The organism is Actinomycetes bacterium (assembly GCA_035506535.1).
GTDB lineage: Bacteria > Actinomycetota > Actinomycetes > DATJPE01 > DATJPE01 > DATJPE01.
In genome coordinates this window covers 1-40,648 of record DATJPE010000040.1, presented here as the reverse complement: position 1 = coordinate 40,648, position 40,648 = coordinate 1, and the positions used below count along the sequence as shown (strand labels likewise).

Genomic DNA, 40,648 nt, shown 5'->3' with positions numbered 1-40,648 from the left:
GGCCCCCGCCGCCGACGACGACGTCGGCCGACCGACATGCACCAGCTCGGCCTTTCAGCACGATGACCAGGCAGATCGCGACCGCGAGGATCACGGTGCCGAGCACCATCGAGAGCCCTGCGGCGAGCCACAGCAGGAGCGCGAGGGGCCGGCCAGGTCCGAAGGTCCCTCGGAGCGCGGTTGACCGTCCGGCCACGCGGGTAGCCCCCAAGGGTGGTCGTCGTCCGGGATGCTTCAGCCCGGCGTCCGGGGGGTCGAGACCCCGCGTGATGCCGGCGTCGGAGTTCGCTGCAGTCCTCGTCCGCGCGCGCACCGGCGACGCGGACGCCTTCGCCTGCCTGTTCCGGTCCCACCAGCCGCTGCTCCTGCGCTACGTGCGCGGTCTCGGCGCTGCGGACGTCGCCGAGGACGTGGCGGCGGAGACCTGGATGGCCGTGGTGCGCGGCCTCGGCGACTTCGACGGCGAGGAGCGGGAGTTCCGGGCCTGGCTGGTCACCGTCGCGCGCAACCGCCTGGTGGACCTGCGCCGTGCGCAGGCGCGCCGACCCGTGGTGCCGGTCGCGGACCTGCCGGACGGCCCGCCCGGTGAGACCGACGCCGCCGAGGACGTCGTCTCGCGCGAGGGCACCCGTTGGGCCCTGGCGCTGGTCGCGACGCTGCCCCCCGACCAGGCGGAGGCCGTCCTCCTGCGGGTGGTCGTCGGTCTGGACACCGCGGAGGTCGCCGAGGTCATGGGCCGCACCTCGGGCGCGGTGCGCGTCCTGACCCACCGCGGGCTGCGGACCCTGCAGGCACGACTGGACGCCCCGGCTCCCAGCCAGGTGTGACGTCCGCAACCGCGCCAACCGGGCGTGACTCGGCGCCCGCGCCGAGCCGGGTGTAACGACCGGCCAGCGCGCGACGCTTCCTGGGCATGGACCGTGAGCACGGGATCGAGTTCCCGTCCGACGGGGTACGGCTCGAGGCCGTGCTCGAGGGCCGCGCGAGCGAGCTCACGGTCCCGGAGCGGCGCCTGGGCGCCCTCGGTGCCGCGCTGCGCGCGCCGGCCACCCCGGACGAGCTGGCCGGCATGGCCGAGGCTCTCGCGCACTTCCGGGAGCACCAGGAGACGTCTGCGGCGGGGGCCGCATGGAGCCGACGGGCGTTCAGCCGGGTACGCCCGCCCCTGCGGGTCGGGGCCGCAGCCGCCCTGTTCGTCGTCGTGGGCGCCGGCACCGCGACCGCGGCCACATCGGGGGCGCTGCCCGCGCCCCTGCAGCAGTTCGCGCACGTGACGCTCGGCGCCCCGCCCCACCACCCGCACCACCACCGGATCCCGGGTCTCACCGCGGAGGTGACCGCTAGCCGGCACTCGGCTCCAGCCGCCACCTCCGACCCGAGGACCCCGGCCCGGTCCGGCGTCCGGCCGGCGAGCGCCGTCCCCACCGCCTCGCCGACCCCGTCGCCGTGGGCGACCGACCGCCACCACCCGCGTGCGCACCATCCCGCGGGCTGGCACGGTCTGCCAGGCACCGCTGGGGCATCCGGGGCCACTGGCGACACCCGGGCAACCGGTGAGGCCCACCGCACCGGCCGGTCCGACCACGCCCGGCGCAAGGGCCACCACGATGCCAAGACCGCCCGCAACGGGCACCGCCACCACCGTGGGTCGAGCGGCACCAGTACCGCTCACCCGTCGGGCTCGCGGACCCATGACCAGACCGGCCACTGATCACGCCCACAAAGAGAGGCAACGCCCATGCACGCACGACGTACCGCCGTCATGCTGGCCGCCGCGACCGCCGTCGCCATCGCCCCGCTGGCAGCGGCCTCGGCCCACACGAAGCCGACCACCAAGCCCGACTTCGTCGTCAGCGGCGTCCACGTCGTCGGCCACCACCGCGTCTTCAACGTGAACTCGGCACCGGCGAGCGTCCAGCTGCAGGTCAAGATCCGTGACTTCTCCACGACCCTCGACCCGGCCGGCGTCACCCTCACCCTGCGGGAGAAGGTGAAGGGCCAGGCGGCGACGACCTTCGACGTGACCGCGACGGAGACCGCCAGCAAGACGGTCGACCCGAAGACGGTCACCGTCCACGGCAAGAGCCACACCTTCCCCGGCTTCGTCGTCACGACGTGGACCGCCACCGTGGACGTGCAGCAGGGCGCGGTCGCCGAGGGCTCGCGGGCCTGGTACGGCGTCACCAAGATCGCCGTCGACCCGAGCAGTGCCACGGTGCGCGGCGCGGTGCACCGACCGGGCCACCACCACCGCTGCTTCGGGTCCACCACCTTCCTCGTCGTCAACCGCGCTCCGAAGGTCTGAGGCCAGGCTCGGGGGAGCCGCCAGGGGGGCCGGGGGTGGCACCGTCTCGCCGGTCACCGGCGCGGTGCCACCCCCGGTGGTGCCCCAGGCTCAGTCGGGGCGGCCGAGCACGAGCTCCACGCCCTCGCCCAGCCCGTCGACGCTCACCCCGTCGGCGTCGACGTGCACGCGCACCCGGGCGTCCCCCATCCGCACACCCTCCAGAGTCAGCGGCAGCCACGACGCGGGGAGCGAGGGCGCGACATAGAGGCGCCCGGCCGGCAGGTCAGGGTGCAGGCCGAGCAGGGAGCGCAGGAGGAGCAGCGGCGCCCCCGCCGCCCAAGCCTGGGGCGAGCACGAGGTGGGGTACGGCAGCGGCGGCTCGTACTCCGCCCGCGCGAAGCCGCACCACAGCTCCGGGAGGCGCGACCCGAAGGCCACCGCGGCGTCGACGACGGCCGTGGCGATCCGCCGGGCGAGCTCGTCGAAGCCGTAGCGCGCCAGCCCCGCGACCACGATCGCCGTGTCGTGCGGCCAGACGGACCCGTTGTGGTAGCTCAGCGGGTTGTACGCCGCCATCGTGTCGGCCAGCGTCCGCACACCCCACCCGCTGAACAGGGCCTCGGACCCGAGGTGTCCGGCGAGCGCGGCCGCCTTGTCCGCCTCGACGACACCGGTCCACAGACAGTGGCCCACGTTGGAGGTCAGCGCGTCGACCGGACGCTTGTCCCGGTCGAGCGCGAGGGCGAAGTACCCGCGGTCGGGCAGCCAGAACCGCTCGTTGAACACGGCCTTCAGGTCACCGGCCCGCTGGTCCCACGAGCGCGCCCCGTCCTCGTCCCCGAGCAGCCGGGCGAGGCGGGCACGAGCGCGATAGGCCCCGTAGACGTAGCCCTGCACCTCGCACAGGGCGATCGGCGGCACCGCCTGGACCCCCGAGGAGCCGGTCACCCCGTCGCCGGAGTCCTTCCACCCCTGGTTGAGCAGGCCCCGGTCGGTCGCCCGCTGGTACTCGACGAACCCGTCGCCATCGCGGTCGCCGTGCTCGCGGATCCAGTCCAGTGCGCGGTCCACGTGCGGCAGCAGGGCCGAGATCTCCGCGCCGTCGACCCCCCAGGCCGCCGCCTCGCCGACGAGCATGACGAACAGCGCCGTGGCGTCGACCGTGCCGTAGTAGGCGGTCCCGCCACCGAGCGCGAGGCCGGTCTCGGACCCGAAGCGCATCTCGTGCAGGATCCGTCCCGGCTGCTCCTCGGTGAGCGGGTCCACCCGGCTCCCCTGGCGCGCGGCGAGGGTGTGCAGCGTGCCCACCGCCAGCCCGGGGTCGAGCGGCAGGGCCATCCACGCGGTCAGCAGCGAGTCCCGCCCGAACACGGTCATGAACCACGGCGCCCCGGCCGCGACGACCTCCCGGTCCGGATGGTCGGGGTCCTTGATGAGCAGCGCCGCCAGGTCGGCCCGGGCCGTGCGCAGCGTGGTTTCGAGCGCCGGGTACGGCGTACTGATCCGAGTGTCCTCACGCAGGCGGCGGCCCCAGCGCTTCGGCGCCTCCTCGCCCGATGTCCCCGGCTCGACCGGCAGCCCGTCCACGGCGAAGTCGACCTCGAGCCGCAGGGTCCAGCTGGACCGCGGCTCGATCGCCGCGGCGACGGTGAGCAGTCCCGGGCTGGTACGGCCGACCGGCGACGATCGCACTCGCACGTCACGGCCCCGGCCCAGCCACCGGTGGGTGAAGAGCACCTCCCCAGCCTCCCCGGCCAGGCGGGCGACCCGGTCCGGGTGGGCGACGACCCGGTTCTCCTTGACCTCGAAGAGGTCAGCGAAGTCGGCGTCGACGAGCAGCGTGAGCGTGCAGCCGGCGGCCTCCTGGCCGAGGTTGCGGACCGTGACCTCCTCGCGCATCCCGTCTGCGATCACGCGGTGCCGGGTCACCAGCAGGTGGCTGTCGGCCCGGCCGGCGGTGGGGGGCACCCGGGCGACGTAGGTGGCCTCGCTCGGCTCCGGGTGATAGCAGGCGAGGGCCTGCGTGGAGTAGCCGTCGACGCGCAGCTCCCACCGGGAGATCGACCGGAGGTCCCGGAAGAACAACCCCTGCGCCCCGTCGGGGCGGATGTCGCCGCTTCGCTCGCCGATGCAGAACGTGGAGCCGCGAACCAGCGTGGACACCCCTTCCGGGCCACCCACGACGGGCGGCTCCCCCGCGAAGGCCCAGTTCTGGGTCATGGCCACTCCCCTTCGCCCGCTTCCCCCAGCACGGGCAGCAGCAGCACGGGGACGTGCGCTCCGCGCAGGGTGGAACGCACGGTACGTGCTCGACCTGGCGAAGTGTCCTGCGCCCAGCCCAGCGTGATCACGTCGGCCCGCTCCCGATCGGCGACGTCGCGGATGTGCTCACCGGTGACACCGGCCCGCAGCTCCACGCGCGCCCCGGGCTGGTCGCAGTAGCGAGCGAGGAACTCCTCGCCCCAGCTTCGCCTGGCGTGCACCGGCTGGTCCCAGAAGCGCGGGACCGTCTCGGCCTCGAAGACGTGCAGGACGACGATCTCGGCCCCGGATGCGGCGAAGAGCTCGACGGTCTCGGCCACCGTGCGCGCCGAGCGCAGGCTCGCGTCGAGTGGGACCAGCACGCAGCTGACGCGCTCAGGCGCGACGTAACGAGGGCCGGTCGGCACGAGCAGCACGGGTGCGCTCACCCGGCCCACCCGGTCCATGAGGACCGGGTCGGGACGCGACGGGGAGTGCGGCAGGACCACGATGCGGTCGACGCAGTCCGCCAGCAGGTCGGGCAGGGACGAGCCGGCCGGCACCCCACGGTGCTCGACGGCCATGCCCAGCGCGGCTGCGAGCGCGTCCGCAGCACGACCGACCTGGCGCGAGCGCCCGGAGGGCTCGAGGGAGACCACCGAAGGTGTCATCGCCGCACCCTCCATCCGTCGTCATCTCGAGCCGCGACGAGCGGCTCCCGGCCGAGCACCCCTGTGTAGCCGCCCACGCGTAGCCGCAGCGGACCGTCGGCGCGCGCGACCAGCGTGCCCGGTCCGATCTCGAGCCCGACCCGCCGTCCCCGGCAGCGAAAGCGCAGACCGAGGCCGCCCCACCGGGAGGGCAGGACCGGGTCGAGGCGAAGCGCGTCGCCCTCGACGCGCGCGCCGGCGAACCCGAACACGAGCGCCTGCCAGACGCCGGCCACCGTGGCGAGGTGCACACCCGACGCCGTCATCCGGGTCAGGTCGTCGAGGTCCATGCGCAGGGCCAGGTCCAGCCACTGCATCGCCTCGTCGGGGCGTCCCGCCCGGGCCAGCAGTGCGGCGACCACGGGAGGGGAGAGCGAGGACCCGTGGGCGGTCCTGGGCAGGTAGTGGTCGAGGTCGGCTCGCAGCGAACCCGCCGGCAGGGCCGGGCCGAGCAGGTGGTGGGCCATGAGGACGTCGGGCTGCTTGACGACCTGCGTCGCAGCGACTCCCGAGGGGCCCAGGACGACGTCGGCCGCGATCGGCGGCTCCCCGATCTGGGCCACGAGCAGCGGGCGCAGGCGGTCGTAGCCGGTGAACTGCTCGTGCCGGCCGCTCGTCGGGTCGTAGCCGTCGACGAGCGCGGCCGCGAGGCGTCGCCATCGCCTGGTCTGGGTCGACGCCGGCACGAGATCGGCCGCGGCCCGCAGGTGCCAGCGGGCCATCAGGTTGGTGTAGGCGTTGTCGTCGACGTCCTCGTGGTACTCGTCCGGCCCGATGACGTGGCGGATGTGGGCTCTCCCGTCCGGGCCCTCGACCGCTCTCGAGGCCAGGTAGCGGGCCCCGTCGACGACCAGGTCGCGGCCCGGGCCGTCGAGGAAGGCGGCGTCCCCCGTCCAGTCCGCGTAGAAGCACGCCGCCCACGCCACGTCGGAGACGACGTGCTCCTCCAGCTCGCCGGTCAGGATCGGCACCCACTCCTCCCCCAGCCGGCCCGAGGTGGGGGTGACGTCCTCCCCGGTGGCCGCGGACTCCCACGGGAAGCGAGCGCCCTCGAGGCCGCGGCGCCGGGCGTTCTCGCGCGCCTGCGGCAGGCGGGCCAGCCGGTAGCCGAGCATCGCGCGGGCCGCCCTGGCGTCCATCGTCGCGAGGGCGGGCAGCACGAAGACGTCGGCGTCCCAGAACACGTGACCGGAGTAGCCGGTCCCGCTCAGCCCCCTCGCCCCCACGCCGGCCTCCGCCCGGTGCGAGGCGACGTTCCACAGGTGGAAGAGGGCGAACCGGACCGCGAGCTGGGTGCCTGGCTCGTCGGGCACGCTGACGTCGACGTCGGCCCATCGGCCCGCCCACGCTCGACGGTGGTCGTGCAGGAGCCGTTCGAACCCGGCTTCCGACGCCCGGGCGGCCCTCGACGCGGCACGCCCTGCGGAGCGGGCGAAGCCGGCCAACCGCTCGTGGGTCCTCACCGAGGCGTCGCGCCCCCGCACCTGCCGCACCGCTGCGGACAGTGCGGGGCGGGAGGCACGCGCGTGCGCCTCCCCGGGTCCGATCCGGGTCACCGTCACCGGGTCGCCGGCGGCGAGCAGCAGAGGGCCGGAAGCGCCTGTACCGGCCGTCTCCGTGCGCGCGGCCACGACGCCGTCCCCGGGGAGCGCGACGAAGCGGATGCTTCGCGTCCCTGGGGCGTCCTGGACGAGCACACCGGTCCGCAGATCGAGCACGCGGCGTGGCCGAGTCGGTGGCGCCTCGCTCGCCAGGGCGAGCGGCCACGGCCCGTGGAGCAGCCGCTGCTCGGCGCCACTGCCGGTGTAGGCGCCGGACACCAGCACCATCGGTGACTCCCGACGGTCCGGGTGGTCGTGGCTGCCCCGCACGCCGACGAAACCGTCGCCGAGGCTGAGCAGGCTCTCGTCCACGCGGGCGCGCAGCGGGTCCCCGTCGAAGACCAGCACCCACGCCGGGTCCTCGTCGACGGCGGGCACCCGTCGGTGCCGCCGTCGGGCCAGCTGCTCGTCGAGCAGGGCGAGGAAGGCTGGCGGGCCGCCGCCGACGTAGCGGACCCCAGCCGGGACACCCGTGGGCTCCACGCCGACCGAGACCACCGTCGCGCGCGCCGCCTGCGGCACCAGGAGGAGGGAGTCGCTGCCGGGTACGCCGCCGAGTCGGCCGAACTCGTCTCCGAGCACCAGCGTGATCCCGGGCCCGACCCCGCGCTCCGCGAAGGCGTCGAGCAACGCCCGCATCGAGTCGGACTTGTCGGTCAGCCCGATCTCCACGTGCTTGGCGTCGCTCGTGATGCGAGGGTCCGTGAGACCCGCTTCCTCGCTCGCCCTCCTCGCGACGGCGACGACGTCGGCCAGGCCGGCGAACCCCGCCGGTTCGAGCCGCCCCGTCACGGCCGCCAGCAGGTCGTGGATGCGCGCCTTGGGCGGGTCGGCCCAGGCGGGGACCGGGATGAGGTCGATCTTGCGCCGGTTGAGGCGCGAGGCGACCAGGTCGGCCGCCAGGCCCCGCTCGGTCAGCCGACGGATGGTCGCCGCGGCCGCGAGGTCGAGCGCGGCGTTCTCCTCCCGGCCGGCGCGGCGGCGCGCGAGCAGCCGCGGACGGTCGCGGTCGACGACGTACAGCTCGGACCCGCGGTTGAGGGCCAGGAACAACCGGCCCGGCCCGGGCGGTCGCGCGCCGAGCTGGCCGTCGACGGTGCCGACATGGGTGCCGCTCACCACCGCGACGTCGACGCCCCGCGCGCACAGCGCCTCGACGCGCCGGCGCACGGCTCGTGCCGAGGCGCGCCGGTCCGGGACGGCGGTGCCGTCCCAGTCGAAGACGACCGCCTCGAAGGTGCGCTCGAGCACTCCCCCACGCTGGACGCGGACCGGCGAGTACGTCCAGAGCCCATGGTCCCCGGATCGGTGAGGGGACCTTTGCCCCTCGCCGCGACCGCGGGGGTCGGCTTGCATGGGAGGACGGGGTGCATCGTGGTGCTGCGGCAGGCGGCCACTCAGGGCGCCGGCGTCAGGATCGGGGAGGTGGGCCATGCGGATCGGCTTGATCGCACCGCCCTGGGTCCCCGTTCCGCCCGGGCGCTACGGGGGCACCGAGGAGGTCGTCGACTGCCTGGCGCGGGCGCTCGCCGCACGCGGGCACGAGGTGACCCTGTTCACGGTCGAGGAGTCGACCTGCCCGGTGCCTCGCGCCTGGCACTACCCCACCGGGGTGGTGCCGATGGGCGGCACCCTCGCCGAGGCGGTACACACCGTGGCGGCCTACCAGGCCCTCGCCGACGTCGACGTCGTGCACGACCACACCACGATCGGCCCCCTCGTGGCGTCCGCCTTGCCTCATCACGGCCCGATCGTGCTCACCCAGCACGCAACCTTCGACGCGAACGCCCGGGTGGTGCTCGAGGTGGTCGCCCGGCGAGCGGCGATCGTCGCGATCTCGCACGCCCAGCGCGCGAGCGCGCCGGAACTGCCCGTCGCCGCCGTGATCCACCACGGGATAGACCTGGACATGTATGGCTTCGGCACCGGTGGTGGCGGCTACCTGCTCTTCCTCGGCCGGATGTCCCCCGACAAGGGCGTGCACCGCGCGATCCAGGTCGCCCGCCTGGCCGGGCGACGGCTCGTGGTGGTGACGAAGATGCGTGACCCCGATGAGCACGCTTACTACGAGGAGACGGTGCGTCCGGTGCTCGGCCCGGACGTCGACCTGCTCGTGGAGCCCTCGGCCCACGAGCGGATCGCGCTGCTGCAAGGTGCTGATGCGCTGATCAACCCGATCAGCTGGCCGGAGCCGTTCGGCCTGGTCATGGCCGAGGCCATGGCCTGCGGAACGCCCGTGCTGGCCACGCCGTACGGTGCGGCTCCCGAGATCGTGGACCACGGCCGAACCGGGTTCCTGGTCGACGACGAGCAAGGCATGCTCGAAGCGCTGCACCACCTGACGGACATCGATCGTGCGACGTGTCGGGCCACGGCGGAGCGACGCTTCTCGATGGGCAGGATGGCCGCCGACTACGAGGCGCTGTACCACCGCGTGAGCGAGGACCGGCGGTCCCGGGTCCTCCCCGACCCCGCCCCCCCCGCTGACCACGTGGAGCCGGAGGTCAACCGGGCAGGTTGACCGCGCGCCCCTCGGCGGCCGTCAGGTCGGTCTCGGCGGCACCGAGCAGCAGGTCGCTGAGACGCCGAAGCGCACGCGCGACCGCGAGCTCGTCACCGATCTCCGGTACGTCGGACTCGCCAGGCCGACGATGGGCGGCGCCCTGGGCGTCGAGGCTCATCGGCGCCCCGCTGAGCAGGATCGCGTGAGCGGTGGTCTCCGCCTCCTCCTCCACGAGGTCGATCCGGACGCTCCAGGAACGCACCCGCCGTGCCGGTCTCGGCTCGGGGGGCGACGCGCCCTCGTTCTCGCTCACCACGTAGGCGTCGGGGCCGGGGAAGAACAGCCCGGTCTGGCCGGTGTCCGACCACTCGACGACGTACGGCGGAGAGCCGTCCTCGTGCCGCACCTCGACGACCCGGCCGTCACGGACGGGGCTGTCGAGACGAGCCGAGGCGATGACGATCCTGTCTCCTACTGAGGCCTTCATCGCTGGATCCCTCCTCATGGTTGCTCCCGGACCGATCTCAGCGCTTTCCGCGGCCGACGGCCAGGTACCAAGGTCCCGTTCGGACCCGTTGCCCCTGCCGCCGTCCGTGCGTTCGTCCTCCGCACACCCGCTCCGCGCTGACGACGACGGCAGGCTCGCCCGGTCAGGGGCGGATGCGTCCCGAGCGACGTACCTCGAGGCCGAGCGCCTTCCAGCGCGCCCGCTCCTCGGCCGCCAGGCGGGCGTCCACCCGGCGCGCGGCGTAGGCGAGCTCGCGCTCGAGCTTGCGCCAGGACTCGAGCCGGCGCCAGGCGAGCGTGCCGCCCTCGACCGCGGCCAGGACCGCGCAGCCGGGCTCGGTGGCGTGGGCGCAGTCGTTGAACCGGCACTGCTCGGCCAGCTCCTCGATCTCGGGGAAGGCCCGGGCGAAGCCCTCGTCCGCGTCGATGAGGCCCACCCCCCGCAGCCCCGGGGTGTCGAGGAGCACGGCCCCCCAGGGCAGCGGGAGCAGCTCGCGCGACGTGGTCGTGTGCCGGCCCTTGCCGCCGGAGCCGATGCCGGCCACGGCGACGAGCTGGTCACCGGCGAGCGCGTTGACCAGCGTCGACTTCCCGACCCCCGACTGCCCGACGAGGACAGCGGTGCGCCCGGCCGGCAGGAGCGCACGCACCTCGTCGAGGCCCCGCCCCGTGAGGGCGGAGACGATCAGGACCGCGACCCCCGGGGCGGCGGCGGCCACGTCGGAGGCGACATCCTCGGCGTCGGGAGCCAGGTCGGCCTTGGTGAGGACGACGGCCGGCACCGCCCCGCTGTCCCAGGCCAGGGTGAGCAGGCGTTCGACCCGGGCCAGGTTCGGGTCGAGCGCAAGCGAGACGGTGACGGCGACGACGTCGACGTTGGCGGCCAGGACCTGCTCGGTCGAGCGCCCGGACGCCGACGCCCGTCGCAAGGCGCTGCGGCGCGGGAGCACCCGGGTGGCGGGTGGCCCGAGGGCGACCCAGTCACCGGCCGTCGCGTCGGCCACCGCGTCGACGACCTCCTCCCCGGCGTCAGACACCAGGAGCAGCCGCCCCCGGTCCGCCCGCACGACGCGCGCCGGACGGGTGCCCTCGGGGAGGGTGTCGGCCCAGCCCCGGTCCCAGCCGTAGCGCTCCAAACCGCTCACGGCCGGCGACGCTAGGCGCGCTCGGCCGCCGTCGTCACGGGGTTTTCCGCGCCCGGCGCAGCCCGCTCGGGCGTCACGATCGGCCGAGCCGGCTCGGGGCGGGCGGGGACGCGCCGACGTACCGGCGTACGCGCCTCCGCCTCGAGCCGGGCCTTGACCGTCGGCACCAGAGGCCAGGTCTGGTCAACGACCGCGTTCAGCGCGGCTCCGATGAGGACGGCGAGGGCGGTGACATAGAGCCAGAAGAGCACCGCGATCGGCGCCGCCAGCGACCCGTAGGCGGAGTTGCTGTCGACCGAGGTGTCGAGATAGATCCGCAGCAGCTCGCTGCCCACGACCCAGATGACCAGGGCGAGCAGGGCACCGGGGAGGTCGCGTCGCCAGGGGGTCCGAACAGGCACCGACACGTGGTACAGCGAGGTCAGGAACACGATCGAGACCGCCACCACCACCGGCCAGTACGCCACCCGGATGACACCGGCGGCCTCCGGGAAGAGCCGCCCGAGCAGGTCCGGCCCCACGACCAGCAGCGGCAGCAGGAGGACCGAGCAGACGAGCATCACCAGGTAGAGCAGGAAGGACAGCGCACGGGTCTTGAGGAAGTGCCGCCGCCCGTCGAGGCCGTACATGATCGTGATCGTGTCGACGTAGACGTTGAGCCAGCGCGACCCGGACCACAGCATGATGACCAGGCCCAGGGCGGTGACCTCCAGGCCGCCTCCCTTGACGACGTCGTTCAGCAGAGGGCGGACGACGTTGTTGATCGTCGTCGTGTTGAGGACGGTGCCGGCGGCGTCGACGATCGACTGCTCGACCTGCTGCAGGGTGTCCGGCGGCAAGTGGCTGGCGATCAGGCCCATGGCGCCCAGCACGCCCAGCGCGAGCGGTGGCAGCGACACAAGGGCGAAGAACGCGGCCTCGGCGGCCAGCCCGGTCACCCGGTAGCGGAAGCCGATGGCCACCGTCCCGCGGACGAGCCCCCAGGCCCGCGCGAGCACGCTCCAGCCCTGCGCGGTCACGTCCGCCATCCTCCCAGCCTAGGTCGGCACGACCCGGCCGTGACGCGTCCGGATGCTGGACGCTCACGTGACCGGTCGCCACGGGGATGGGACCGTGTACGCGTGATCGACCCGGGTCAGCGTCTCGTCGTGCGGCTGCACGTCGACCTCATGCGCACTTGTGGCATGCGCTGTCTGACCCGCTGAGGAGCCCTCGCCCCCACGTCCGGCCAGCCGCAAGGACCTCACGCATGCCCACGGCCAGCTCCCCCGACGCCGTCCCCACCCCGACCCCTCGCCGCCGCGGCGAGGGCGACCCCGACGCTGCCCCTCGCCGCCGCGGCGAGGGCGACCCCGACGCTTCCCCTCGCCGCCGCGGCGAGGGGCAGTGGGCCTTCGGGCACCTCGAGCCGCTCAACCCCAACGAACGGGTCAAGAAGGACGACGACGGCCTGAACGTGCGCCAGCGGATCGAGACGATCTACAGCAAGCGCGGGTTCTCCTCGATCGATCCCGCCGACCTGCGCGGCCGGTTCCGCTGGTGGGGGCTGTACACCCAGCGCCGGCCGGGCATCGACGGAGGACGTACCGCCGTCCTCGAACCGCACGAGCTCGACGACGAGTTCTTCATGCTGCGGGTACGCATCGACGGCGGCCAGCTCGACCTGGCGCAGCTGCGCGCCATCGCGGAGGTCTCCACGACCTACGCACGCGACACCGCCGACATCACCGACCGGCAGAACATCCAGGTTCACTGGGTGCGCGTCGAGGACGTCCCGGCGATCTGGCAGCGCCTCGAGGCGGTCGGGCTGCTCACGACCGAGGCGTGCGGCGACACCCCTCGCGTCGTGCTCGGCTCGCCAGTCGCGGGTGTGGCGGCCGACGAGATCGTCGATGGATCCTCGGCGATCCGTCGCATCGTCGACACGTGGGTCGGCGACCCGTCGTTCTCGAACCTGCCTCGCAAGTTCAAGACCGCGGTGAGCGGCTCCCCACACCAAGACGTCGCGCACGAGATCCACGACGTCGCGTTCGTCGGCGTCGTGCACCCCGAGCGCGGACCGGGTTTCGACGTGTGGGTGGGCGGCGGCCTCTCGACCAACCCCCACCTCGCGCGACGCCTGGGCGCCTGGGTCCCCGAGCACGAGGTGGCCGAGGTGTGGGCCGGCGTCGTCGGGGTCTTCCGGGACTGGGGCTACCGCCGCCTCCGGTCACGGGCGCGCCTGAAGTTCCTTGTGGCCGACTGGGGCGCGCAGCGCTTCCGCGAGGTGCTCGAGAAGGACTACCTGGGTCGCGCGCTGCTCGACGGCCCGCCCCCGCCCCCGCCGCCGGGCGGCAGGCGCGACCACATGGGCGTCCACGAGCAGCGGGACGGGCGCTTCTACGTGGGGGCGACGCCGCTCGTGGGGCGCGTCTCCGGGGCGGCCCTGACCCGTCTCGCCGACGTGGTCGAGGCCGCCGGGAGCGACCGAGTGCGGCTCACCCCCCAGCAGAAGCTGCTCGTCCTCGACGTGGCCGGCGATCGCGTGGGTGCCCTGGTGGCCGGGCTGCGCGAGATCGGCCTCGAGGCGGCTCCGTCCACCTTCCGGCGCGGGGCGATGGCGTGCACCGGCATCGAGTTCTGCAAGCTGGCCATCGTCGAGACCAAGACCCGGGCCGCGGCGACGGTCCTGGAGCTGGAGCGGCGCCTGCCCGCCTTCGACGTACCGCTGTCGATCCACGTCAACGGATGCCCGAACTCCTGCGCGCGCATCCAGACCGCCGACCTCGGCTTCAAGGGCCAGATCGTCACGACCGACGACGGCCGCCAGGTGGAGGGCTTCCAGGTGCACCTCGGCGGGGGCTACGGCACCGACGCCGGGTTCGGCCGCAAGCTGCGCGGCCACAAGGTCAGCGCCGAGGACCTGCCCGACTACGTCGAGCGCGTCACGCTGGCCTTCGACCGGGGACGCCGGGCCGGGGAGTCCTTCGCGCAGTGGGCCGCACGAGCCGACGAGGAGGTGCTGCGGTGAGCGAGGAGGCCACCCGGGTGGTGCCCTACCACTGCCCGTTCTGCGCCGACGAGGACCTGCGGCCCTCGGACTACGCCGTCGGGGCCTGGGAGTGTCGGGCCTGCACGCGCGTGTTCACGGTCCGGCTGGTCGGTCTGGCGGTGCGGTGATGCCAGCGTCCTATCCGCTGCACCTGGACGTCCGCGGGCGTGCCGTCCTCGTGGTCGGGGGCGGCCCGGTGGCCGCCCGCCGGGCCCACGGGCTCGCCGACGCCGGCGCCGCCGTCCGCGTCGTCGCCCCCTGGGCCTGCGAGGAGATCACCGACGACCCGCGGCTGGCGCTGCTCCGTCGCGCCTGGACCGAGGCGGACCTCGACGACGTCTGGCTGGTGCACACCGCGACCGGCGACCCCGGCACCGACGCCGCGGTGGCGGCCGCCGCCGAGGCGCGCCGGCTGTGGTGCGTCCGCGCCGATGCGGCGGAAGCCTCGGCCGCCTGGACCCCGGGCGTGGTACGGCGCGGGGACGTCACCGTCTCGGTGACCGCCGGCGGCGACCCGCGCCGGGCGCTGCGCCTGCGCGGCGCCCTGGCCGCGGCGCTCGACAGCGGGAGCCTGCCGCTGCGCCGGACCCGCCCGGGCGCGGGTCATGTGGCGCTCGTCGGAGGTGGCCCCGGCGACCCGGGCCTGATCACCACCAGGGGACGCGCGCTCCTGGCCCAGGCCGACGTCGTCGTGGTGGACCGCCTCGCCCCCCGCGCGCTGCTGGCGGAGCTCGACCCCGACGTGGAGGTGGTCGAGGCGGGGAAGGCGCCCCACGCCCACACGCTCAGCCAGGCCGATATCGACGCCCTGCTCGTCGAGCGCGCCCGGGCCGGACTGCGCGTCGTCCGTCTCAAGGGCGGCGACCCGTATGTGCTGGGCCGAGGCGGTGAGGAGGCCCTCGCCTGCGTGGCGGCCGGCGTCACCGTGGAGGTCGTGCCGGGCGTCACCTCCGCCGTCGCGGTCCCGGCAGCCGCGGGGATCCCGATCACCCACCGCGGGATCGCCCGCGCCTTCACGGTCGTCTCGCTGCACGACGCCGAGGTCGACTGGACCTCGCTCGCGGCGCTCGACGCGACCCTGGTGCTCCTCATGGGCGTCGGCCGCCTCGCCGAGGCCGCCACCTGCCTCATCCGAGCCGGTCGCCGGTCGAGCACCCCGGTCGCCGTCGTCGAGGAGGGCACGACCGCACGCCAGCGCACCACCCTCGCCACGCTGGCCGACGTCGCCGCGGTCGCGGCGGCACGAGGTGTGCGCTCCCCGGCCGTCGTGGTCGTCGGAGACGTCGTCCCGCTCGCCGAGGCGCTCGGCCCGTCGGCGGCCGCGACCCCGATCGTGCTCGCCGCGCACGGCAGCCCGGACCCGCGGCACGCCGCCGTCGTGCGCGCCCTGGTCGAGGACCTGCGGGCCGACGGGCACGACGCGTCCGTCGGCTGGCTGGACCACGAGCAGCCGGCCCTGTGCCTCGCGGTGTCCGCCGCCGGCCCCCGGGCAGTCGTGGTGCCCCTCCTGCTCGCGGACGGGCACCACGCGCGGGTCGACGTAGCGGGCGCCGCCGGGACGGCGCGGGTCGCGGAGGTGCTCGTACCCGACCCGGGCACCCCGGACGAGCGGGTGCTGCGCGTGTTGCACGACCGGCTGCGCGAGAGCGGGGCGGACGCCGCCCGCGGAGTCGTCCTCGCCGCTGCCGGGTCACGCGGCGTGGCGCACGCGGCCACGTGCGACGGGGTCGCGGCGGCGCTGGCGGCGCGGCTCGGCGTCCCCGTGCGCACGGCGTACGCGTCCGTGTCGCCCTCAGTGGCGGACGCGGTACACGGCCTGCGCGCCGCCGGCGTGGTCGGCCCCCTGGCGCTCGCCCCGCTGATCCTGGCCCCGGGCCGCCTGAGCGACCAGGTTCGGTCGCAGGCGGAAGCGGCGGGCGTCAGCTTCCTGGCTGAACCGCTGGGGAGGCATCCCGCCCTCCGGGATCTGCTCCTCGCGCGCGCTCGGGCAGCGCGGTAGGGCAGGGTAGGGGCGTCGCGCCCCCGCGTCGAGCGACGACGCCGCGACCACGACGCCCTACGAACCCTGAGGTGGACCGTGCTCGTCTGGCCCGGCCAGCCTTATCCGCTCGGCGCCACCTTCGACGGTGCCGGGACGAACTTCGCCCTCTTCAGCGAGGTCGCCGAGCGTGTGGACCTGTGCCTGTTCGACGACGCCGGGCGCGAGACCCGGGTCGAGCTGGCCGAGGTCGACGCGTTCGTGTGGCACGGCTACCTCAACGGCGTCGGACCGGGCCAGCGGTACGGCTACCGGGTGTTCGGCCCCTACTCCCCGGAGGAGGGGCACCGCTGCAACGCGGCCAAGCTGCTGCTGGACCCGTACGCCAAGGCGATCGACGGGCGCATCGACTGGGACGAGGCCTGCTTCGGCTACCGCTTCGACGACCCCGACGCGATCAACGACTCCGACAGCGCCCCGCACATGATGAAGTCCGTCGTGGTCAACCCGTTCTTCGACTGGGGTGACGACCGGCGTCCGCGCACGCCCTACCACGAGACGGTGATCTACGAGGCGCACGTCAAAGGGATGACGAAGCTGCATCCCGAGATCCCCGAACCGCTGCGCGGCACGTACGCGGGCATGGCCCACCCCGCGACGGTGAGCCACCTCAAGCGCATCGGGGTCACGACCGTCGAGCTCATGCCGGTCCACCAGTTCGTGCAGGACCACCACCTGCAGGAGCGAGGCCTGTCCAACTACTGGGGCTACAACACCATCGGCTTCCTCGCCCCGCACAACGAGTACGCCTCGAGCGGGACGCGCGGCGAGCAGGTCTCGGAGTTCAAGGCGATGGTGAGGACCCTGCACGCGGAGGGCATCGAGGTCATCCTCGACGTCGTCTACAACCACACCGCCGAGGGCAACGAGCTCGGGCCGACGCTGTCGTTCCGCGGCCTCGACAACGCGAACTACTACCGTCTGGTCGACTCCGCGAAGGCCCACTACTACGACACGACGGGCACGGGGAACAGCCTGCTCATGCGCAGCCCGCACGTCCTGCAGCTCATCATGGACTCGCTGCGCTACTGGGTCACCGAGATGCACGTCGACGGCTTCCGCTTCGACCTCGCGGCGACGCTGGCCCGGCAGTTCCACGAGGTGGACCGGCTCTCCGCATTCTTCGACCTCGTGCACCAAGACCCGGTGGTGTCACAGGCGAAGCTCATCGCCGAGCCATGGGACATCGGCGACGGCGGCTACCAGGTCGGCGGGTTCCCCCCGCTGTGGACGGAGTGGAACGGCAAGTACCGCGACACCGTGCGCGACTTCTGGCGAGGTGAGTACTCCAGCGTCCCCGAGTTCGCGTCCAGGATCACCGGCTCCAGCGACCTGTACGCCTCGAGCGGGCGCAAGCCGTACGCCTCGGTGAACTTCGTGACCGCCCACGACGGCTTCACGCTGCGGGACCTGGTGTCGTACAACGAAAAGCACAACGAGGCGAACGGGGAGAACAACGCGGATGGCGAGAGCCACAACCGCTCCTGGAACTGCGGCCACGAGGGCCCGACGAAGGACACGCACGCGCTGAAGCTGCGTCGCCGGCAGCAGCGCAACTTCCTCACCACCCTGCTGCTCTCCCAGGGCGTCCCCATGCTGCTGCACGGCGACGAGATGGGTCGCACGCAGCAGGGCAACAACAACGCCTATTGCCAGGACAACGAGCTGACGTGGGTGGACTGGGAGCTCGCCAAGACCAACGCCGAGCTCGTCGACTTCACTGCCCGCCTCACCCGGCTGCGCGAGGAGCACCCGGTCTTCCGGCGCCGCCGCTTCTTCACCGGGGTTCGCGGGTCCAACGACCTGCACGACCTTGCGTGGTTCGACACGGACGGCCAGCTGATGGCCGACGAGGACTGGGAGAACGGCTTCGCACGTACCCTCGCCGTGTTCCTCAACGGCGAGGCCATCACAAGTCCCGGCCCGCAGGGCCAGCGCATCGTCGACGACTCGTTCCTGCTGCTGTTCAACGCGCACGAGACCCCGCTGGACTTCACGCTGCCATCCGCGCAGTGGGGGGCGCGCTGGGAGATCGAGCTCGACACCGTCGAGGAGCCGGGGCGCAGGCGGAGCCAGCGCGCTGCCCCGCAGCGGGTCTCGCCGGTGCGGGCGGGTGAGTCGATGAGCGTCGAGGGACGCTCGGCGGTGCTGCTGCGCCGCATCCCCTGACCGGAGATGTCCGATCGTCGGGCACCGGTGGCGACCTACCGGCTCCAACTGCGGCCCGAGGTCGGCTTCGACGACGTCGCGACGCTCGCACCGTACCTCGCCCGTCTCGGCGTCTCGCACGTGTACCTCTCCCCCGTGCTCCAGGCGGTGCCGGGGTCCACGCACGGCTACGACGTCGTCGACCACTCGGCCCTCGACGCCGACCTCGGCGGAGCGGAGGGCTTCGACCGGATGACTCGTGCGCTGCGCGAGCACGGCCTCGGTGTGGTCGTGGACGTCGTGCCCAACCACATGGCCCTGCCCGTCCCCGAGACGCTCAACCAGGCGATGTGGTCGGTGCTCGAGCGCGGGCCGGACTCGCCGTACGCGCGCTGGTTCGACGTCGACTGGTCCGCTGCGCAGCCGGTCCTCGTGCCCGTGCTCGGCCGGCGGATCGGCGAGGTGCTCGACGCCGGCGAGCTCGTGATCGACCGCTCCGGTGCCCGGCCGCTGCTGCGCTACCACGACCACGTGCTCCCGGTCCGTCCGGGCACCGAGGACCTGCCGCTCCCGGACCTGCTCGACGCCCAGCACTACCGGCTGGCGTACTGGCGGGTCGGCGACGACGAGCTGAACTACCGCCGCTTCTTCGACATCGACACCCTGGCCGCGATCAGGGTCGAGGACGCGCAGGTGTTCGCCGAGAGCCACGCGCTGCTCGTCGCGCTGGTGGCCGAGGGCAAGGTGGACGGGCTGCGCATCGACCACCCTGACGGCCTCGCCGACCCGCGGACGTACCTGCGCCGCCTGCACCTGGCGACGGATGGCGCGTGGGTGGTCGTCGAGAAGGTGCTCGAGGAGGACGAGCAGCTGCCGCTCGACTGGCGCTGCGCGGGGACCACCGGGTACGACGCGCTGCGGGCGGTGGACGGCCTGTTCATCGACACCGCCGGGCTCGCTCGCCTCACGCACCTGCACGCCGAGCTACTGCCCGTCCCGGAGCCCTTCGACGAGGTGGCGCTCAGCGCCAAGCGCGAGGTGGCGCGGCGGCTTCTCGGGGCCGAGGTCGAGCGCCTGGTCGCCGTCGTCGAGTCGGTCGGGGACGAGGACGTGCAGCTGCGCGACCACAGTCCGCGCGCGCTGACCGACGCCCTCGTCGAACTGCTCGCTCGCATGCCGGTCTACCGCGCGTACGTCTGCCCGGGCGAGGACCCGCCCGCCGAGAGCGTCGCGGTGCTGACGGCGGCAGCGGCCGCGGCAGCGGCGTACGCCCCCGACCTGGCCGACGAGGTCGGCGCGCTGCGCGACCTGGCACTCGGGCGCTTCGGGCGCAGCGCGCGCAAGGACGAGTTCGTGGTGCGCTTCCAGCAGACGACCGGCCCGGTGATGGCCAAGGGCGTCGAGGACACCGCGTTCTATCGCTGGTACCCGCTCGTGTCGTTGTGCGAGGTGGGCGGCGACCCGACCGGCTCACACGTGGGCGTCGACGCCTTCCACGCCTGGGCGAGGCGCCAGCAGGAGCGGTGGCCGCACGGCATGACGACGTTGTCCACCCATGACACGAAACGCTCGGAGGACCTGCGCCTGCGCCTCGCGGTCCTCAGCGAGCTGCCCGGCGAGGCCCGCCGCGCCTTCGACGCCTTCCGGTGGGCCGCCGAGCGTCACGCCGCCACGCCGGACGTGCCCAGCCCGCAGGTGGCGTACCTGGTCTGGCAGAACCTGGTCGGCGCCTGGCCGGTCAGGCCCGAGCGGATGGCCGACTTCGTCACCAAGGCGCTGCGCGAGGCCAAGCGCGAGACGTCCTGGCAGTCGGTCGACACGGCCTACGAGGCGGCCGTCCAGGGCTGGCTGGCGGCCGCGCTGGACGACCCGGTCGTCCTGGCGCCGGTGGCGGCGCTCGTCGCCGTGCTCGAGCCCTTCGCCCGGTCGAACACGCTGTCCGCGAAGCTCGTCCAGCTGCTGATGCCCGGGGTACCCGACGTCTACCAGGGATGCGAGGCGATCGACCGGTCGCTGGTCGACCCCGACAACCGCCGGCTGGTCGACTTCGGTGCGCACGCCGCCTGGTTGGACGGCGGGGAGGGACCCGACGCGGAGAAGGTCCACCTGGTGGCCACGGCGTTGCGGGTACGCCGCGAGCGGGCCGAGTGCATCGGTGCGGACGCGACGTACACGCGGCTGAGCGCTCGCGGCCCGGCCGCCGAGCACATGGTCGCCTTCGGGCGCGGCGCGGACGTCGTGGTCGTCGCGACCCGGCTGCCGGCCCGCCTGGCGCGCCGCGGTGGCTGGGACGACACGCTCCTGCAGCTGCGCGGGGCGTGGCGGGAGGAGCTCTCCGGCAGCACCTGGGGCGGCGACGTCCGGCTGGCCGACCTCCTGACGGGGCTGCCGGTCGCCCTGCTGACCCGCCTGCCGTGACCCCCACCCCCCTACATCGCCGAGCGTGACGTCGTTGTCCCGCACCAAGGGGCTATGGAGGCAACAACGTCACACTCGGCGGACGCGGGAGACCGGACTCAGGCACCGGGGGTGCCGCCTTTCGGTCGGCCGTGGTCGATCTCTCGCATCCGTGCCTCGACCACCGCGCGGACGGCCGCGTCGGGCAAGGGACGCTCGGCGGTGAAGCGGATGGTGCCGCTGGACAGGGAGAACCCCTCGAGGCGGTCCCGCACCTGGTCGACGACCCAGCCGCTGCACGGGAAGACGCTGAGGTGGGCCTTCGCCGCGCGGAAGGCGAGCAGCGGCTTGCCGGCGTGGGTCAGGGCAGGCATGCCGTACGTGCTCCCCTGGCCCGCGTCCGGGACCACCTCCAGCGCGACGTCACGCACCCGCGCGAAGGCAGCCCGATCTGGCGGATCGAGCCCCGCGAGGTAGTCATCCACCTCGCCCACGACCACGACCTCCCTCATCCCCACGGACCGTTGTCCCGACTGGCCAGGTGCCGTCCCGCTCACCGATGGATCGTCGATTGAGCGGAATCGGGGACCCCCAGCGTGCGTGGACCCCCGATTCCGCTCAATCGGGCTCAGGCGGTGGCGACGACGACCTCGTAGCGGCTCACCTCGGCCTTGGCCGAGATGGTCTCGGTGATCTGGTTGCGCAACGGGGTCACGAGATCCTCACTCGCGCGCATGGCCGCCTCGCTGTCCCAGACGGTGATGGACAGAGTCCGTCCGAGCTCACGGTCCACCAGCAGGTACGCCCGCTGGAAGCCGTCCATGTGCTGGACCGCGGGCAGCACCATGTCGCGGTACTGCGCGATGCCGTCGTCGATGCGGTCGGTGGGCCCGGTGAGATCACTGACGCGTGCGTACATGCCGACCTCCAGATCGGAGCGCCCAGGACCCTGCCGGGCTGGGCGGCGAGGGGTGTCGCGGGCCCCCGAGACCCGCATGGCGGGACCCTAGTCGGGGGGCAGGTCGCGTGGACCCCTCGTCGCGAAGTCTCCCGACCGCCATGGCATGAGTCCGCCCCGCCGGTTCCGCGCAATCGCGGGCCTGGCGGTGCGGAGGTTCGAGACGTCGTCAGGCGGCGCGGGCGTCCTCGAGGGCGGCCCGCACCTCGGCCACGCTGGGGAAGGTCAGGCTCAACGCGGTGACGCGGCGCCAGGCGATGCGGCCCTCCGCGTCCACGAGGAACACCGAGCGACGCAGTCCCATCGGCCCGAGGATCCCGTACGCCCGCGCGACCCCGCCGTCAGGGTCGGAGAGCAGCGGCATCCGCAGCGCCCGGCCCTGGGCGAACTCCCGGTGGGACTCAACGCTCTGCGGGGAGATAGCCCACACCACCGCGTCGCGTGACCGCAGCTCGGAGAGGTTGTCGGAGTAGGAGCACAGCTGGCGGGTGCAGACGAGCCCTTCGTCACTGGGGTAGAACACGAGGATCACCGGATGCCCTCGCTCCGCCGAGAGCGTGTACCCGCCGGCGCCGTCGTACCACCCGGGCAGGGTGAAGTCGGGCGCGAGCGCCCCGACGAGGATCGCCATGCCTGAGTCATCGGCGCGAGCGGCTCGCAACCCAAGCCCGCGCGCGTCGGCCACGGATCGGGCCAGCCAGTCGCCGACGGCCGGCTCATGCCCGCTCAGGTGGCGAGGACCCGGGCGCGCTGCTCGTCGACGTCGAAGGCAGCCGGGGGGTACTGCGGCGCCATGTGGCTGAGCGCCTCGACGAGCAGGGAGGCGATGGCGAAGTCGCGGTACCACTTGCGGTCGGCCGGTACGACGTACCACGGGGCGTACTCCGTGCTGCAGCGCACCAGCGCGTCGGCGTAGGCACGGGTGTAGTCGGCCCACCGGTACCGCTCGTCGACGTCGCCGGGGTTGAACTTCCAGTGCTTGGTCGGGTCGTCGAGCCGGGCCAGCAGGCGCGCCTTCTGCTCCGCTGAGCTGATGTGCAGGAACACCTTGACCAGGTGAGTGCCCTCGTCCACCAGGCGGCGCTCGAAGGCGTTGATCCGGTCGTATCGGGTGGACCACTCGGCCTCGGGAACGAGGCTGTGTACCCGCGCCACGAGGACGTCCTCGTAGTGGCTTCGGTTGAAGATGCCGACGAACCCGGGCGGGGGCACCGCCCGCTCGACCCGCCAGAGGAAGTCGTGCCGCAGCTCGGTGCGGGTCGGTGCCTTGAACGAGGTGACCCGTACGCCCGCCGGGTCGACCTGGCCCATGACGCGGCGCACCGTGCCGTCCTTGCCCGCCGTGTCCATCCCCTGGAGCACGAGGAGCAGGCGACGGTGGCCACCCGTGACGCCCTCGGCGTACAGCTGCTCCTGCAGAGTCGACAGTCGCGCCTCGAGGAGGGCGGTCGCCGCTTCGGTCTCTCGCCGCTTGCCCGGTGCGCCGGGCGTGGCCCGGGCGTTGGCCACCGCGGGGTCGGACGAGCCAGGGCGGTACCGCAGCAGGTCGCTCACCGATGCCGCCTTGCGCTGGGCCACGCATGCCTCCTCATCCGACGGGTCCGGGTGTGCCAGGCTACGACGCGTGCACGTGAGCGGGCTGTTCTCGGGGCTGTTCGCGGCCGTCGTCGTCGGCGCGCTGGGCCGCCTCGTCGTCCGTGACCGGGCGCCGATCGGGTGCCTGCTCACCGTCCTCATCGGCCTGGTCGGGGCAGGGGTGGGGCTCGCAATCGGCGCAGCACTGCACTGGGGGTTCTGGCTCACCTTCGCGGCCCAGGTCATCGTGGCGGCCCTGCTCGTGCTCCCGTTCACCCGGTTGCAGCAGCGCTGAGCCGTCCCGTCCCTGATGATCCGCCCGCGCGTCTGGGCCCCTGCGGCCGAGCACGTCGACCTGGTCCGCGGCAGCGAGAACGGGCCGGCCTTCCCGCTACGGCCCACGGGCGACGGCTGGTGGGTCGGGGACATGGACCTCGCGCACGGCCAGCGCTACTCCTTCTCCCTCGACGGCGGGCCGCCACGACCGGACCCGCGCAGCTCGTGGCAGCCGGACGGCGTGCACGCCGCGTCGGCGGCGTACGACCACACGCTCTTCCCCTGGCGGGACAACCGGTGGCGCGGTCGCGAGCTGCGCGGGGCGGTGCTCTACGAGCTGCACGTCGGGACGTTCACGCCCGCCGGGACCCTGGACGCGGCGGCAGCGCGCCTCGAGCACCTCCAGGAGCTCGGGGCGGACTTCGTCGAGCTGATGCCGCTGGCCGCCTTCGACGGCGACCGCGGCTGGGGCTACGACGGGGTCGACCTCTGGGCGGTGCACGAGCGGTACGGCGGGCCCGACGCGCTCAAGAGATTCGTCGACGCGGCCCACCGTCGCGGTCTCGGTGTGCTGCTCGACGTCGTGCACAACCACCTCGGTCCGGCCGGGGAGTACCTGCACGAGTTCGGACCCTACTTCGCGGCCGAGGAGACGCCGTGGGGTCCGGCCGTGAACCTCGACGGCCCGGGGTCCGACGAGGTCCGCGCCTTCTTGTGCGAGAACGCGCTGTCGTGGTTGCGGGACTTCCACCTCGACGGGCTTCGCCTCGATGCGATCCACGCGTTTCGCGACGAACGCGCGACCCCCTATCTCGAGGAGCTCAGCGCGGCGGTGGACCGGCTCGCGGACGAGACCGGCCGCCCGCTGCTCCTGGTCGCCGAGTCCGACCGCAACGATCCCGCGACCGTCACGCGGCGAACGCTGGGCGGGCTTGGCCTGCACGCGCAGTGGAGCGACGACATCCACCACGCGCTGCACGTCGCGCTGACCGGGGAACGAGAGGGGTACTACGCCGACTTCGCCGACCCCGGAGCCCTCACCAAGGTGTTCGCGGGCGCCTTCTTCCACGACGGCACGTGGTCGTCCTTCCGTGGCCGCTCGCACGGTCGTCCGGTGCCGCGCAGCGGCCCACGCGCCCTCGAGCCCTGGCGCTTCGTCGCGTCGCTGCAGACGCACGACCAGGTGGGCAACCGAGCCGCAGGCGAGCGGCTGGCCGCCCTGGTCGACGTCGGCGCGCTCGCGGCAGGGGCCGCCCTGCTCCTGCTGGGTCCCTTCACGCCGATGCTGTTCATGGGCGAGGAGTGGGGCGCGTCGACCCCGTGGTGCTTCTTCAGCTCCTTCTCCGATCCCGCCCTTGCCCGGCGCGTCCGCGAGGGCCGCCGCCGCGAGTTCCCCGGGTGGCCGGCCAAGGACGTACCCGACCCGCAGGACCCGAGGACCTACCTCGCCTCGATCCTGGACTGGCAGGAGGCGGCGGAAGAGGAGCACGCCCGGCTGCTGCGCTGGTACGCCGATCTCGTCACGATCCGGCGCTCGCTGCCCGGAGTCGTGTCCGACGCCTGGGACGCGGAGGTGGAGCGCGAGCGCGCGGTGGTCGTGATGCGTCGGCCCACGGTGACGGTGGTGGCCAACCTGGGCCGCGGGCCGACCCCCATGCCGGAGGTGCCCGGGACCGTGCTGCTGCGTTGGCCCGCCGACGTCCCGTCGTCGGACTGGCTGATGGGCGGCGAGGTGCTCGTGCTGGGCTGACCCGCGATGTCGTCACCGGTGCCTAAGGTGGCGGCATGCGCCGCCTGCTGCCCTCCCCCGAGGAGGACGTCGAGGTCGAGCCGGCGTACGCCGTCCCCGACGCCACCCCCTGGCTGCGCGCCTCGATGGTGACCACGCTGGACGGTTCGGTCGCAGGCCCGGACGGGCGGTCCGGGTCCATCTCGGGACCCGCGGACAAGGCGGTCTTCGCCGCCCTGCGGGCGGGCTCCGACGCGGTGCTGGTCGGCGCCGGCACGGCGAGCGCCGAGGGGTACGGCCCCAGCGCGCGCCCCATCGTCGTGGTGAGCAACCGGATCGGCATCGACCTGGCACGCCCCCTGTTCACCGAGGCGCGCCACCGCACGGTCCTGCTGACCGCGCGCTCGGCGCCGGCCGGACGCCTCGAGGCCGCGCGGGAGGTCGCCGAGGTCGTCCTGGCCGGGGAGGAGCGGGTGGACCTGACGGCCGGCCTGGCCGCGCTGCGGGCCCGGGGGATGACGCGCATCGTCTGCGAGGGCGGGCCGAGCCTGCTCGCGGGTCTGCTCGCCGACGGCCTGGTCGACGAGCTGTGCACGACGACTTCTCCCCTCGTCGTCGGCGGCGACGGCTCGCGGATGGTGCGCGGACCATGGCTGCCCACGCAGCCGTGGCGCCTCGCCCAGCTGCTCACGGACGACGGCTTCCTCTTCGCGCGCTGGCAGCGGCCATGAGGCTCCCGCTGGCCCCGCCGATCGCCCCCATGCTGGCGAAGTCCGTACGCGGTGTCCCGGAGCCGTCCAGCGTCGAGGGCGGGCTGCTCTACGAGCCGAAGTGGGACGGCTTCCGCTGCATCGTCTTCCGCGACGGCGACGAGGTCGAGCTGTCCAGCCGCGGCGAGCGCCCGCTGACCCGCTACTTCCCTGAGGTCGTGGCGGCGGTACGAGCCCAGCTCCCGCACCGCTGCGTCGTCGACGGCGAGGTCGTCATCGCCAACGGCCCGAGCCTGGACTTCGAGGCGTTGCTCCAGCGCATCCACCCGGCCGACTCCCGGGTACGCCTGCTCGCCGAGCAGACGCCCGCGTCCTTCGTCGCCTTCGACCTGCTCGCGATCGGTGACGAGGACCTCACCAGCGTGGCGTTCGCCCTCCGCCGGGCCCGCCTGGTCGAGGCGCTCGCCGACGCCGTACCGCCGGTGTTCGTGACGCCGGCGACCGACGACGTCGGGCTGGCCCGCGAGTGGTTCGACGCGTTCGAAGGCGCCGGGCTCGACGGCATCGTGGCGAAGCCCCTCGCGGGCACGTACCGGCCCGACGAGCGGGCCATGCTCAAGGTCAAGCACGAGCGGACCGCCGACTGCGTCGTCGCGGGCTTCCGCTGGCACAAGTCGGGAGGTGTCGTCGGGTCGTTGCTGCTGGGCCTGTACGACGACGCGGGCCAGCTGCAGCACGTCGGGGTGTGCGCGGCCTTCCCGATGAAGAGGCGCGCCGAGCTGGTCGAGGAGCTCGCCCCGTGGCGTACCGACGACCTGGCGGCGCACCCGTGGGGGGCGTGGGCGTCCTTCGCCGGCGAGGGCGTACCGGAGCGGATGCCCGGGGCGGTGTCGAGGTGGAACTCGGGCAAGGACCTCTCGTGGGTGGCGCTGCGTCCGGAACGGGTCGTCGAGGTGGCCTACGACCACATGGAGGGCTCACGCTTCCGGCATACCGCCCAGTGGCGTCGCTGGCGCGACGACCGCGACCCCCGCTCGTGCACGTACGAGCAGCTCGAGCGCCCGGTCAGCTTCGACCTGGCCACCCTCCTGGCCTGACCGCGCCCCACCTCGCCCACTCCCCCCACCTCGCCCACTCCCCCCTGTCGCCCCCCCGGCCGCCCGCTGCCCTCGCGTCGGCCCCTGCCCGCTTCGAATGAACGCGGCGTTCAGCCAATAGGACCGACTGAACGCCGCGTTCATTCGGTCAGGGTGAAGGGGCGTGGAGCGCGCCGGGTTCGTGCGGCCAGGACGCGCCTCTTAGGGTGTCCCGCGTGACGACGATCCTCGCGCTCATCGAGCACCCCCTGCACCCGCACGACGTCGAGCGGCTGGCCGCCTATTACGGAGCCGACACGGTCGTGCACCTGGTCGCGGCGACGGTGCCCGAGGGCGGACGGCTCGCCCGGCTGGTCGACGAGGCCGTGTCCGCGGGGCAGTTCCCCGACGAGTGGGAGCCCGAGAAGGCGCTGGAGGCATCCTTGGCAGCCCTGCGCGAGGCTGGCGTGGAGGCCGACGGCGAGCTCGCGGGCCGAGACACGCTCACCTCTGTCGTCGAGGCGGCGACCACGGTGTCGGCGAGTGAGATCTGGGTGATCACGCCCCCGCACTGGCTCGAGGACTCCCTGCGCCGCGACTGGGCCAACCAGCTCCGCGAACGGGTCGAGGTCCCCGTGCTGCACGTCGTCTCCGGGACCGACCGCGTCGTCAGCTGACCCCCGCTGTTGCCCGAATGAACGCGGCGTTCAGCCAATAGGACCGACTGAACGCCGCGTTCATTCGGGATGAGCAGCGGAGGTGGGTCAGGCCTGGTAGCCGCGTCCCTCGCCGGCTACCTCGGCCTCGCCCTTGAGGGCGGAGACGAAGGCGGCCGACTCCGTGGGGCGGCTGAACATCGGGTAGTCCTGGCTGATCGCGGAGTCCTGCTCGGCCATCGACGTCGCCGCGACGCAGTCGGTGAGCGTGATGACGTTGAACCCCTTCTCGTACGCGCTGCGCATGGTGGACTCCACGCAGCAGTTGGTGAGGAACCCACCGAGCGCGACGTTCCTGATGCCCTTGCTGCGCAGGATGAAGTCGAGGTTGGTCGAGGCGAACGCGTCCAGGCCGCGCTTGCCCTCGACGACGATGTCGCCCGGCTTCGGGCTCACCTCGGCGGAGAAGTCCGCGCCCCATGAGCCCTTGACGAAGGCGTGGGAGTCGACGACGCCCTTGAGGATCCCGTACGGCTCGCCGGTGATCTCGCCGTAGCCGTCCACGAACGTGATCGGCGCGTGGATGATCGTCGCCCCCGCGTCCCTGGCCTGTTCGACGGCGGCGGCGGTGTTCGCGAGCATGCCGGTCTTGTCCATCACCTCGGCCACTGCACCGTGCAGCGCACCACCCTCGGTGGTGAAGTCGTTCTGGTACTCGATGAGGACGACCGCCGTCTCCTCGGGCTTGAGCTTCACGAGCCAACCTCCTGTAGGTGGGGGAACCTGTCGTCACGCTACGACGTGCGGCCCGAGTCCGCGCCCCTGGCCCGCTTGTGATCCTCCTTCTGCCCTATCCTGACCATGCGATGGCCAGGCGCGAGGTGGAGCCGCACAACCCGATGTGCTCGTGCGACCCCTGCCTGTGCACGGACTGCCAGTGCCGGGCGAGCCGGATCAGCGCCCTCGAGAGCCGCATCATGGATCTCGTCTGGCGCTCGGCGGGGCCCGACGTGACCGTACGCGAGGTCACCGACCAGGTGCCTGACTACGCCTACTCCACCGTGGGCACAGTGCTGGATCGTCTGGTCCGCAAGGGCGTACTGCGCTGCCGTCTGGAGGGGCGGGTGAAGCACTACCAGCCGGTCGGCGGCCGCGGCGCCCACACGGCGGCGATGATGTACGAAGCGCTGTCGGCTGACGAGAGCCCGGACGCCGCCCTGCAGCGGTTCGTCGGCAGCCTGTCGCGCGAAGAGCTGGATGTTATCCGGCGAGCGCTTCCGTCCTAGGCGGCGCCACAAACCAGAGCCTCACCAATCCGGCCTCTGGTCGCTCAGTTGCCCTCGACAACCACCATGGGTGCCCCGCAGGCGCACGTGTAGTGCGAGCCCTCGGTCGCGCCTTCACAGTCGCACTCGGACTCTATGCGCACCCGGCACGCGCAGTGCTCGTGCGCACAGGTCAGCACCGTGCCAGCCACAAGATGAGCCATCCGTGACACCTCCATCCGCTCGAGGGCGTCCGGCCGAGCCGCACTGCCGACGGTCACGCTCGGCATCCAGTGTGCCTCCCCGGCGGGCGAAGCGACCCAGCGGGTCCACCCAGGTCCGAGCCGACGTACGCCTGACCTTGCCTGCGCCTCGCTCACGGCCGTGTCGATCATGTCGTCCCGGCGCACGACGCAGGCAACGCGTGCAGGCGTTCGAGGTACGGGGCAGGACACGCTTCCACGGCTCACCCGCCCTCGGGCTCCAGCCAGTTGCTCGGGTTCATCCGGCTGGGCTGGACGCGAGGAGGCTCGCCGGGCATCTTCGGGTAGTTCGGGGGGTACGGGGCGTCGCCGAGCCCGGCCGCCTCGTCGCGGTCGGCCCACGCCAGCAGCGGGCCGAGGTCGTGCGCGACGTCGTCGATGCCGGCGTGGACGTCGGCGCGCGCCGGGTACCACTCGACCGAGTTGCGGACGGTGAACTCCCTCGGGTCGACGTCGGCCAGCTCGGCCCAGGAGAAGGGCGCGGAGACGTACGCCCCCGGGGTCGGCCGGACCGAGTAGGCCGAGGCGACGGTACGGTCGCGCGCGTTCTGGTTGTAGTCGATGAGGACCCGGACCCCGCGCTCCTCCTTCCACCACCTGCTGGTGACCAGGTCGGGGTCGCGGCGCTCGGCCTCGCGAGCGAGGGCCAGCGCGGCGCGACGTACCTCCTGGAACCCCCAGCGCGGCTGGATGCGCACGTAGACGTGGATCCCGCGCCCGCCGCTGGTCTTGGGCCAGCCCACCAGGCCCAGCTCATTGAGCATGCCCTGGACGACGGCGGCGGTACCCCGTGCCTCCTCGAAGCCGGTGCCGGGCTGCGGGTCGAGGTCGATGCGCAGCTCGTCGGGGTGCTCGACGTCGCGGCGGGTGGGCCAGGGGTGGAAGCGAAGGGTGCCCAGGTTGGCGGCCCAGACGACGTGCGCCGCCCGCGTGACGCACAGCGCCGTGGCGCCCCGGCCGCTCGGGAAGGTGACGTCCACGGTGTCGACCCACTCGGGGCGCTTCTCGGGCACCCGCTTCTGGTAGATCTGCTCACCCTCGACGCCCTCGGGGTAGCGCTCGAGGTAGGTCGGCCGGTCGCGCAGCGCCTGGACCAGGCCGGGCGCACAGGTCAGGACGTGCCGCACGACGTCGCCCTTGGTCGTACCGTCCGGGAAGTAGGCCTTGTCGGGGTTGGACACGCGTACGGCGATCCCGTCGACCTCGACCTCGACCGCGGGAGTGGGCATGCACGCGACGGTAGCGCGTCCGCGGAACACCTCGACCGGCTCGGCGGTTGAGGCGGGCGAAGGAGGACGTCATGTCGATGAGGAAGACCGCCGACGAGGCGACGTACCCGGTCACGAAGTCCGAGGAGCAGTGGCGCGAGCAGCTCAGCCCGGCTGAGTACCACGTCCTGCGCGAAGCGGGCACCGAACGGGCCTTCACCGGCGAGTACACCGACACCAAGACGGTCGGGGTGTACCGCTGCCGGGCGTGCGGGGCCGAGCTGTTCCGGTCCGAGACCAAGTTCGAGTCGCACTGCGGGTGGCCGTCGTTCTTCTCCCCGCTCGCCGGGGACGCCGTGGTGGAGATCGAGGACCGGTCCTTCGGCATGCGGCGGGTGGAGGTCCGCTGCGCCACCTGCGGCTCCCACCTGGGCCACGTCTTCGACGGTGAGGGCTACCCGACGCCGACCGACCAGCGGTACTGCATCAACTCGATCAGCCTCACCCTGGAGCCCGACGCCTGACGTGACCAGAGGGCCGTCGCCTGACCGGCAGCGGTCCCGACGTCCGCTTCCGCCGCCGATGATCCGCCACGCTCACGAGTGGCCCCAGCTTCGGGTAGCGCGAACGGCGTCAGGGGAGATCGGCGACGAGGTCCGCCACGGGGCGGCGGCGGCCGGTGTAGAAGGGGATCTCCTCGCGTACGTGCAGCCGCGCGCGCGAGGCGCGCAGGTCGCGCATGAGGTCGACGATGCGGAAGAGCTCGTCGGCCTCGAAGGCGAGGATCCACTCGTAGTCGCCGAGGGCGAACGCCGCGACGGTGTTGGCCCGCACGTCGGGGTAGCCGCGCGCCAGCTGCCCGTGCTCCACGAGGAGGTCACGACGCTCCTGGTCGGGGAGCAGGTACCAGTCGTAGGAGCGAACGAAGGGATAGACGCACAGGTATGCCCGCGTCTCCTCCTCCGCCATGAAGGCGGGCACGTGGCTCTTGTTGAACTCGGCCGGCCGGTGCACCGCCGCGACCGACCACACCGGGTCGAGCCGGGTACCCAGCGCGGTACGCCGCAGCCGCGCGTACGCCTCCTGCAGCGCCTCGACCGTCTCCGCGTGCCACCAGACCATGAGGTCGGCGTCGGCGCGCAGCCCGGCGACGTCGTAGGTCCCCCGGACCACGACGTCCTTGGCCGCGAGCTGCTCGAAGAGCCCCTCGACCTCGGCGACCAGCGACCCGCGGTCGGCGCCACCCAGAGGGCTGGCCACCCGGAACACCGACCACATGGTGTAGCGAATCGTCGCGTTGATCTCGCGGGCCGACGGCCCCTTGCCCTTGGCCATGCCCGTCATCCTCTCCCCTCCGGCCCGGCGGCGCTCGAGCCCCCGCCCGCGCTCTCGGCGTGCACGAGCCCGATCGAGGCGTCCGGCGACGCCGCGAGCCAGGCGAGCACCTCCTCCGCGGCCCGTGCGCCGCTCGCCACGCACGCCGGGATGCCCACCCCGTCGTACGCCGCCCCGCACACGGCCAGCCCCGGCTGCTCGGCCACCGACCGCCGCGCGCGGGCCACCCGGTCGCGATGCCCGACGAGGTACTGCGGGAGCGCCCCGCCCCAACGGTCCACCCGGACGTCGACCGGCCGCGGGACCTGCGGCCAGCCCAGAGCCAGGGCCAGCTCCTCGAGCCCGTCGGCGGCCAGGTCGTCGTCGTCGCGGTGCAGGTCACGCTCCTCGCCGAAGCGTCCGACGGACACCCGCGCGAACACCAGGTCGGGAGCCTGCCTCGCCAGCCATCCCCACTTGACGCTGGACAGCGTGGACGCCTTGATCAGCCTGCGCTCCGACGGGGGGACGAGGAACCCGGTGCCGGTCGGCAGGCTCGGCAGGTCGCGGCGGCACAGCGCGTACGTCACCAGCGCCACGCTGGCGTAGGGGATCGCGGCCAGCGCGCCGGCCGCCTCGGCTGCGACGGAGGAGAGCAGGCGAGCGGCGGGCGCGGCCGGTACGGCGAGGACGACGGCGTCGACGTCCAGCGCCCGCCGCCCGTCGCTTCCCGCGCCGTCCACCTCGAGCCGCCAGCCGTGCACGAGGCGGACCAGGTCGCGCACGCTCACTCCCGTGCGGACCTGTGCGCCACTCACCCGCGCGACCGCCTCTGGGAGCCGGCCCAGGCCGCCCTGCCAGGACGCGAAGACGGGCTCGCGCTCCGCCGCCGGTCGAGCGCCGACCGCGGTCGCGGGGCCCGAAGCAAGGGCAGCGGCCGCCACGTCGAGCAGGCGCGCCCCGGCGCGCACGCGCTCGAACACGTCGGGGAGCGCGGCCTCGAACGAGATGCGCTCGGCGTGCCCGGCGTAGACCCCGCCGAGCAGCGGCTCCACGAGCCGGTCGACGACACCGTGGCCCATCCGCTTGGCGACGTAGGTGCCCAGCGCCACGTCCGACTGCGGCGCCTCGACGGGCAGCACCCGGTCCAGCGGCACCCGCAGCAGCTCGGGCAGGGTGAGCACCTGGCTGCGCGACAACGCACGCAGGTCCCCCGGGATGCCCATGAGCGTCCCGCTCGGCAGCGGGCGCAGCCGCCGTCGCGTCCACACGAAGGCCCCGGCCGTCGCGGGGTGCACGATCTGGTCCCCGAGACCGCACCGCTCGGCCAGCTCGACCGCCTCGCGACGGCGCGCGAGCACGGACTCGGCACCGATGTCGACGCCGACGCCGGCGACCTCGCCGGTCGCGAGCTTGCCTCCGACGCGCGAGGAGCCCTCGAGCAGGCTGACCCGTACGCCCGCCCGGCCCAGCCGCTCCGCCGCGGCCAGGCCGCTGATCCCGCCACCAACGACGGCGACGTGCGGGTGCGAAGCGGCGGACACCCCTCCATGGTCGCCGATCCCGAGCCCGCCCGACGAACCGGGCGTCCGGGGTCTGCCCGGGCCTGCCGGGTTGCGTACCGGCTCACCCGACGCTCGGACCACCCCACGCCCAGCGCCGTCGAGCAACCGGACAGCCCGGCGCACCCGGGGTGACGACGCGTGACGGTGCGGTGACGGGCGCGCGGCGGCACCGGCCGTTCGGACCCTGGCGCGCCCCTACGCTCGCGCCAAGACTGGCGACGGGGAAGGTCGGGGAGCCCCACGGGTACTCGTCGGGACGCGTCGGGCAACACATCTGGAGGTGGGCGAGGTGCGCAGACGTACGGCTGTCGTCGGGGTCCTCACCGGGGTGGTCGTGGCGGCCGGGCTCGGGTTCGGGATCGCCCGCGCCACGGTCCCCACCGCGGGCGGGACCTACTACGCCTGCGCCGCCAAGTCCACGGGTGCGCTGCGCGTGGTCGACTACCCGAGCAAGAAGTGCACGAGCAAGGAGACCCTGCTGTCCTGGCAACGGCTCTCGTGGCGGGGCACGTGGTCGGCGTCGGCCGCCTACACCGGCGGCAGCCTGGTCCAGCGATCGGGGACCACCTGGATCGCGTTGAAGGCGAGCAGGGCGAAGACGCCGACCAGCGGGTCGGCGTACTGGGCCGTGTTCGCGGCCAAGGGTGCGACCGGGGCCAAGGGTGCGACCGGCGCCAAGGGAGCCCAGGGCCCGAAGGGCGACACCGGAGCGACCGGCCCGGCCGGCTCGGGCGCGGCGGGCTCCAGCTTCCTCGACTACGGCTCGGTGGTGAACCTCACCGGGATCGGCACGGTCGGAAGTGACGACTTCACGACGCTGCACTCGTGGACGCTGCCGCAGGGCTCCTACGTCGTGACGGCCGAGTGGGACGTCGCCTCCACCAACAGGACCGCGGACTTCGTGCACTGCACGCTGCGCAAGGGTGGCGCCACCAGCACGACCCGGCTGTCCATCGCCGCGACATCCATCCCCGCCGCGTCGAGCAAGCCCTACGGCAACCTGGCGGTGACCACCGGCTTCACCGGCACCCAGGTGACCTTGACGTGCTCCTCGACGGTCGACACCAACGTCTACGACCTGTCGTTCACGGCCGTGAAGGTCTCCTCGCTGTCCACCCTCAGCTGACCTCGGCCGGCGCGGGGCGCCCGTCGGCCGTCAGCTCGTGGACGAGGGCGGCCAGGCGGGTGAGCACGTCCGGATCGGTGTCGGGCAGGACACCGTGCCCGAGGTTGAACACGTGCCCGGGCAGCGCCCGCGCATCCTGCAGCAGGTCCCGGACCCGGCGCTCGATCGCCGGCCAGGGCGCGAAGAGCGTCGCCGGGTCGAGGTTGCCCTGGAGGGCGTACGCCGGTCCGACCCGGCGGGCCGCCTCCGAGAGGGGCATCCGGAAGTCGACCCCGACCACCTCGGCGCCGGCGCCGGCCATGGCGGGGAGCAGTTCTCCCGTCCCGACCCCGAAGTGGATCCGGGGCACGCCCAGATCGCCCACCGCCGCGAGGGTGCGCCGGCTGTGCGGCAGGACCTGGGCCTCGTAGTCGGCGAGCGGCAGCGCCCCGACCCAGGAGTCGAACAGCTGGACCGCGGACGCACCGGCCGCCACCTGGACCCGCAGGAACTCCCCCGCGATGCCGGCCAGCCGATCCAGCAGGTCGTGCCACAACGACGGGTCGCCGAGCATCAACGCCTTGGTCCGCGCGTGGTCACGGGACGGCCCACCCTCGACGAGGTAACTGGCGAGGGTGAACGGCGCCCCCGCGAAGCCGATGAGCGGCGTCCCGCCCAGCTCGGCGACGAGGATGTTCACGGCCTCCGACACGTACGCGACGTCGCCGGCATCGAGCGGGCGGAGCCGGTCCAGGTCGGCCCGGGCCCGCACCGGCTGGGCGACGACGGGACCGACCCCGGCGACGATCTCGAGGTCGATCCCGACCGCCTTGAGCGGCAGCACGATGTCGCTGAACAGGATCGCCGCGTCCACTCCGTGACGGCGTACCGGCTGCAACGTGATCTCCGCCACCAGGTCAGGTCGCATGCAGGACTCGAGCATCCCGATGCCCTGGCGCGCCGCGCGGTACTCCGGCAGCGACCGCCCGGCCTGGCGCATGAACCACACCGGCGTGCGGGGCACCGGTTCGCGCCGGCACGCCCGCAGGAACGCGCTGTCGCGCAGATCGCCCACCCTCGGATGCTTTCACGGCGTGCCGAGCACCGCCGATCGAGCCGGCGTGCCACCGTGGGCGTCGGAGGCCGAGATGGAGACCTACTGTCCGGGCTGCCGCGAGGTGCGGCCGTTCGAGACCCCGCCCTGCGACGAGCACGGGGCGGACTGCCCCGAGCTGGCCTGCGTGATCTGCGGCTGGGCGCTCGTGGGCCCCGTCGAGATCGCCCTCGTCCCGCGGCGCGCTCGCGCGCTGGGCGCCTGAGCTGGGCTCCGCCCAGCGGAGCAGCGGGCGCGACACGAGGGCACTGGGCTGTGGTCACCAGTAGTCCTACGGATGCTCGATCAGCACACGCTTCACGAGCCTGACAGGGAAGCCGACGGCGTCAGCCGCCCTGACCGCATCCCTGGAGGAACGATGAACGTGGAAACCGCCTACCGCCGACGCTGGGCGACGCTGGGAGTCCTGTGCCTCAGCCTGCTGGTCATCGGCCTGGACAACACGATCTTGAACGTGGCGCTGCCCAGCCTGTCGAAGGACCTGCACGCGGGCGAGAGCCAGCTGCAGTGGGTCGTCGACGGCTACACCCTGGTCTTCGCAGGGCTGCTGCTCGCCGCGGGAAGCCTCGGTGACCGCTTCGGTCGCAAGCGGGCCCTCGCCTTCGGTCTCATCGTCTTCTGCGGGTCGTCCATCTGGGCGGCCACGTCGTCCTCGGCGACCGAGCTGACTCTGGCCCGCGCCCTGATGGGCGTCGGAGGAGCGTTCATCATGCCCTCGACCCTGTCGGTGCTCACGAACTCCTTCCGCGATCCCCAGGAACGAGCCAAGGCGATCGGCCTGTGGGCGGCCGTCTCCGGTCTTGGGATCGTCTTCGGCCCGGTGTTGGGCGGCTGGCTGCTGGGCCACTTCTGGTGGGGTTCGGTCTTCCTCGTCAACGTGCCCGTGACCATCGCGGCACTCGTGGCCGGTCATTGGCTCGTTCCGGAGTCGAAGGACCCGGCCGCTCCGCGGGTCGATGTCGTCGGCGCCATCTTGTCGTTCACGGGTCTGGCCAGCCTGGTCTGGGGGATCATCGAGGCTCCGTCACACGGGTGGACGTCCACAGCCGTGCTCGTGGCGTTCACGCTCGGCGGCGCGGCGCTGACCGTCTTCGGCTGGTGGGAGTCGCAGACGCGTCAACCGATGCTGGACATGGCCTTCTTCAGAGACCCGCGGATCTCCGCAGCTGCGCTGTCAACGACTCTCGTGTTCTTCGCCCTCTTCGGCACGATCTTCTTCCTGACTCAGTACCTGCAGTTCGTCCTCGGGTACTCGCCGCTGGAGGCGGGCGTCCGTGTCATGCCCATCGCCACCATGGTCGTCGGTGCCCCGCTCGCCATGAAGCTGTCACAGCACATGGGCGTCAAGGCCGTGGTGGCGGGCGGTCTCTCCATCGTCACGATGGCCATGCTGATGTTCTCGACGACCACGATGAGTTCCGGGTACGGCCACGTGGTCCTGGTTCTCTCCCTGCTGGGCTTCGGCATGGGCGCCACGATGGCGCCGGCGACCAACGCTGTCATGGCCGCGCTGCCGAAGGAGAAGGCGGGAGTCGGGTCGGCGATCAACGACTCTGTTCGCCAGGTCGGCGGCGCCTTGGGCGTCGCGGTCCTCGGCAGCATCCTCTCGTCCGTGTACGTCGATCGGCTCGGCCAGCTACCGCCGGCCGGACGCGTACCTTCAGCGGCCAAGGACGGGATTGGTCCGGCTCTCACCGTCGCCACACACCTGCCGGCCGCAGTCGGCGCGACCTTGGCCCAGGCCGCTCGGGCCGCCTTCGTTCACGCCATGGACACCACCGTCCTCGTCGGATCCGGATTCACCGTCCTCGCGGTCGTCGCCGCCGCCATCTGGATGCCGACTCGGGTGGACGACATCGACGCTCCCGACCGCGTCGTCGAGCCAGAGTTCGAGGTCGGCGAGCTGGAGGTGGCCGGCGCCTGAGGCACCCACCTCGCAGGGGGAGGAGCCGGAGGACCGGCTCCTCCCCCTGCACAGCCAGCTAGCTGTGGGCTTCACGGGGTGCCGAGGTCGACAGAGGCCAACTCTCCCCGTGATGCGATACCAAGCTTCGGGAAGATCTTGTACAGGTGATACTCGACGGTCCGCGGGGACAGGAAAAGGGCGGCTGCGACCGCTCGGTTGCTCGCGCCGGCGGCGACCATGCGGGCGATCTGCAGCTCCTGGCTGGTCAGCGCTGCCACGGCAGAGGGACGGTCGCTACGAGCGACGGACTCACCGCTTGCCCGCAGCTCGGTCCGGGCACGCTCGGCCCAGGCCGGCGCGCTGAATGCCTCGAAGCGGGCGACGGCGGAGCGCAGCGGCTCTCTGGCCAGGACCGGGCGCCTGTCGCGTCGCAGGGCCTCGCCGAAGAGCAGCTCCGTGCGCCCGCGCTCGAAGCCCGGCACGTCGTCTGTGACCGTGAGGGCTTGGCGGAAGAGGGGCTCCCAGTCGGGCGAACCCTGTTCGGTTGCGAGGAGAGCTCGCGAGCGGGCCGCGGTCACTACGGCGTACGGCATCCCGCTCGACTCCGCCCACGCGCTCAGTCCGGGCAGCGCCTCAGCGCCGAGGTGGGCCTGGCTGCTGCGGACAGCCGCCTCGATGAAGTCCGCGCTGGAGAACAGCGCGATGGCCATGTTCGCCACGTCGCTGCTTGGGTCACGCACCTGACCCAAGCGCCGGAATGCCTCCTCCGGTCGGCCTCGAGCCAGGGCCAGCATGGCCAGCGACCACACGCACATCGCCGCGGGGAGCCGCAGCCCTCGTGGGAGGGCGATGGCGAGGACTCGGTCGGACTGCTCCCGGCACTCGGCCTCGTCGTCGCGGATGGCCGCGGAAAGAGCAAGTTCTGCGGACAGCAAGCACCCATCCGCCTGCTGTCCGGTCTCCTCGGCCAGCGCAAGCCCCTCAGTGGCCGCGATGACCGCACCGGGGAGGTCCCCACGGAACCGGCACGCGCCCGCGTACATCGCAAGGGTGTAGGGGAGTTCACCGACGTTCCCCGTGGCCCGGGCGACGTCCACGGCTCGCGAGTAGTGCTCTCCCCAGTTCGGCTGTCCGGAATACGCCGCGATGTGGCCGGCGCACATCCACCCGGTCACCGTGTCGGGCGGCTGGCCGGCATCGGCCATCAGGTCCATGGCCTCGTACGGATCGCCCTCGAACATCCTGCCGATGGCCATCAGCGTCAACCGGTAGTAGTCGCTTCCTTGCGTATTCGTCGGCAGAGTCGCAGCCAGGGTTCCTGCCCGCGTGAACGAGCTGACGTCTCCGGCATACAACGCAGCGAGCATCGCCTCCATGAGCATGTCGAGGGCTAGGTCCGGCGACCCGACCGCCGCCTCCGCGGCCGCGTCCATGAGGGTGCGCAGGCCACGAGTCACGACCCCGCGGCGGGCCTCGAACCGACCCCGGACCAACCGGGCGCGAGCACGGGTGGCGGCATCGTCCATCAATGGCTCGGCGCGATCCAGCAGTGCAGGAACGCGTTCCGCGCGACCCGCCACCCACGCGGACGCGGCGGCCTCGACCAACCGCGCCGCGCGGGCTGATGACCCCTCGGACAGTTCAGCCGCCCGTTCCCAGGCTGTTGCGGCCACCTCTGGCGCGCCGCGATCGGTGGACCGCCTCGCCGAGGCCACCAGCAACTCTGCCACCGACTCATCGGGGCCGAGGGCCGCCGCGGCGAGATGCAGGGCACGGCGCTCGACGTCTCCGGCCAGGGCGAAGACCTCGGCACAGGCACGGTGAACTCGCTGACGGGCGAGGAAACTGGCACCGCGATAGACGGCGGAGCGGATGAGCGGGTGCCGGAACGCGACTCCGGTTTCCGTGACGACGACGAGCCGGCTCGCTTCCGCAGGTTCGAGGTCTGCCGGCTGGACACCGAGCCGGGCCGCCACCTCGAAGAGGACGCGCGCGTCCATCTGGTCCGACGCGGAGGCCAGCAGCACCAGCTGAGTCGACTCGGGGAGCCGGCGGACCTGGTCGGCGTAAGCAGCTTCGACACCGGGGCCCACCGGCAGCGGGTCAGGAAGCGGCGCGTCACCGCTCAGCACCTCGGGTGGCAGTTCGGCAGCGAGCTCGACGAGGGCCAGGGGGTTGCCCTCTGTCCCTCGAGCGATCCGGCGGGCCACCGCCGGGTGGACGCTCGCGCCGGCGTCCTCGAGTACCGCGAGCGCGTCCGTTTCGGACAACCCCTCGACGAGGTGCTGGGGAACCCCTGGTGGGCGGATCGAGGCACCCTCCGGATCTCGGACGGCGAAGACGAACCCCACCGGCTCCGAGCTGAGCCGACGTTGCGCGAACGTGACGGCGTCATAGCTGGCGGCATCGATCCATTGGACGTCGTCCAGCAGACAAAGCAAGCCGGTGCCCGCAGCCTCGGACAGGACGCCGAGCGTGGCCAGCGACACGAGGAACCGGTCGGTCTGTTCCGGGTCCATGCCCAGCGCTGCCCGCAGCGCCGTCTGCTGGGGAGGTGGCAGGTTCTCGCTGAGGGGGAGCACCGGGCCGAGGAGCTGGTGCAGGCCCGAGTACGCCAACCCAGATTCCGCCTCGATGCCTGTGCACCGAAGCACCGGGATCGGCTCTCCGGACGCTGCGTAATCGAGCAGGGAGGTCTTGCCGGTCCCCGCCGGCCCACGCAGCAGCAGCGCGGCGCCGTGACCGTGGCGTACGTGGCTCCTGAGCTCATCCAGCGCTGCGCATTCCGATGCTCGGCCATGCAGCACAGCCCGCAGCGTAGGGCTCGTGATTCCACGGATGCGACCACTCTTAGCCTCCGTCACGCTGAGCCGATGAGCTACCTCGTCGTCTTCGGTCCAGGGCAGGCCTGGTGGCCCGATCGACCCACGCAGGACCAAGGGGAGCCCATCGAGCGACACTGCTTGACCATGCGTCGGCTGGCCGGCGACGGGCTGCTTCTGGCGGGGGGCACCCTGGCCGACTGCGGGGCCGTGGCCATGCTGGCGACCGACGACGAGAAGCTGGCGCGCGCCGTGGTCGACGCCGACCCGGCGGTCACCCGTCGGGTCCTGCGGGCACGAATCCTGAAGGTCGCGGACTACCGGCGCGGGGTGACGTAGGGCGCCTCAGCCGGCGCCGTACCCACTCGGCGCCTCAGCCGGCGCCCATACCCACCGGCGCCTCAGCCGGCGCCCGCACCCACCCGGCGCCTCAGCCGGCGCCCGCACCCACCCGGCGCCTCAGCCGGCGCCCGCACCCACCCGGCGCCTCAGCCGGCG

At 73.1% G+C, this 40,648-nt stretch carries 37 protein-coding genes and 1 pseudogene; 21 read left to right on the top strand and 17 right to left on the bottom strand.

The genetic code is table 11. The features are described 5' to 3' along the window. Positions 1-269: 269 nt before the first annotated feature. From VMI11_06670 to VMI11_06660, 3 genes are all read left to right on the top strand, one after another. A complete protein-coding gene (locus VMI11_06670; protein HTY72094.1) occupies positions 270-827 on the top strand; it encodes an RNA polymerase sigma factor in 558 nt (185 codons plus the stop codon). Between the two features lie 86 nt (positions 828-913). Then, a complete protein-coding gene (locus VMI11_06665) occupies positions 914-1,711 on the top strand; it encodes a hypothetical protein (GenBank protein HTY72093.1) in 798 nt (265 codons plus the stop codon). Between the two features lie 27 nt (positions 1,712-1,738). Next, positions 1,739-2,305, top strand: a complete 567-nt coding sequence (locus VMI11_06660; protein HTY72092.1) for a hypothetical protein — start codon at positions 1,739-1,741, stop codon at positions 2,303-2,305. 90 nt (positions 2,306-2,395) lie between these two features. Here VMI11_06660 and VMI11_06655 read toward each other — a convergent pair whose 3' ends face one another. Genes VMI11_06655 through VMI11_06645 form a run of 3 tightly spaced genes read right to left on the bottom strand, consistent with a single transcriptional unit; the run spans position 2,396 to position 8,090 of the window. Continuing rightward, complete coding sequence (locus VMI11_06655; GenBank protein ID HTY72091.1) at positions 2,396-4,507, bottom strand: glycogen debranching N-terminal domain-containing protein; 2,112 nt, start codon at positions 4,505-4,507, stop codon at positions 2,396-2,398. Next, positions 4,504-5,199: a universal stress protein gene (locus tag VMI11_06650; protein ID HTY72090.1), complete on the bottom strand. Its 696-nt coding sequence runs from the start codon at positions 5,197-5,199 to the stop codon at positions 4,504-4,506. Before VMI11_06650 ends, VMI11_06655 begins: the two co-directional genes overlap by 4 nt. Next, complete coding sequence (locus tag VMI11_06645) at positions 5,196-8,090, bottom strand: glycosyl hydrolase family 65 protein (GenBank protein HTY72089.1); 2,895 nt, start codon at positions 8,088-8,090, stop codon at positions 5,196-5,198. Before VMI11_06645 ends, VMI11_06650 begins: the two co-directional genes overlap by 4 nt. A 181-nt stretch (positions 8,091-8,271) precedes the next feature. Here VMI11_06645 and VMI11_06640 point away from each other — a divergent pair, with 181 nt between their 5' ends. Next, positions 8,272-9,360 carry a glycosyltransferase family 4 protein gene (locus tag VMI11_06640; GenBank protein HTY72088.1) on the top strand — a complete coding sequence of 363 codons (1,089 nt, stop codon included), beginning with the start codon at positions 8,272-8,274 and terminating at the stop codon, positions 9,358-9,360. On the opposite strand, the gene VMI11_06635 is transcribed toward VMI11_06640, so the two are convergent. The 3 genes from VMI11_06635 to VMI11_06625 all read right to left on the bottom strand — a co-directional run bounded on the left by VMI11_06635 (position 9,344) and on the right by VMI11_06625 (position 12,022). Beyond that, complete coding sequence (locus VMI11_06635; protein HTY72087.1) at positions 9,344-9,829, bottom strand: DUF1918 domain-containing protein; 486 nt, start codon at positions 9,827-9,829, stop codon at positions 9,344-9,346. The two genes, VMI11_06640 and VMI11_06635, sit on opposite strands and share 17 nt — an antisense overlap. A 163-nt stretch (positions 9,830-9,992) precedes the next feature. Continuing rightward, the gene (gene rsgA / locus VMI11_06630; GenBank protein HTY72086.1) at positions 9,993-10,994 is read right to left on the bottom strand and encodes a ribosome small subunit-dependent GTPase A; all 1,002 of its coding nucleotides are present in this window, start codon (positions 10,992-10,994) and stop codon (positions 9,993-9,995) included. 11 nt (positions 10,995-11,005) lie between these two features. Beyond that, a complete protein-coding gene (locus tag VMI11_06625; GenBank protein ID HTY72085.1) occupies positions 11,006-12,022 on the bottom strand; it encodes a YihY/virulence factor BrkB family protein in 1,017 nt (338 codons plus the stop codon). Between the two features lie 221 nt (positions 12,023-12,243). Between VMI11_06625 and VMI11_06620 the strand changes: the two genes are divergently transcribed. The 6 genes and pseudogenes from VMI11_06620 (at position 12,244) to treY (ending at position 20,629) form a co-directional block, all read left to right on the top strand. Further along, on the top strand, positions 12,244-14,004 hold the full coding sequence (locus VMI11_06620; protein ID HTY72084.1) for a nitrite/sulfite reductase: 1,761 nt from the start codon (positions 12,244-12,246) through the stop codon (positions 14,002-14,004). Then, positions 14,001-14,153, top strand: coding sequence for a hypothetical protein (locus tag VMI11_06615; protein ID HTY72083.1), 153 nt, complete (start codon positions 14,001-14,003; stop codon positions 14,151-14,153). The genes VMI11_06620 and VMI11_06615 overlap by 4 nt, the downstream gene beginning before the upstream one ends. Continuing rightward, positions 14,153-15,322: pseudogene (gene cobA / locus VMI11_06610) on the top strand (uroporphyrinogen-III C-methyltransferase). Before VMI11_06615 ends, cobA begins: the two are co-directional and overlap by 1 nt. 36 nt (positions 15,323-15,358) lie before the next feature. Continuing rightward, positions 15,359-16,024 (top strand): CbiX/SirB N-terminal domain-containing protein, encoded by a 666-nt coding sequence (locus VMI11_06605; GenBank protein HTY72082.1) that lies wholly within the window; start codon positions 15,359-15,361, stop codon positions 16,022-16,024. A 78-nt stretch (positions 16,025-16,102) separates the two neighbouring features. After that, positions 16,103-18,232, top strand: coding sequence for a glycogen debranching protein GlgX (glgX, locus tag VMI11_06600; protein HTY72081.1), 2,130 nt, complete (start codon positions 16,103-16,105; stop codon positions 18,230-18,232). Positions 18,233-18,238: 6 nt separating this feature from the next. Beyond that, positions 18,239-20,629 (top strand): malto-oligosyltrehalose synthase, encoded by a 2,391-nt coding sequence (gene treY, locus VMI11_06595; protein HTY72080.1) that lies wholly within the window; start codon positions 18,239-18,241, stop codon positions 20,627-20,629. A gap of 98 nt (positions 20,630-20,727) precedes the next feature. Here treY and VMI11_06590 read toward each other — a convergent pair whose 3' ends face one another. The 4 genes from VMI11_06590 to VMI11_06575 all read right to left on the bottom strand — a co-directional run bounded on the left by VMI11_06590 (position 20,728) and on the right by VMI11_06575 (position 23,144). Continuing rightward, positions 20,728-21,120 carry a DUF1801 domain-containing protein gene (locus tag VMI11_06590; GenBank protein ID HTY72079.1) on the bottom strand — a complete coding sequence of 131 codons (393 nt, stop codon included), beginning with the start codon at positions 21,118-21,120 and terminating at the stop codon, positions 20,728-20,730. A 116-nt stretch (positions 21,121-21,236) separates the two neighbouring features. Continuing rightward, the gene (locus VMI11_06585) at positions 21,237-21,527 is read right to left on the bottom strand and encodes a hypothetical protein (GenBank protein ID HTY72078.1); all 291 of its coding nucleotides are present in this window, start codon (positions 21,525-21,527) and stop codon (positions 21,237-21,239) included. A 208-nt stretch (positions 21,528-21,735) separates the two neighbouring features. After that, positions 21,736-22,197 carry a peroxiredoxin gene (locus tag VMI11_06580; protein ID HTY72077.1) on the bottom strand — a complete coding sequence of 154 codons (462 nt, stop codon included), beginning with the start codon at positions 22,195-22,197 and terminating at the stop codon, positions 21,736-21,738. Between the two features lie 95 nt (positions 22,198-22,292). Further along, a complete protein-coding gene (locus VMI11_06575) occupies positions 22,293-23,144 on the bottom strand; it encodes a PPK2 family polyphosphate kinase (protein ID HTY72076.1) in 852 nt (283 codons plus the stop codon). Positions 23,145-23,190: 46 nt separating this feature from the next. On the opposite strand from VMI11_06575, the gene VMI11_06570 reads away from it, so the two are divergent. From VMI11_06570 to VMI11_06550, 5 genes are all read left to right on the top strand, one after another. Then, a complete protein-coding gene (locus VMI11_06570) occupies positions 23,191-23,436 on the top strand; it encodes a GlsB/YeaQ/YmgE family stress response membrane protein (protein HTY72075.1) in 246 nt (81 codons plus the stop codon). An 18-nt stretch (positions 23,437-23,454) separates the two neighbouring features. Then, positions 23,455-25,167 (top strand): malto-oligosyltrehalose trehalohydrolase, encoded by a 1,713-nt coding sequence (gene treZ / locus VMI11_06565; GenBank protein ID HTY72074.1) that lies wholly within the window; start codon positions 23,455-23,457, stop codon positions 25,165-25,167. A gap of 35 nt (positions 25,168-25,202) precedes the next feature. Next, complete coding sequence (locus tag VMI11_06560) at positions 25,203-25,877, top strand: dihydrofolate reductase family protein (GenBank protein HTY72073.1); 675 nt, start codon at positions 25,203-25,205, stop codon at positions 25,875-25,877. Further along, the gene (locus VMI11_06555; protein HTY72072.1) at positions 25,874-26,953 is read left to right on the top strand and encodes an ATP-dependent DNA ligase; all 1,080 of its coding nucleotides are present in this window, start codon (positions 25,874-25,876) and stop codon (positions 26,951-26,953) included. Before VMI11_06560 ends, VMI11_06555 begins: the two co-directional genes overlap by 4 nt. Positions 26,954-27,168: 215 nt before the next feature. Beyond that, positions 27,169-27,609, top strand: coding sequence for an indole-3-glycerol phosphate synthase (locus VMI11_06550; protein HTY72071.1), 441 nt, complete (start codon positions 27,169-27,171; stop codon positions 27,607-27,609). 87 nt (positions 27,610-27,696) lie between these two features. Here the strand turns inward: VMI11_06550 and VMI11_06545 are convergent, their stop codons facing one another. Next, complete coding sequence (locus VMI11_06545) at positions 27,697-28,344, bottom strand: cysteine hydrolase (GenBank protein HTY72070.1); 648 nt, start codon at positions 28,342-28,344, stop codon at positions 27,697-27,699. Positions 28,345-28,454: 110 nt separating this feature from the next. Between VMI11_06545 and VMI11_06540 the strand changes: the two genes are divergently transcribed. After that, a complete protein-coding gene (locus VMI11_06540) occupies positions 28,455-28,874 on the top strand; it encodes a BlaI/MecI/CopY family transcriptional regulator (GenBank protein ID HTY72069.1) in 420 nt (139 codons plus the stop codon). A gap of 44 nt (positions 28,875-28,918) precedes the next feature. Here VMI11_06540 and VMI11_06535 read toward each other — a convergent pair whose 3' ends face one another. Together VMI11_06535 and VMI11_06530 are read right to left on the bottom strand one after the other, a co-directional pair. Beyond that, on the bottom strand, positions 28,919-29,077 hold the full coding sequence (locus tag VMI11_06535) for a metallothionein (GenBank protein ID HTY72068.1): 159 nt from the start codon (positions 29,075-29,077) through the stop codon (positions 28,919-28,921). Between the two features lie 242 nt (positions 29,078-29,319). Next, positions 29,320-30,345 (bottom strand): DNA primase small subunit domain-containing protein, encoded by a 1,026-nt coding sequence (locus tag VMI11_06530; GenBank protein ID HTY72067.1) that lies wholly within the window; start codon positions 30,343-30,345, stop codon positions 29,320-29,322. A gap of 71 nt (positions 30,346-30,416) precedes the next feature. Here VMI11_06530 and msrB point away from each other — a divergent pair, with 71 nt between their 5' ends. Further along, positions 30,417-30,848, top strand: a complete 432-nt coding sequence (gene msrB, locus VMI11_06525) for a peptide-methionine (R)-S-oxide reductase MsrB (GenBank protein HTY72066.1) — start codon at positions 30,417-30,419, stop codon at positions 30,846-30,848. 109 nt (positions 30,849-30,957) lie between these two features. Here msrB and hemQ read toward each other — a convergent pair whose 3' ends face one another. Both hemQ and hemG read right to left on the bottom strand, forming a co-directional pair. Further along, a complete protein-coding gene (gene hemQ, locus VMI11_06520; protein HTY72065.1) occupies positions 30,958-31,659 on the bottom strand; it encodes a hydrogen peroxide-dependent heme synthase in 702 nt (233 codons plus the stop codon). Between the two features lie 5 nt (positions 31,660-31,664). Then, positions 31,665-33,182 (bottom strand): protoporphyrinogen oxidase, encoded by a 1,518-nt coding sequence (hemG, locus tag VMI11_06515; GenBank protein HTY72064.1) that lies wholly within the window; start codon positions 33,180-33,182, stop codon positions 31,665-31,667. A 310-nt stretch (positions 33,183-33,492) separates the two neighbouring features. On the opposite strand from hemG, the gene VMI11_06510 reads away from it, so the two are divergent. Continuing rightward, on the top strand, positions 33,493-34,329 hold the full coding sequence (locus VMI11_06510; protein HTY72063.1) for a collagen-like protein: 837 nt from the start codon (positions 33,493-33,495) through the stop codon (positions 34,327-34,329). Here the strand turns inward: VMI11_06510 and hemE are convergent. Further along, positions 34,322-35,383, bottom strand: a complete 1,062-nt coding sequence (gene hemE / locus VMI11_06505) for a uroporphyrinogen decarboxylase (GenBank protein HTY72062.1) — start codon at positions 35,381-35,383, stop codon at positions 34,322-34,324. The two genes, VMI11_06510 and hemE, sit on opposite strands and share 8 nt — an antisense overlap. A 19-nt stretch (positions 35,384-35,402) precedes the next feature. On the opposite strand from hemE, the gene VMI11_06500 reads away from it, so the two are divergent. Both VMI11_06500 and VMI11_06495 read left to right on the top strand, forming a co-directional pair. Continuing rightward, complete coding sequence (locus tag VMI11_06500) at positions 35,403-35,627, top strand: hypothetical protein (protein HTY72061.1); 225 nt, start codon at positions 35,403-35,405, stop codon at positions 35,625-35,627. A 153-nt stretch (positions 35,628-35,780) separates the two neighbouring features. Further along, entirely contained in the window at positions 35,781-37,346 is a 1,566-nt protein-coding gene (locus tag VMI11_06495) for an MFS transporter (GenBank protein HTY72060.1), read from the top strand. 71 nt (positions 37,347-37,417) lie between these two features. Here the strand turns inward: VMI11_06495 and VMI11_06490 are convergent, their stop codons facing one another. Then, positions 37,418-40,135: an AAA family ATPase gene (locus VMI11_06490; GenBank protein HTY72059.1), complete on the bottom strand. Its 2,718-nt coding sequence runs from the start codon at positions 40,133-40,135 to the stop codon at positions 37,418-37,420. 66 nt (positions 40,136-40,201) lie between these two features. Between VMI11_06490 and VMI11_06485 the strand changes: the two genes are divergently transcribed. After that, on the top strand, positions 40,202-40,489 hold the full coding sequence (locus tag VMI11_06485; protein ID HTY72058.1) for a hypothetical protein: 288 nt from the start codon (positions 40,202-40,204) through the stop codon (positions 40,487-40,489). The last annotated feature ends 159 nt before the right edge of the window (positions 40,490-40,648 follow it).

Bases quoted from the DNA above. Each gene is read 5' to 3' on its own strand.
- VMI11_06670 (HTY72094.1), top strand. From the start codon at position 270: ATGCCGGCGTCGGAGTTCGCTGCAGTCCTCGTCCGCGCGCGCACCGGC.
- VMI11_06665 (HTY72093.1), top strand. From the start codon at position 914: ATGGACCGTGAGCACGGGATCGAGTTCCCGTCCGACGGGGTACGGCTC.
- VMI11_06660 (HTY72092.1), top strand. From the start codon at position 1,739: ATGCACGCACGACGTACCGCCGTCATGCTGGCCGCCGCGACCGCCGTC.
- VMI11_06655 (HTY72091.1), bottom strand. From the start codon at position 4,507: ATGACCCAGAACTGGGCCTTCGCGGGGGAGCCGCCCGTCGTGGGTGGC.
- VMI11_06650 (HTY72090.1), bottom strand. From the start codon at position 5,199: ATGACACCTTCGGTGGTCTCCCTCGAGCCCTCCGGGCGCTCGCGCCAG.
- VMI11_06640 (HTY72088.1), top strand. From the start codon at position 8,272: ATGCGGATCGGCTTGATCGCACCGCCCTGGGTCCCCGTTCCGCCCGGG.
- VMI11_06635 (HTY72087.1), bottom strand. From the start codon at position 9,829: ATGAAGGCCTCAGTAGGAGACAGGATCGTCATCGCCTCGGCTCGTCTC.
- VMI11_06625 (HTY72085.1), bottom strand. From the start codon at position 12,022: ATGGCGGACGTGACCGCGCAGGGCTGGAGCGTGCTCGCGCGGGCCTGG.
- VMI11_06620 (HTY72084.1), top strand. From the start codon at position 12,244: ATGCCCACGGCCAGCTCCCCCGACGCCGTCCCCACCCCGACCCCTCGC.
- treY (HTY72080.1), top strand. From the start codon at position 18,239: ATGTCCGATCGTCGGGCACCGGTGGCGACCTACCGGCTCCAACTGCGG.
- VMI11_06590 (HTY72079.1), bottom strand. From the start codon at position 21,120: ATGAGGGAGGTCGTGGTCGTGGGCGAGGTGGATGACTACCTCGCGGGG.
- VMI11_06585 (HTY72078.1), bottom strand. From the start codon at position 21,527: ATGTACGCACGCGTCAGTGATCTCACCGGGCCCACCGACCGCATCGAC.
- VMI11_06580 (HTY72077.1), bottom strand. From the start codon at position 22,197: ATGGCGATCCTCGTCGGGGCGCTCGCGCCCGACTTCACCCTGCCCGGG.
- VMI11_06560 (HTY72073.1), top strand. From the start codon at position 25,203: ATGCGCCGCCTGCTGCCCTCCCCCGAGGAGGACGTCGAGGTCGAGCCG.
- VMI11_06555 (HTY72072.1), top strand. From the start codon at position 25,874: ATGAGGCTCCCGCTGGCCCCGCCGATCGCCCCCATGCTGGCGAAGTCC.
- VMI11_06540 (HTY72069.1), top strand. From the start codon at position 28,455: ATGGCCAGGCGCGAGGTGGAGCCGCACAACCCGATGTGCTCGTGCGAC.
- VMI11_06535 (HTY72068.1), bottom strand. From the start codon at position 29,077: ATGGCTCATCTTGTGGCTGGCACGGTGCTGACCTGTGCGCACGAGCAC.
- VMI11_06530 (HTY72067.1), bottom strand. From the start codon at position 30,345: ATGCCCACTCCCGCGGTCGAGGTCGAGGTCGACGGGATCGCCGTACGC.
- msrB (HTY72066.1), top strand. From the start codon at position 30,417: ATGTCGATGAGGAAGACCGCCGACGAGGCGACGTACCCGGTCACGAAG.
- hemQ (HTY72065.1), bottom strand. From the start codon at position 31,659: ATGGCCAAGGGCAAGGGGCCGTCGGCCCGCGAGATCAACGCGACGATT.
- VMI11_06495 (HTY72060.1), top strand. From the start codon at position 35,781: ATGAACGTGGAAACCGCCTACCGCCGACGCTGGGCGACGCTGGGAGTC.
- VMI11_06485 (HTY72058.1), top strand. From the start codon at position 40,202: ATGAGCTACCTCGTCGTCTTCGGTCCAGGGCAGGCCTGGTGGCCCGAT.